This window comes from Mycobacterium gastri (assembly GCF_002102175.1).
GTDB classification, from domain to species: domain Bacteria; phylum Actinomycetota; class Actinomycetes; order Mycobacteriales; family Mycobacteriaceae; genus Mycobacterium; species Mycobacterium gastri.
In genome coordinates this window covers 57,266-114,936 of record NZ_LQOX01000129.1, presented here as the reverse complement: position 1 = coordinate 114,936, position 57,671 = coordinate 57,266, and the positions used below count along the sequence as shown (strand labels likewise).

The 57,671-nt window shown below is 67.5% G+C and carries 47 protein-coding genes and 1 pseudogene (2 of these 48 running past the window's edge); 25 read left to right on the top strand and 23 right to left on the bottom strand.

The annotated features are described in order from the left end of the window. The 3 genes from AWC07_RS20460 to AWC07_RS20450 all read right to left on the bottom strand — a co-directional run. Positions 1-2,517, bottom strand: partial view of an MMPL family transporter gene (locus tag AWC07_RS20460; RefSeq protein WP_085105209.1) — the 5' portion only. 549 nt of this gene lie to the left of the window's left edge; the window shows 2,517 of its 3,066 coding nt (coding positions 1-2,517); the start codon lies at positions 2,515-2,517; the stop codon falls past the left edge of the window. Positions 2,518-2,828: 311 nt separating this feature from the next. Next, positions 2,829-3,539, bottom strand: coding sequence for a class I SAM-dependent methyltransferase (locus tag AWC07_RS20455; RefSeq protein ID WP_036411882.1), 711 nt, complete (start codon positions 3,537-3,539; stop codon positions 2,829-2,831). A 64-nt stretch (positions 3,540-3,603) separates the two neighbouring features. Further along, entirely contained in the window at positions 3,604-4,785 is a 1,182-nt protein-coding gene (locus AWC07_RS20450; RefSeq protein ID WP_036411879.1) for a lysylphosphatidylglycerol synthase transmembrane domain-containing protein, read from the bottom strand. Positions 4,786-4,976: 191 nt separating this feature from the next. Between AWC07_RS20450 and AWC07_RS20445 the strand changes: the two genes are divergently transcribed. Next, the gene (locus tag AWC07_RS20445) at positions 4,977-6,131 is read left to right on the top strand and encodes an AI-2E family transporter (RefSeq protein ID WP_036411877.1); all 1,155 of its coding nucleotides are present in this window, start codon (positions 4,977-4,979) and stop codon (positions 6,129-6,131) included. Here AWC07_RS20445 and mmpL3 read toward each other — a convergent pair. From mmpL3 to trmB, 3 genes are all read right to left on the bottom strand, one after another. Then, positions 6,128-8,983, bottom strand: a complete 2,856-nt coding sequence (mmpL3, locus tag AWC07_RS20440) for a trehalose monomycolate exporter MmpL3 (protein WP_036411876.1) — start codon at positions 8,981-8,983, stop codon at positions 6,128-6,130. The two genes, AWC07_RS20445 and mmpL3, sit on opposite strands and share 4 nt — an antisense overlap. Before the next feature lie 82 nt (positions 8,984-9,065). Beyond that, on the bottom strand, positions 9,066-9,821 hold the full coding sequence (locus tag AWC07_RS20435) for an NYN domain-containing protein (protein ID WP_036411874.1): 756 nt from the start codon (positions 9,819-9,821) through the stop codon (positions 9,066-9,068). Next, positions 9,822-10,628 (bottom strand): tRNA (guanosine(46)-N7)-methyltransferase TrmB, encoded by an 807-nt coding sequence (gene trmB, locus AWC07_RS20430; RefSeq protein WP_051507905.1) that lies wholly within the window; start codon positions 10,626-10,628, stop codon positions 9,822-9,824. Positions 10,629-10,776: 148 nt separating this feature from the next. Here trmB and AWC07_RS20425 point away from each other — a divergent pair, with 148 nt between their 5' ends. The 7 genes and pseudogenes from AWC07_RS20425 to AWC07_RS20390 all read left to right on the top strand — a co-directional run bounded on the left by AWC07_RS20425 (position 10,777) and on the right by AWC07_RS20390 (position 20,328). After that, a complete protein-coding gene (locus AWC07_RS20425) occupies positions 10,777-11,835 on the top strand; it encodes a hypothetical protein (protein WP_036411872.1) in 1,059 nt (352 codons plus the stop codon). Next, the gene (locus tag AWC07_RS20420; protein ID WP_244187650.1) at positions 11,832-13,388 is read left to right on the top strand and encodes a hypothetical protein; all 1,557 of its coding nucleotides are present in this window, start codon (positions 11,832-11,834) and stop codon (positions 13,386-13,388) included. Before AWC07_RS20425 ends, AWC07_RS20420 begins: the two co-directional genes overlap by 4 nt. Before the next feature lie 211 nt (positions 13,389-13,599). Next, positions 13,600-15,423, top strand: coding sequence for a phosphoenolpyruvate carboxykinase (GTP) (locus tag AWC07_RS20415; RefSeq protein ID WP_036411871.1), 1,824 nt, complete (start codon positions 13,600-13,602; stop codon positions 15,421-15,423). Between the two features lie 24 nt (positions 15,424-15,447). Continuing rightward, complete coding sequence (locus tag AWC07_RS20410) at positions 15,448-15,738, top strand: FeoB small GTPase domain-containing protein (protein ID WP_036411869.1); 291 nt, start codon at positions 15,448-15,450, stop codon at positions 15,736-15,738. 676 nt (positions 15,739-16,414) lie between these two features. Further along, positions 16,415-16,948, top strand: a pseudogene (locus tag AWC07_RS28950) (PPE family protein); the annotation flags it as partial. Positions 16,949-17,841: 893 nt separating this feature from the next. Further along, positions 17,842-19,371: a fatty-acid--CoA ligase FadD4 gene (gene fadD4, locus AWC07_RS20395; protein WP_036414171.1), complete on the top strand. Its 1,530-nt coding sequence runs from the start codon at positions 17,842-17,844 to the stop codon at positions 19,369-19,371. 3 nt (positions 19,372-19,374) lie between these two features. After that, a complete protein-coding gene (locus AWC07_RS20390) occupies positions 19,375-20,328 on the top strand; it encodes an enoyl-CoA hydratase/isomerase family protein (RefSeq protein WP_036414168.1) in 954 nt (317 codons plus the stop codon). Positions 20,329-20,366: 38 nt separating this feature from the next. Here AWC07_RS20390 and AWC07_RS20385 read toward each other — a convergent pair whose 3' ends face one another. After that, positions 20,367-20,774, bottom strand: coding sequence for a CD225/dispanin family protein (locus tag AWC07_RS20385; protein ID WP_036414163.1), 408 nt, complete (start codon positions 20,772-20,774; stop codon positions 20,367-20,369). A gap of 81 nt (positions 20,775-20,855) precedes the next feature. Further along, a complete protein-coding gene (locus AWC07_RS20380; RefSeq protein WP_425271265.1) occupies positions 20,856-21,992 on the bottom strand; it encodes an acyl-CoA dehydrogenase family protein in 1,137 nt (378 codons plus the stop codon). Positions 21,993-22,082: 90 nt separating this feature from the next. Here AWC07_RS20380 and AWC07_RS20375 point away from each other — a divergent pair, with 90 nt between their 5' ends. The 3 genes from AWC07_RS20375 to AWC07_RS20365 are packed head-to-tail and all read left to right on the top strand — an operon-like array spanning position 22,083 to position 25,584. Beyond that, positions 22,083-23,087: a MaoC family dehydratase gene (locus tag AWC07_RS20375; RefSeq protein ID WP_085105207.1), complete on the top strand. Its 1,005-nt coding sequence runs from the start codon at positions 22,083-22,085 to the stop codon at positions 23,085-23,087. Between the two features lie 29 nt (positions 23,088-23,116). Continuing rightward, entirely contained in the window at positions 23,117-24,274 is a 1,158-nt protein-coding gene (locus tag AWC07_RS20370) for a CoA transferase (RefSeq protein WP_036417951.1), read from the top strand. Beyond that, positions 24,268-25,584 (top strand): amidohydrolase family protein, encoded by a 1,317-nt coding sequence (locus AWC07_RS20365; protein WP_036417949.1) that lies wholly within the window; start codon positions 24,268-24,270, stop codon positions 25,582-25,584. The genes AWC07_RS20370 and AWC07_RS20365 overlap by 7 nt, the downstream gene beginning before the upstream one ends. A gap of 21 nt (positions 25,585-25,605) precedes the next feature. Here AWC07_RS20365 and AWC07_RS20360 read toward each other — a convergent pair whose 3' ends face one another. Continuing rightward, entirely contained in the window at positions 25,606-26,514 is a 909-nt protein-coding gene (locus AWC07_RS20360; RefSeq protein ID WP_036417957.1) for an alpha/beta hydrolase, read from the bottom strand. Between the two features lie 230 nt (positions 26,515-26,744). On the opposite strand from AWC07_RS20360, the gene AWC07_RS20355 reads away from it, so the two are divergent. From AWC07_RS20355 to AWC07_RS20320, 8 genes are all read left to right on the top strand, one after another. Then, positions 26,745-27,404: a class I SAM-dependent methyltransferase gene (locus tag AWC07_RS20355; protein ID WP_036417947.1), complete on the top strand. Its 660-nt coding sequence runs from the start codon at positions 26,745-26,747 to the stop codon at positions 27,402-27,404. Positions 27,405-27,430: 26 nt separating this feature from the next. Next, positions 27,431-28,693 carry a molybdopterin-dependent oxidoreductase gene (locus AWC07_RS20350; protein ID WP_051508207.1) on the top strand — a complete coding sequence of 421 codons (1,263 nt, stop codon included), beginning with the start codon at positions 27,431-27,433 and terminating at the stop codon, positions 28,691-28,693. A gap of 1 nt (position 28,694) precedes the next feature. Further along, positions 28,695-29,216: a hypothetical protein gene (locus AWC07_RS20345; protein ID WP_036417943.1), complete on the top strand. Its 522-nt coding sequence runs from the start codon at positions 28,695-28,697 to the stop codon at positions 29,214-29,216. Positions 29,217-29,254: 38 nt separating this feature from the next. After that, positions 29,255-30,466 (top strand): alpha/beta hydrolase, encoded by a 1,212-nt coding sequence (locus AWC07_RS20340; RefSeq protein ID WP_051508205.1) that lies wholly within the window; start codon positions 29,255-29,257, stop codon positions 30,464-30,466. 53 nt (positions 30,467-30,519) lie between these two features. Continuing rightward, positions 30,520-31,929, top strand: coding sequence for a WS/DGAT/MGAT family O-acyltransferase (locus AWC07_RS20335; RefSeq protein WP_036417940.1), 1,410 nt, complete (start codon positions 30,520-30,522; stop codon positions 31,927-31,929). Between the two features lie 43 nt (positions 31,930-31,972). Further along, a complete protein-coding gene (locus AWC07_RS20330; protein ID WP_036417939.1) occupies positions 31,973-32,755 on the top strand; it encodes a crotonase/enoyl-CoA hydratase family protein in 783 nt (260 codons plus the stop codon). A gap of 125 nt (positions 32,756-32,880) precedes the next feature. Then, positions 32,881-34,377: a class I adenylate-forming enzyme family protein gene (locus AWC07_RS20325; RefSeq protein ID WP_036417938.1), complete on the top strand. Its 1,497-nt coding sequence runs from the start codon at positions 32,881-32,883 to the stop codon at positions 34,375-34,377. Continuing rightward, on the top strand, positions 34,374-34,670 hold the full coding sequence (locus tag AWC07_RS20320; protein WP_036417937.1) for a hypothetical protein: 297 nt from the start codon (positions 34,374-34,376) through the stop codon (positions 34,668-34,670). Before AWC07_RS20325 ends, AWC07_RS20320 begins: the two co-directional genes overlap by 4 nt. Before the next feature lie 17 nt (positions 34,671-34,687). Here AWC07_RS20320 and AWC07_RS20315 read toward each other — a convergent pair whose 3' ends face one another. From AWC07_RS20315 to AWC07_RS20305, 3 genes are all read right to left on the bottom strand, one after another. Beyond that, positions 34,688-36,616, bottom strand: coding sequence for a PE family protein (locus tag AWC07_RS20315; RefSeq protein ID WP_085105206.1), 1,929 nt, complete (start codon positions 36,614-36,616; stop codon positions 34,688-34,690). A 451-nt stretch (positions 36,617-37,067) separates the two neighbouring features. Next, complete coding sequence (locus AWC07_RS20310) at positions 37,068-37,682, bottom strand: TetR/AcrR family transcriptional regulator (RefSeq protein ID WP_244187645.1); 615 nt, start codon at positions 37,680-37,682, stop codon at positions 37,068-37,070. Between the two features lie 11 nt (positions 37,683-37,693). Further along, complete coding sequence (locus tag AWC07_RS20305) at positions 37,694-37,879, bottom strand: hypothetical protein (protein ID WP_036419344.1); 186 nt, start codon at positions 37,877-37,879, stop codon at positions 37,694-37,696. 140 nt (positions 37,880-38,019) lie between these two features. Between AWC07_RS20305 and AWC07_RS20300 the strand changes: the two genes are divergently transcribed. Beyond that, complete coding sequence (locus AWC07_RS20300) at positions 38,020-38,832, top strand: crotonase/enoyl-CoA hydratase family protein (RefSeq protein ID WP_036419346.1); 813 nt, start codon at positions 38,020-38,022, stop codon at positions 38,830-38,832. A 9-nt stretch (positions 38,833-38,841) separates the two neighbouring features. Here the strand turns inward: AWC07_RS20300 and AWC07_RS20295 are convergent, their stop codons facing one another. Both AWC07_RS20295 and AWC07_RS20290 read right to left on the bottom strand, forming a co-directional pair. Continuing rightward, the gene (locus AWC07_RS20295; RefSeq protein ID WP_036419349.1) at positions 38,842-40,311 is read right to left on the bottom strand and encodes an aldehyde dehydrogenase; all 1,470 of its coding nucleotides are present in this window, start codon (positions 40,309-40,311) and stop codon (positions 38,842-38,844) included. 44 nt (positions 40,312-40,355) lie between these two features. Then, the gene (locus AWC07_RS20290) at positions 40,356-41,153 is read right to left on the bottom strand and encodes a class I SAM-dependent methyltransferase (RefSeq protein WP_051508260.1); all 798 of its coding nucleotides are present in this window, start codon (positions 41,151-41,153) and stop codon (positions 40,356-40,358) included. A 257-nt stretch (positions 41,154-41,410) separates the two neighbouring features. On the opposite strand from AWC07_RS20290, the gene AWC07_RS20285 reads away from it, so the two are divergent. Further along, positions 41,411-42,574 (top strand): glycosyltransferase family 4 protein, encoded by a 1,164-nt coding sequence (locus AWC07_RS20285; protein ID WP_036419352.1) that lies wholly within the window; start codon positions 41,411-41,413, stop codon positions 42,572-42,574. Positions 42,575-42,584: 10 nt separating this feature from the next. Here AWC07_RS20285 and AWC07_RS20280 read toward each other — a convergent pair whose 3' ends face one another. Together AWC07_RS20280 and pgfA are read right to left on the bottom strand one after the other, a co-directional pair. Beyond that, on the bottom strand, positions 42,585-44,309 hold the full coding sequence (locus tag AWC07_RS20280) for an MmpA family trehalose lipid delivery protein (protein WP_036419355.1): 1,725 nt from the start codon (positions 44,307-44,309) through the stop codon (positions 42,585-42,587). A gap of 9 nt (positions 44,310-44,318) precedes the next feature. Continuing rightward, on the bottom strand, positions 44,319-45,599 hold the full coding sequence (gene pgfA, locus AWC07_RS20275; protein ID WP_167380113.1) for a cell envelope lipid trafficking protein PgfA: 1,281 nt from the start codon (positions 45,597-45,599) through the stop codon (positions 44,319-44,321). Positions 45,600-45,783: 184 nt separating this feature from the next. Between pgfA and AWC07_RS20270 the strand changes: the two genes are divergently transcribed. Continuing rightward, entirely contained in the window at positions 45,784-46,959 is a 1,176-nt protein-coding gene (locus tag AWC07_RS20270) for an acyltransferase family protein (protein ID WP_036413596.1), read from the top strand. Between the two features lie 7 nt (positions 46,960-46,966). On the opposite strand, the gene AWC07_RS20265 is transcribed toward AWC07_RS20270, so the two are convergent. Genes AWC07_RS20265 through AWC07_RS20240 form a run of 6 tightly spaced genes read right to left on the bottom strand, consistent with a single transcriptional unit; the run spans position 46,967 to position 52,623 of the window. After that, positions 46,967-47,947, bottom strand: coding sequence for a phosphotriesterase family protein (locus AWC07_RS20265; protein ID WP_036413589.1), 981 nt, complete (start codon positions 47,945-47,947; stop codon positions 46,967-46,969). Positions 47,948-47,991: 44 nt separating this feature from the next. Continuing rightward, entirely contained in the window at positions 47,992-48,693 is a 702-nt protein-coding gene (locus AWC07_RS20260; RefSeq protein ID WP_036413586.1) for a class I SAM-dependent methyltransferase, read from the bottom strand. 13 nt (positions 48,694-48,706) lie between these two features. Then, entirely contained in the window at positions 48,707-49,975 is a 1,269-nt protein-coding gene (locus tag AWC07_RS20255) for an ATP-grasp domain-containing protein (protein WP_036413583.1), read from the bottom strand. A 2-nt stretch (positions 49,976-49,977) separates the two neighbouring features. Continuing rightward, positions 49,978-50,502, bottom strand: a complete 525-nt coding sequence (locus AWC07_RS20250; RefSeq protein WP_036413580.1) for a MaoC/PaaZ C-terminal domain-containing protein — start codon at positions 50,500-50,502, stop codon at positions 49,978-49,980. Then, entirely contained in the window at positions 50,480-51,370 is an 891-nt protein-coding gene (locus AWC07_RS20245; RefSeq protein WP_139829802.1) for an HpcH/HpaI aldolase/citrate lyase family protein, read from the bottom strand. The genes AWC07_RS20250 and AWC07_RS20245 overlap by 23 nt, the downstream gene beginning before the upstream one ends. Beyond that, positions 51,367-52,623 carry an aminotransferase class I/II-fold pyridoxal phosphate-dependent enzyme gene (locus tag AWC07_RS20240; protein ID WP_036413575.1) on the bottom strand — a complete coding sequence of 419 codons (1,257 nt, stop codon included), beginning with the start codon at positions 52,621-52,623 and terminating at the stop codon, positions 51,367-51,369. The genes AWC07_RS20245 and AWC07_RS20240 overlap by 4 nt, the downstream gene beginning before the upstream one ends. A gap of 309 nt (positions 52,624-52,932) precedes the next feature. On the opposite strand from AWC07_RS20240, the gene AWC07_RS27120 reads away from it, so the two are divergent. The 3 genes from AWC07_RS27120 (at position 52,933) to AWC07_RS20230 (ending at position 56,500) form a co-directional block, all read left to right on the top strand. Beyond that, complete coding sequence (locus tag AWC07_RS27120) at positions 52,933-54,045, top strand: hypothetical protein (protein ID WP_139829801.1); 1,113 nt, start codon at positions 52,933-52,935, stop codon at positions 54,043-54,045. Beyond that, positions 53,927-55,645, top strand: coding sequence for an acyl-CoA dehydrogenase family protein (locus AWC07_RS20235; RefSeq protein ID WP_036413572.1), 1,719 nt, complete (start codon positions 53,927-53,929; stop codon positions 55,643-55,645). The genes AWC07_RS27120 and AWC07_RS20235 overlap by 119 nt, the downstream gene beginning before the upstream one ends. A 183-nt stretch (positions 55,646-55,828) precedes the next feature. Next, positions 55,829-56,500: a TetR/AcrR family transcriptional regulator gene (locus AWC07_RS20230; RefSeq protein WP_036413569.1), complete on the top strand. Its 672-nt coding sequence runs from the start codon at positions 55,829-55,831 to the stop codon at positions 56,498-56,500. A 41-nt stretch (positions 56,501-56,541) separates the two neighbouring features. Here AWC07_RS20230 and AWC07_RS20225 read toward each other — a convergent pair whose 3' ends face one another. Then, positions 56,542-57,671: the 3' portion of an NADP-dependent succinic semialdehyde dehydrogenase gene (locus AWC07_RS20225; protein WP_036413566.1), read on the bottom strand. Its footprint extends 244 nt past the window's final position; the window shows 1,130 of its 1,374 coding nt (coding positions 245-1,374); its start codon lies off the right edge, out of view — the gene reads right to left on this strand; it ends in the stop codon at positions 56,542-56,544.

Sequence of the window (57,671 nt, the reverse complement as noted above, 5' to 3'; positions counted from 1 at the left end):
GCGGTAGGCCTTGCCGACCTTGCCGACCTTGCCGACCTTGCCGACCTTGCCGACCTTGCTGGCCGCCGACTGGCCGCCGGCCTTGGCGGAGGCCACGGAGGCAAGGGAGGCCGGGGCCGAGGCGGCACCCGGCACGGCGAAGTCGGCGCCGTCCCGAACCGGTTCCGGAACGTGTTCGGGTCCCTTGGCGCTGCGTCCGCAGCCGGTGAAGGCAAGCGGGTCGGCCACGCAAATCGCTTCGGGGGCAAGGTGTTTGAACCTGTCCGCGGACTTGAGCAGCATGCGCAGGTCGGCGCTGGGGGCAATGGCGGCGGCGATGTCGTCGGGAATCACCACCACGTCGGCAAGGTCGACCTCAGGTAGCGGCCGGTCGAAGTCGACCGACGGCAGCATGCGGGCCAGCCACCGCGGCAGCCACCAGTTCCATTGCGAGAACATCGCCATCAGTGCCGGTACCAGAATCAGCCGCACGATGGTGGCGTCCACCGCGATGGCGACCGCGCAGGCGACACCGATCTCGGCCACCAGCGGCATGCCGGCGAAGGCGAATCCGCAGAACACCGCGATCATGATCAGCGCGGCGCTGGTGATGGTGCGCGCGCTGGTGCTCACCCCGTACGCGACCGCGTCCCGGGTCTGGCCGGTGCGCAAGAAGCGTTCCCGGATCCGGGTCAGCAGGAAGATCTCGTAGTCCATCGACAACCCGAACGTCATCGCCAGCACCAGCGGAGGCACGGTGCTGTCGATGGAACTCAAGTGTGGAAAGCCCAGCTTCTCCGCCCAGCCCCACTGGAAGACCATGACCAGGCTGCCGTACGCGGCGGCCACCGACAGCAACGTCATCAGCACGCCCTTGAGCGCCAGGAACACCGAATGCACCGAGACCAGCAGCATCACAAACGCGATCAGGGCCACGAAGGCAAGCACCACCGGTTGGGTCGCCGACACCCGGTCGTCGAAATCCTTGATCAGCGCGGTCGGTCCGCCAACGTCGATGCGGGCCCCGCCGGCAGCCCTGGGAAGCTGGGTCCGCATCCAGTCGACGGTGTGCCGGGCGCCCATGTCCTCGGGGTCGACCGACAACACCGCGCTCAGCAGCGCGCTGCGGTTGTCGGCGGCGAACTTCGGCGGCGCCACGGATGCGACGTCGGGAGCCTGCGTCATCTGCTGACGGATCGCCGCGATGGTTTGGCTGTGCGCCGGGGTGGACGCGCCGCCGTCGGGGAAGGTGACCAGCACCTGAGCGGGGCCCAGTGCACCCGGACCGAGCGCCTGGGCGGCCGCCGACACCCCGGCCCGGATCTCGTGCGACGAGTCGAACTGTCGCAGCAGGCTGTTGCCCAGCACCATCTGTGTCGCCGGCGCCGCCATGAGCAGCAGCACCATCGACGCCGACAGCGCCGTTATCCAGGGTCGGCGCATTACCCACCCGACCCAGCGGGCCCAGAACCGGGAGTGCGTGCTTTCCGGCCGTCGGGACCAGTGCAACAGGGCCGATCGCTTGGCGGCGGCTCTGGCGAAGGAAGTCAGCAGGGCCGGTGTCAGCGTGGCCGACGTCAGCATCGCGACCGCGACGGCGAGGATCGCCCCGGTGGCCATCGACCGCAGTGCGGGGGTGTTGATCAAGTAGATGCCGGTGAGTGAGGCGATCACGGTCATGCCGGACAGCACCACCGCGAGCCCGGAGGTGGCCATAGCGGCGTCGACGGCTTCTTGCGGCCGGCGGCCGGTGCGCAGCTCCTCGCGGAAACGCATCAGGATGAACAGGGAGTAGTCGACGGCGAGCGCGATACCGAACATCGACACGGTCGAGGTTACGAACACCGACATGGTGGTGTGCATCGACAGCAGATAGACCAGGCCCATAGTGACGACGACGGTGCAGATGCCGAGGGCCAGCGGGATCGCCGCGGCGGCAAGCGAGCCGAAGACGGCGAGCAGGACGATCAGGATGATCGGCAGGTTCCAGCGTTCGGCGTCGGCGATGTCGTGTTTGGTGTTGGCCGCTGCGGCGGCGCTGAGCGCACCTTGCCCAATCACGTACAGCCGCACCCGGCCGTCCGCCGTTTGCCCGGGCTTGTCGGCCTTGACGCCGATTTTTTGACGTAGTTTTTTGGCGACATCGCTGGTGCCGGCGTTGCGGGCGTCCAGCCGCAACGACACCACATAGGGCCGGTCGGGCTGCGGGGCCCGCTGAGCGGGGTTGGGCACCTCGGTTACCCCGGGGAATTCGCCGGCGATGCTCCGCAACCGGGTGACGGCGTCGTTGATGTCTGAGAAGCTGGCGTCCGGGCGGGGGGTGGCTACCAGCGCCAGCGACGGTGCTCCCTGGTCGGGGTATTGAGCGTCGAGGACATTGTGGACCATCAGCGACTGCGACCCGGCGACCTCGAACCCGCCGCCGGTGAGATTCCCCGACTGGGTCATGGCCAGATAGATTGCCGGCAGCAAAGCGAGCAACCAGCCTGTGAACACCAACCACCGGAATCTGCGCAGGTTGCGGCTCAGGCGCATCATGAACTGCTGGATGTTTGTTCTCCCGTATGTGTTGCACGGTGGTGCTCGCGAGCCTACCGCAGAGCACGTATCAATTATGTCGGCTTATTGGTTGCTGAGCTGCAACGATGTCGGCGCTGCGACGCTGCGGCGAACCCGGCCCGGGTCGTCGGTCTTGACGGCGCCGACGCCGGAGGTGGCAGGATGTCGGTGGCCCACCAGGCACGTCAACCCGTGCATCGTTGCCTCCAGTCGTGTCCCGGACCGGTTCGCACAGCCTAACCCCTGCAGGGATATGCCGGCACCAAGATCAGTGATCGGCGTGATTTGCCCTACGCTGCTTTGTGGGCGGTGAGCAAAAAGGCCGGCAGCTTCAGCCGATTCTTTTCGTCCACCTCGTAGTCATCCATTAAGACGCCCGGAATCTGAGATAGGGCTTTGGCTAATACCGGGTGTGCGTGGATGAAGGCTGGCCGAATTTTGTCGACTTTCCAATACTCTGAAACAGCTTCGCGCAGTTCCTGCTCGGTGACGACGTTGGGAGGCACCGCGGGAGCGTCTGGCGGCAGGGCTATGTTCTTGGGGAGCGCGCTCGCGGTGGACACCAGGACGTAATACATTGCGCCGGGCGCGGCGGCACGATGAAGCGAACGTAGGTAGTGGTCACGCATTTCGACCGGGAGTGACTCAAACACCGTGCTATCGATGATGGTGTTGAATCGGCGGTCGTAGCCCCGAAGTGACGTGAGGTCATCTTGTACAAAGCTGGCTGTGCTGAATCCACGGTCGTTGGCGGCTTGCTTTGCCTTCGCAATCGCACTGCCGGCTATATCAATACCTACGACCGTGTGGCCCTGTGCGGCGAGGGCAAGCGACAACTCGGCGATTCCGCAACCGGCGTCCAGTACTTCGCTGCGGATCCCGCCGGCCCGCAGCAGTGCAGCGATTTCCGGTTGCGGTTCGCCAATGTTCCACGGCGGCAGACCACCGAAAATGCCATGATCGCGATAAGCGGCCTCCCAGTCCATCAATTTGCCGGTCACAGCTGGCACCCTACCCATAGCGCTAATAGCGACCTATGGCGCAGGTAATCGGACGCCTGCTGACTTACCGGCCGTCTGCTGAGTCACGATCAGGCGGCGGCAGCGGACCCTGCAGGGCGGTTTCGGCCGGGTCGTCGGCGGCGCTGCACCCGACCCCGATGATGCGTCCCAGCTCGGGGTCGGTCGGCGGGTCGTCGGCATCCGAATCGGCGATGTTCTCGGTGCGGAACATGAAGAAGAACACCACCCAACCGACAGCGGCGATGAACAGCCAGCTGATCAGCCGGTAGATCAGCATCGCCGAGATGGCATTGGGCAGGGCCATGCCGCTGGACACCAGGCCCGGCACCAGCACCGCCTCCACCACCAACAGACCGCCCGGCATCAGCGGGATGGTGCCGACGGCGCGGGCGGCCGCATAGGCGACCGTCAGCCCGGCGACCGAGGCGTGGTCCCCGGCGGCGTACGCGGCGAAGCCCAGGCAGGCCACGTCGGCGATCCAGTTGAACAGCGACCAACTGAACGCCACTGCCAGGTCGCGGCGGCTCAGGCTGACCGACTCGAGCTGCATGAGCGTTTCGCGCCACTTCGCCACACCGGTGTCGGCCGGCTTACCGCGAATCGAGTTGACCCACGACAGAACCCGGTTGCCGATCCCTTCGATCAGTTCCGGCCGGGACGCCACCGCCTGGGCCAGCAGCAGCAACGCCACGAAACCGCCGAGGGTGAACAGCAGTGAGAACGGGTTGTTCTTGGCGCCCAGGAAGAAGGCGCCACCCAGCCCGAGCAGGGCCAGTCCGACGGCCTGCAGCACACCCGACATCACCAGCTGCCACGACGCCACCACGGTCGAGGCGCCCCAAATGCGTTGCTGACGAAGCAGAAAGGTCGCCGACAGCACCGGGCCACCGGGGAGGGTGGTACTCAGCGAGTTCGCCGCGTAGAAGGCGGCTTCGGACCGTAATTGCTGGACCTGCACACCGGCCGATCTCAGCAGCGTGCGCTGGATCTGCGCGAAGCTGTGCATCGACGCGGCCGCTGCGCCCATGGCTGCCACCAGCCACCACCAATTGGCCTGGTAGATACTCATCCACGCTTTGGACAGTTGGTCCCATACCAGCGCCACCTCGACGGCAAGCACGATTGCGACGATGCCGAGGACCACCCAGCGCAGCCACCAGTACTTGCCGCGCGGCGCCTCTTCGCGCCGGTCGACGAGCTTGCGGACGGGGGCGTCGGGAGACACCGGATAAGGGTAACCGTGCCGGTGGCACCAAGATCTCCGCACGTCATCGTCTGTGTCAGGGTCGTTCTGGGGTCGTGACCGGATCGTGGCGGCGGTGGCGGCGGGAAGCGACTGCCAGCATGCAGGATCGTCCAAGGAGTCGTTCGAGGTGTTGCGGGAGTCCTACACCGCAGCCCGGTTAGGCTTGCCGGATGTCGACAAGCCTCGACGATGCTTCGGTAATTCCCCTGGTCCGCAAGACCGCGGCATGGTCGTGGCGGTTGCTGGTCATCTTCGCTGCCGCACTCGCGGTCATCTGGGTCATCGGCAAGCTGGAGATCATCGTCGTTCCGGTGTTGCTGGCGTTGATCTTGAGCGCGCTGCTGGTGCCGGTCGTGGACTGGCTGGACCTGCGGCGCGTGCCGCGCGGTGCCGCGGTGTCGCTGGTGTTGCTGGGCGGTTTTGCGATCCTCGGCGGCATCCTGGCCTTCGTCATCAGCCAGTTCATCGTGGGCCTGCCAGATGTGGTCAAGCAGGTGGAACGCAGCATCGACTCGAGCCGCAGGTGGCTGATCGAAGGGCCGGCACATCTGCGTCGTGAACAGATCGACAACGCGGGCAACGCCGCGATCGAGGCGCTGCGCAACAATCAGGCCAAGTTGACCAGCGGCGCGATTTCCACCGCAGCCGCCATTACCGAGTTGCTCACCGCTGCGGTGTTGGTGCTGTTCACACTGATCTTCTTCCTGTACGGCGGGCGCAACATCTGGCAGTACGTGGTCAAGATCGTGCCCGCCCCGGCTCGTGACCGGGTCCTGCGGGCCGGGCGCGCCGGATACTCCTCGCTGATCGGGTATGTGCGGGCCACGTTCCTGGTCGCCCTGACCGACGCGATCGGTGTCGGCACCGGGTTGGCAATCATGGGAGTGCCGCTCGCGCTGCCGCTGGCCTCGCTGGTGTTCCTGGGTGCCTTCATCCCGCTGCTCGGTGCGTTGATCTCCGGTTTGCTTGCCGTGGTAGTGGCCCTACTGGCCAAGGGACTGGTTTACGCGCTGATGACTCTGGGTTTGCTCATCGCGGTCAATCAGCTCGAGGCCCATTTGCTGCAGCCGCTGGTGATGGGTCGTGCGGTCTCGATTCACCCGCTGGCGGTGGTCCTGGCCATTTCGACCGGCGGTGTCCTCGCCGGAATCGTGGGAGCCCTGCTGGCCGTCCCGACGGTCGCGTTCCTCAACAACGCGATGCAGGTGCTGCTGGCCAAGGACCCGGCGGCCGCCGCCGAGCAACTCGAAGAGCCGTCGACAATCCTGCAGGCCGAACCGGACAATCCCGACCCGGCCGACGAAGGACAGCCGCAGGAAACCTAAAGCCGTCCCTCGCGGCGCAGCAGGTCCTGGGCGGACAGGCCGCCGGCCCCGCGCCGGCGCCGGGAGCCGTCGGCGCCGTTGTCGCCCTGCGCGCCGCGGGCGTTGAGCTGCTCAGTGGCCGCGTCGGAGTCGCTGTCCTCCGGCCGTTGGACCGGCAGCTTGGCGGTGGCATCGGCCGGGTCGGTGTCGCCGGAACGGCTCCCCGGAATCGGCATGGCGCGAGTCTGACCGGCCGATGGGGCCGGCGGCGGGGTCGGCGCCGGTGGCCGGGCCGACGACGGTGCCGCCGGCGCCGGGCTGCTCGATCCGCGGCCCGGTGCGCCCGGTTTGCCGGGCGCGGCCAGCCGAGTTGTCGGCGGTTCGCTCGGCTGGTTTGCCTTGACCGGGATCTGCTTGGTGCCCGCACTGGTCGGCCCGCTCTGCGCAGGCCCGATCTCCGGCCGGGCAGACCCGCGTTGCGACGACTCCGGCGTCGACGGGTGGGTGGGATCGTGTGCGGGGCGCGGGCCGGCGGCGACCAGGCCGGCGGTGACCGGAGGCCGGGCGACGCGACCGTCGGTCACCGGCCGCTTGCGTTCGTCGGGTAGCTGGATCTCGCCGAGGCCGATGCGGGTCTGCACTCGCCGCATCCAGCGCGGAGCCCACCAGCAGTCGTCGCCGAGCAGTTTCATCACCGACGGCACCAGGAACATCCGCACCACGGTCGCGTCCAGCAGCAGCGCCGCCATCAGGCCGAAGGCCAGGTATTTCATCATCACCAGGTCGGAGAACACGAACGAGCCGGCGACCACGGCGAGCACCAGCGCGGCTGCGGTGATCAGGCGGCCGGTGGTGGCCGTGCCGATGCGGATGGCCTCCTGGGTGGACATGCCGCTTTCGCGGGCCTCGACCATGCGGGAGACCAGGAACACCTCGTAGTCGGTGGCCAAGCCGTATCCCACCGCAACCACGAGCGCGATCACCGGGGCGGTCAACGGGGTGGCCGTGAAGTTCAGCAACCCCGAGCCGTGGCCGTCGACGAATATCCAGGTCAGGATGCCCATGGTGGACCCGAGCGTCAGCGCACTCATCACCGCGGCCTTGATCGGCAGCACCACCGACCCGAAGGCCAAGAACATCAGCAGCGTGGTGGCGGTGAGCAGGATGACGAGCATGGCCGGCATGTTGTCGAACAGGCTGTGGATCGAATCCTGCTCCAGCGCCGGAGTGCCGCCGACATATACCTCGAGTCCCTTGGGCGGCGTGATCGCGCGCAGCTCTGCCAGCTTCTTCGCCGCGTCGCCCGGGTTGATCAGCCCGTTCTGCAGCACCCGTACCGAGGGATCCTTCGACGCGCCGGGTGCGACGCTGCGCTCCTGCCACATGTTCGCCGGGTCGTTGTCCGGCTCGATGAATCCGCTGATCGACATCGCCTTACTGCGGATGTCGGCAACCTGCTGGTCGGTGACGGGCTGGTGGTTGGTCGACTGGATCACCAGGGTCAGCGGATTGGTGCGGTATCCGGGGAAGAGCTGGTCGAAGTGCTCCTGGGACTGGCGCACCGAGTTGTTGGGCGGCAGGTACTTCTCGCTCATGCCGCCCAGTGACAGGTTGAATAGCGGCAGAACCAGGGCGAACATGCCGACGACGATCGGGATGGCGAAGACCAGAGGTCGCCGCATCACCCAGTTGACGAGCTTGCCCCAGAAGCCGGCCTCGACCTCTTCGCGGGTCTTGGTCTTCTGCAGCCGGTCGGCGAGCCAGTTCAGGTAGGCCCGCGACACCTTCCAGTTGCGCAGGAAGGGCACCCGGAACGCAGTGCGCACACCGAGCGCGTCGACGTGGCGGCCAAGGACGCCCAGAACGGCCGGCAGCAGCGTGATCGACAGCAGGGCGGCCAACCCGACCGCGGCGATCAGCGCATAGGTCAGCGATTTCACGAAGCCCTGCGGCAGCATCAGCAAGCTGATCCCGGAGGCAATGATCAGCACCGCCGAGAAGGCGACCGTTCGGCCGGCGGTCATGACGGTGCGTCTGACCGCGGTCTCGGTGTCATACCCTTCGGCGATCTCTTCTCGGAATCGGCTCACCACGAAGAGCCCATAGTCCACGGCGATACCCAGACCGATCAGCGAGACCACGGGCTGGGCAAAGAAGTGCACCGGCCCGAACACCGCGACCAAGCGCAGGATGCCCAGCGCGCCCGCGATACTCAGACCGCCGACCATCACCGGAAGACACGCGGCGACCGCGCCACCGAACACCAGGAACAGCACCACCGCCACCAACGGCAGGGCCAGCACTTCCATCCGTCGCTGGTCGGTGGCGATGGTGCCGGTCAGCGCCTCGGCCACCGGTTCGAGGCCGGCGAGTTGAACCGTGCCGCCGTCGAGTTTCTGCAGCGACGGCGCGATGTCCTTGTAATTGTTCAGGATGGTGTCGTCGTCATCGCCCTTGAGCGGAATGGATACGAACGTGTACTTCTTGTCCTCGGTGGCCATGCCCTTGACGACCGAGCTGGTGGTGTCCGGTGCCCGCAGGTAGCCGGCCCAGCCCATCACCTGGTCGGGGTGGTCCTGCACGAATCGGTTGAGCTCGTCGGTGATCTTCTTCGACCAGGCGGGGTCGTTGACCGTCTTGCCGTCGGGGGCTTTGAAGATCGCGACGATGTGACCGGTCCGGTCCCGGCCGTAGACCTGGTCGCCCAGTATCGACGCCTTGACCGACTGGCTGCTGTCGTCGTAGAAACCGCTCTGCGTGACGTGCTTACCCAGGCTCAGCCCGAAGACCCCGCCGCCGAGGCATAACGCCACCGTGACGCCGATTACGATGAACCGGTAGCGGTACACAATTCGACCCCACCAGGCGAACACGTAATCTCCTTACTGGATCGTTAGCGACCCGCGCATTGCTCTTCGGTTGTCAGACGCTCCGTTGTCTCAGACGTGAGGCCTGTCACATCCGCGAGGTCAACAGCGAGGTCAGCGGCCGGAACGGCTGCAGCCAAGCTCCCTGCTCAGGTAGCGAATCGAGGCCGATTCGGGGGAGCGGCTCCCGGAAAACACCGGCAATGTCCTCCAGGTCGACGAACTCCAAGGTATCCGACGCTAGCGCCCAACTGGCGTGTTCACGAAATCCAAGCACTTGAACTGGGATTCCGCCGCGGGCGATCTCCTCCAGCGGCTGCCGGAAAGCCTGACCGTCCGCCGAGGCCACGACCAGTCCTGCCAGCCCTTCCCGGTAGCGCTTGTCGATGTGCTCGAGCATGTCGCGGTCGATGTCGCTGTCCTCGTCGATCTTCGGTTTGGCGAAGACGGCGAACCCGACGTTGCGCAGTGCGTCCACCCACGGGCGGACCACGTCGGCGCTGCCGGGCGCGATATTGGTGAAGACGGTGGCCTCCGGTTCGGCTCGGATGGCCGGGCCGCCCGCCGCCCTGGCGGCGACCGCCGCGGTGCGGGCCAGCAGCCAGCGGCCCAGCGCGTCGAAACGAGGTCGTTCCAGTGCGGTGGGGCGGCGCCCGAGGATCGAGCCCAACCCCATGTCGAGGTTGGGAGCGTCCCAAACCAACAGGACCCGACCCGTCGGCGGGGCCAGGCCGGTCAGGCCGACCTTGGACAAATCGCCGGCCAGCACTGACGGCAGTGGTGATACCGCCGTCCCGGCGACGGGTTCGGACGCTTGTGTGGTGACGTCTTCAGTCAGGCTCATTTAGTCATCTGATTTCGGTTTTCTCCAGACCAGCTCGCTGACGGCGCTGCCGGCATCGTGGGCTTTGGTTTCGTATTTGGTCGTGGGACGAACGATCGAGATCGGCAGGGTCTCGGTGCGTGGATCAGCGCGGGCCAATCGCGGTTCGGCGTCGCCGGCGGCGGCGATGTGTTCGGCGTAGCCGGGGTGGTCGGTCGCGGCGTGCAGCACACCTCCGGCGATTAGCCGGTCGGCGACCAGGGCGAACGTGGCCGGCTGCAGCAGCCGCCGCTTGTGGTGTCGCGCCTTGGGCCAGGGATCGGGAAAGAACACCCGGACCCCGGACAGCGAATTCGAGGTGACCAGGTCTTTCAACACGTCGATCCCGTTGCCGCGGATCAACCGGATATTGGTCACGTTTGTACTGTCGATCGCGCACAGCAGCTGCGCCAGGCCCCGGCGGTAGATTTCCACCGCGATCACGTCGAGTTGGGGCTCGGCCTGCGCCATTGCCAGTGTCGAGGTTCCGCTTCCGCAGCCGATCTCCAGCACCAGGGGCGCGTCGCGGCCGAACCACGCCCGGGTGTCCACAGGTCCCCGGCGAGGCGAACCGGCGAGCGCGTCGATGCCCAGTTCGGGCCACAGCCGGTCCCAAGTCTGGCGCTGGGTGCTCGACAGCGCCGAATGGCGCGAGCGAAGGCCGGTGGCCGGTAGCCGGCCCCACGCGCTGCCCCGGTATTGCTCGCCGGACTCCGGGCCGGGCAGGGCCGGCGAGTCGGGACGTAACCCAACTTCGGCTTGCGCATGCATTTGTCCATGGTGGCTCATGAAACGCAGGTGTAGCCGCTCCTGGGCCAGATTGATACCCAACAGTTGCCTTTGGCTGGTAGCGGATAGCACTGCCGGGGTGGCTTGGCGGGGTGGGGGCGCAGCTGCCACCATTCGGTGTCGGTGTGATGCGAGCGAGCAGGGGGCTATGACGGGGCAGGGGTACCAGCTTTTCCTCGACGAACTGACACGCCTCGCTGACCGGACCGGTGGCCAGCGGGTGCAACCGATCGCGGCGCGCATCGCGGAACCGCTGCGGGTGGCGGTCCGCGGCCGCCCGGGGGTCGGTTGCCGAACGGTGGCGCGTGCTCTGGACGGCGCGGGACTGGCGGTGGCATCCCCGACCACCGTCGCCGATGTGCAACTGTACGTCGGCGCCGAGGCGCTCAAACCCGAGGACCGCCGGGCCATAGCCGCCGCCCGAGACGCCCGGCAGCCGCTGGTGGTGGTGCTGAACAAGGCAGATCTGAGTGGGTTCGGCGGGGCCGGGCCGATGGCCGCGGCGCAGACCCGGTGCGCGCATTTTTCCGCGCTGGTCGGCCTGCCCGTGGTACCGATGATCGGTCTGCTCGCCGCCGCGGCGTTCGACGATCTCGATGAAACCTGCTGGCTTGCGCTGCGCGCGCTGGCCGCCCACCCCGACGGCCTGACCTGCCTCGGCGGATCCTTCGACGGCTTTCTGGCGGCGGAGCTCACGGTGTCGATGCCGATGCGGCTGCGGCTGCTGGAGTCCCTCGACCTGTTCGGCATCGCACTTGGCGTCGCAGCGGTGCGCCGCGGCGCACCGCCGGCGCGGGTGCGGGCCCTGCTTCGCCGGGCCAGCGGTGTCGACGTAGTCGTCGCCGGGGTGCTTGCCCTCGGCGACCCGACGCGCTACCGCCGCATACTCGATGGTGTCACCGAACTCGAGGCGATGGCCGTGACGGACGAGCGGATAGCGCGGTGTTTATCCGGCGACGACATGGTGCTCGCCCGGATGAGCGCCGCCCTGGACGCGGTGTCCGCGCTGCACCGCGAACCGGAGGACATCGCGTCCGACGATAGGGCCGCGCTGTTGCGCCGGGCGGTGCGATGGCAGCGTCACGGCCGGGCCAACGGTGGTCGGGCCGGCGACGTGCCCGTCGCCTGCTGCACCGACATCGTCAGAGGATCGCTTCGGCTCTGGTCGCGGGCTGGCGGGTTAGCCGAGTCAGGGGAATGCGGGTGATCGGCGCGGCCCGCGACGACCCGGCCACCCGGGTTGACGCGCTGGTGGCGGCGATCGGACCCAAGGTGGGTCCGCCGGTGATCTGTCGCCGCGACGTGGTCCTGGTGACCGGGCCTTGGCTGGCCGGCGTCAGCAGTGTGGTAGCGGCCCTGCGGCAACGGGCGCCGCAACACGATTTCGTCGAAGCGCCGCAGCTGGCGCCCGGCGACGCGCCGACCGCGGTGGTGTTCGTAGTCTCCGCGGCGGCCCCGCTGACCGAATCCGACTGCGCGCTGCTGGATGCCGCCGCCGAGCACACCGACGCGGTGATCGGGGTGGCGTCCAAGGTCGACGTGCACCGCGGCTGGCGCGAGGTGCTGGCCGCGGACCGCGCCACGCTGGCGGCGCATGCGCCTCGCTACGCCGAAGTGCCCTGGGTGGGTGCGGCCGCCGCGCCGCAGCTGGGGCAACCCCGGATGGACGACCTGGTCGCCGCGCTGCTCAGTCAGCTCGCCGATCCGGACATCGCCCGGCGCAACAGGTTGCGTGCCTGGGAATCGCGGCTGCAGACGGTCGCGCAGCGGTTCCGGCGCGACGCCGAAGGCGCCGGCCGCAAGGCGCGGGTGGATGCCTTGCGTGAGGAACGCAGTGCGGCCCTGCGGCAGCGGCGTCAATCGAGAACAGAGCACGTCATTGCGCTGCGCGGTCAGGTCCAACAGGCCCGGGTCCACTTGTCCTACTTTGCCCGCAACCACTGTTCGTCGATGCGCGTCGAGCTGCAGGAGGACATCGCGGCGCTGCCCCGGCGCAAGATTCCCGAGTTCGAACAGCACGCCCGCGGCCGGGTCGCCGCAGTGCTCGCCGAGGTGGGCGAGGCCGTGCACCGGAGGCTCGCCGACGTGGCGCAGGCGCTGAGCATGCCCATCGGGCTTCCGGCCGGCGAAACGCTCCCGACGGTCGCCATTCCGGCTCCGCCGTTGAAGTCCCGGCGGTTGGAGACCCGGCTCACGGTGGTGTTGGGTGCCGGTTTCGGAGTGGGTGTGGCACTGACGCTGAGCCGGTTGCTGGCCGGACTGGCGCTTCGGCTCAACCCCTGGCTCAACCCCTGGTTGACGGGGGCCGGGATCATCGCATGTGTGGCGCTCGGGTTGGCGCTGACGCTGTGGGTGGTGCACACCCGCGCCCTGCTGAGTGACCGCGCGGTGCTGGATCGCTGGACGGGTGACGTGATGTCGGCGCTGCGGTCCGTGCTGGACGAACTGGTCGCCGGCCGGGTGCTGGCCGCCGAGTCGCTGCTGAACACCGCGCTGAGCGCACGCGACGAGGCCGAGCACGCCCGGGTGGCCCACCAGGTCAGCGTGATCGACGCCGAACTGCGCGAACACACCATCGCCGCGGCGCGAGCCGCCGCAGTGCGGGACCGGGAGCTGCCCGCCATCCAAGTAGCGCTCGACGCGGTGCGTAAAGAACTGGGCGAACCGGGTATGCCCACAGTCGGCGCCCGATCCGCCGAGCCTGCAGCAACGGCACCCCCGGCGCAACGGCAGCAACAGCAGCAACAGCGGCAAATGTGAAGGATTTTGATCCTTCTGAATCGGTCTTGTGAGGAGGCTTATACCCGCCCTGGCCTTCCGCGACAAGTGATGCACGATAACCTGTATCAATAAGCACACCGGGTCAACAGTTCTGCTAGCGAACGCATAAGCAGACCCCGGTATGGATCCTCGAAGCCGATACCAGCCGACAACTAGCCGCAGATACGCAGCAGAATCTCAGGAGAGTTCGATGACCTCAGCGACCATTCCCGGTTTGGACAGCGCGCCGACGAATCATCAGGGGCTGCTGTCTTGGGTGGAGGAGGTCGCTGAGCTCACTCAGCCTGACCGGGTTGTCTTCGCCGACGGCTCGGCCGAAGAATTCCAGCGACTCGCCGACCAGTTGGTCGAGGCCGGCACGTTCACCCGGCTCAACCCGGAGAAGTACCCGAACTCCTTCCTGGCGCTGTCCGACCCTTCGGATGTGGCGCGGGTGGAGTCACGCACCTTCATCTGCTCCGAGCGCGAGGTCGACGCCGGCCCCACCAACAACTGGATGGACCCCTTCGAGATGCGGACGATCATGACGTCGCTGTATCGCGGCTGCATGCGTGGCCGCACCATGTACGTAGTGCCGTTCTGCATGGGCCCGCTCGGTGCCGAGGACCCCAAGCTCGGCGTGGAGATCACCGACTCCGAATACGTCGTCGTCTCGATGCGCACCATGACCCGCATGGGCAAGGCCGCCCTGGACAAGATCGGCGACGACGGGTTTTTCGTCAAGGCGCTGCACTCGGTGGGCGCGCCGTTAGAAGCAGGGCAGAAGGACGTGCCGTGGCCCTGCAACGACACCAAGTACATCACCCACTTCCCGGAAACCCGCGAGATCTGGAGCTACGGCTCGGGCTACGGCGGCAACGCGCTGCTGGGCAAGAAGTGCTACTCACTGCGGATCGCCTCGGCCATGGCCCGGGACGAGGGCTGGCTGGCCGAGCACATGCTGATCCTCAAGCTGATCTCCCCGGAGAACAAGGCCTACTACTTCGCGGCGGCCTTCCCGTCGGCCTGCGGCAAGACCAACCTGGCGATGCTGCAGCCGACAATCCCGGGCTGGCGCGCCGAAACGCTCGGCGACGACATCGCCTGGATGCGGTTCGGCAAGGACGGCCGCCTGTACGCGGTGAACCCGGAGTTCGGGTTCTTCGGGGTGGCGCCGGGCACCAACTGGAAGTCCAACCCCAACGCCATGCGCACCATTGCCGCGGGCAACACGGTGTTCACCAACGTCGCGCTGACCGATGACGGCGAGGTGTGGTGGGAAGGTTTGGAGGGCGAGCCCGACCACCTGATCGACTGGAAGGGCAACGACTGGTATATCCGCGAAACGGAAACCAAAGCGGCACACCCGAACTCCCGATACTGCACCCCAATGTCGCAGTGCCCCATCCTGGCTCCGGAGTGGGACGATCCGCAGGGCGTGCCGATTTCGGGCATCTTGTTCGGCGGTCGCCGCAAGACCACCATTCCGCTGGTCACCGAGGCGCGCGACTGGCAGCACGGGGTGTTCATCGGCGCGACCCTGGGCAGCGAGCAGACCGCCGCCGCCGAGGGCAAGGTCGGCAACGTGCGTCGCGACCCGATGGCCATGCTGCCGTTCCTCGGCTACCACGTCGGGGACTACTTCCAGCACTGGATCAACCTGGGCAAGAACGCCGACGAGTCCAAGCTGCCGAAGGTGTTCTTCGTCAACTGGTTCCGCCGCGGCCACGACGGGCACTTCTTGTGGCCCGGTTTCGGCGAGAACAGCCGGGTATTGAAGTGGATCGTCGACCGCATCGAGCACCGGGCCGGCGGCCGGGCCACCCCGATCGGCACGGTCCCCGCCGTCGAGGACTTGGATCTGGACGGGTTGGACGTCGATACGGTCGATGTGGCCGAGGCGCTGAAGGTCGACCCCGAGGAGTGGCGCGCAGAACTGCCGCTTATCGAGGAGTGGCTGGAGTTCGTCGGTGACAAGCTGCCCACCGGCGTCAAGGACGAGTTCGACGCGCTCAAGGAACGGCTGGCCGAGTAGGGGCCGCCTAACCCTTCTGCCCGGGTGACCCTGTTCAACCAGCTGACCGGACTACGCGCCAAGACCGGCAACTATCCGGGTGTCACAGTCGGGCGCAGCGTCGGCATCGCCAAGTCAGGTGACGTCGAGATCGCCGTTGAGGATCTGCCCGGCACGTACAGCCTCGACCCGATCAGCCCGGACGAGCAGGTGGTGGCTGCCGTGCTGGCCGGCGAGATGTCTGACACCGGCTGCCCCGACGCGGTCGTCATCGTGGCCGATGCCAGCACGCCGCACCGGTCCATTGTCCTGGTGGCGCAGGTGCTGCGGCTTTGACTCGCCGTGTCTGCTGGCGCTGACGATGACCGACGAATTGAGCGCCCGCGGCGGGCGACATTTCCGTCGACGCCTTGTCGACGGCGAGCGAGTCGGGAGATGATATTCGCGCATCACCGAGGCGCTAGTGGACCCGGCCGGTTGGCGGGTCGAGCAATCGATGAGCTCCGAAGTTCAGTTGACGACGATCGCGCGGGAGTTGCTTGCACGACAGGCTGCAGCGCGAACTGCGGCGACGAGCGGGTACAAAGGTCACTGTTATCAGTGAAAATACTTCAGCTGCAATGGTATTGGGTAAGAAGCTGCGCTCCCTAGTGGTTCGTTGAGCACTGGCGCATCCGGCCGCGACCAAGACGCTGGCTTTGACAGCGCACCAGATGGGCCTGGGCGTCGCTGGCCGGATTCGCGAGCGCTGTTGCGCGAGCAACTCTGAGTGCGCCGCGCATAACGGCGGTCGGTCCCACGAACTCGAGGTTGGCGAAACCGGACCCCGCACCACGTTGCCGTGGCAGATCGGTGAAAAACGCGGAATTTCCAAACCGGTCCGTCATAAGATGCGTCGCAACCGAACAGGAGTCGCGATGTTCGAGTTTGCCGGTGCGGTGCCGCGTCACGCGGACAGTTGCCGCGGCACTGAATAGACGAGGCAGAGCCTGCCGAAGAAAGGACGGTTGTGATGAATTTTGCGATGCTATGCCCGGAGATCACTTCGGCGCAAATGTATTCCGGCGCAGGCTCCGGACCGATGTTGGGTGCCGCGGCGTCGTGGGCTGGGTTGGGCGACGAGCTGGGTTCGGCTGCGGAATGCTTCGGGTCGGTGACCAGCGGACTGGCGGGGGGCCCCTGGCAGGGTCCGGCATCGACCGCGATGACGGCCGTGGCCACCAGGTATGCGGGGTGGCTGCGCAGGGCGGCATCCCATGCGGTGACTGCTGCCACGCAGGCCAAAACGGTGGCCGGCGTTTTCGAGGCGGCAAAGGCGGCGGTGGCGCATCCCATGGAGGTCACAGCCAACCGCATGCAGTTCGTATCGGCGGTCCGGTCAAACCTGTTGGGCCTCAACGGCCCCTTGATCGCCGCCATCGAGGGCGCGTACGACGAGCTGTGGGCCCGCAATGTCACCGCGCTGGTGGGCTATCACGGCGGAGCTTCCGCCGCGGCCGCGCAAATGGTGCCGTGGCAGCAGGCGCTGGGAAATCTCGCCGGCCTGGTGAGCCCGCTGAGCAACCCCGCTGCTGCGACCCGCGACGCTATCGGGGTGCTAGGCGAGATAGTGGCCACTGACGAGGCCCAGGTGGCTGCCGTGTGGGCCGACAACGTCAGCCAGCTCTCCAGTGCGGCAGCCGTGACCCAGACCGCCCTCGTGGCGGCCGCCGCCGACGTCAGCGCGGGCCAGTTGGTCCCGGCCGTGGGCGAGGTCGCCAGGGCCGTCAACTACGACGTCCAGACCGCGGCCCGCTTGGTCGCCGAAGACGCTGCGCTACCCGCGCAACTGGTCAGTACTGACCTCCGTATGCTCGCCGGGCTGCCACCTGACGCGCCGGCAGTGCCAACGTCGCCCGCTGCGCCGAGCAGCCTTGAACACTACTTGGCGGTGAAGGCTGCCCAGATCACCGCGCTCCCCGGCGAGATCCTCCGGGCTGACCAGGCCTTGATAGGTCACGTGGTCGACGACAACGTGGCCGAGCTGGGGAAGGCGGCAACTGTCACCGGGAACGAGTTGTGGGCAGCGCAAGCAGATTTGGCAGCGGGTGACCCCATGAAGGCCGCTAACCACGTCGCGGCGGCTGTAAGTTATGACGCCTCAACCGTTGCCCGGTTAGCGGCCGAAGATGCAGCCCTGCCGATAAGTTTGGCCGCCACTGACCTAGCCCTCATCGGCGCCGCGCTGGGGCCGGGCATCTGACGATCGACGGTTTGCCGGTCGCGTCCACGCTGAAATGCCTAGCGCGGCAAGGTCATCCATATGGCTCGGGGGCTGGGGCCGGATCGTTGGAGCCGGTTGGTTGACATCGAGGAGCGCTGGCAGCCCGACTCAGGCGGCCGGCACCGCGGATCGCGCCCTCTTGCTCCAGTAACCGGGAGGCGACGTACAGTCGGCTCATGCAGATCCGCCAGCACTCGGGCGATGAGAAAAGCGCCAACAAACCCGCTGTCATCCTGCACCCGTCCGGGACGGTCGTCACGTTCGCAGAGCTCGAAGCGCGGGCCAATCGGCTGGCGCACCGATTCCGTCAGGCGGGGCTGCGGGAAGGCGACGTCGTCGCAATTCTGATGGAGAACAACGAGCACATCCACGCGGTCATGTGGGCGGCACGGCGCAGCGGCTTGTACTACGTGCCGATCAACACCCACCTGAGCTCGGCCGAGGCGGCCTACATCATCGACAACAGCAGCGCCAAGGCGATTGTCGGGTCCGCGGCGCTTTGCGACACCTGCGCGGGCCTGGCCGGCCATCTTCCCGCAGGCCTGCCGGATCTGCTGATGATCGCCGACGGCGATCTGGCGGGCTGGGAGCGATACCCGGAATGCGTTGCCGGCCAACCAAGCACACCGATCGAGGACGAACTGGAAGGCGACCTGCTGCAGTACTCGTCGGGAACCACTGGCCGGCCCAAGGGGATAAAACGCGAATTACCGCATGTCCCACCGGATCAGGTGCCCGGGATGATGTCGGCGTTGATCGAGTATTGGATGGACCGCGATTCGGTGTACCTGAGCCCCGCGCCGCTCTACCACACCGCCCCGTCGGTGTGGTCGATGAGCGCGCAGGCCGGCGGTATCACCACCGTGGTGATGGAGAAGTTCGATCCCGAGTCGGCGCTCGACGCCATCCAGCGCTACCGGGTGACGCACGGCCAGTTCGTACCGGCGATGTTCACCAGGATGCTGAAAATCCCTGACACAGTGCGTAATTCGTACGATATGTCCAGCCTGAAACGGGTGATGCACGCCGCGGCGCCGTGTCCGGTCGAGATCAAGAAACAGATGATGGACTGGTGGGGACCGATCGTCGACGAGTACTATGCATCCTCCGAAGCCATCGGGTCCACGCTGATCACCGCCGAGGATTGGCTGGCGCACCCCGGTTCGGTCGGCAAGCCGATGCAGGGCGCGGTTCATATCCTGGACCCCGACGGCAACGAACTCCCGCCGGGCCAGCCGGGTGAGATCTATTTCGAGGGTGGATACTCCTTCGAATACCTCAACGATCCGTCGAAAACCGCTGCGTCGCGCGACAAGCACGGTTGGGTGACGGTGGGCGACATCGGCTATCTCGACGACGAGGGGTATCTGTACCTGACGGACCGGCGTCACCACATGATCATTTCCGGCGGCGTCAACATCTACCCGCAGGAAACCGAAAACGCGTTGGTCACCCACCCGGATGTACTTGACGCGGCGGTTTTCGGTGTTCCCGACGACGAGATGGGGCAGCGGGTGATGGCGGCCGTGCAGACCGTCGACCCGGCGGCCGCCACCGAGGAATTCGCCGCAGAACTGCTCAACTGGTTACGAGATCGCTTGTCGCACTTCAAATGTCCCAAGTCCATCGGTTTCGAGGCGCAGTTGCCGCGCACCGACACCGGCAAGCTCTACAAGGACGGGCTGATCGAGAAGTATTCGACCTGACCGATGCTGCGTGTAGTTGACCTGTCGAATCCCGCGGACACGCGGGATACTGCGGTGGCCTCGCCGCCGGGCGTGATCGTCGCTCACGGCCCGCTTATGGATGAATTCTGGCTGGACACGGCGACTTTCACGCTGGCTGACGAGCCATGTGGCGATCCCCGGGTGGTCACCGTGGCGTCGATGCCCGAGGCACTGGCCGAGCTGACGCGGCGCTGCCAACGCTGGCCGCAGGCCAGCGCCATGTGCGACGACGTGCTACGGGCCGTGGATCCCGCCGGTGCGACGCTGACCGGCGTGGTCACCGAATCACTGGCCTATTCGACCTTGCAGGCCGGACCGGAGTTCGCGCGCTGGCTCGACGACCGCGGCCCGGCCGCCGTTCCCGGCACGGCCGACGCGGTGCTCGTGGAACGCGACCAGGACACCTTGCGGATCCGGTTCAACCGGCCGCAGCGACACAACGCGTTTTCCACCGATGTGCGCGGCGCGCTGCTGGAGGCGCTGACCGTCGCGCAGCTGGACCCGTCGGTCACCGGAATAGTGTTGAGCGGCAACGGCCCATCGTTTTGCAGTGGTGGAGACCTTGCCGAGTTCGGCACCTTTGTCGATCCGGTAAGCGCGCACTTCGCCCGCACCCGGCATAGTCCGGCGCTGGTGCTTCACGAACTCACCGCCAGGCTTGGCCGGGCGTGCCGCGCCGAGGTGCACGGCCGGGTGCTGGGCAGCGGGCTGGAGATGGCGGCGTTCTGCGGATGGGTGGTGGCCCGGCCCGATTCGGTGTTCGGGCTGCCGGAGCTGAGCCTGGGACTGATCCCCGGCGCCGGTGGCACCGTCAGCATCACCCGACGGATCGGACGCTGGCGCACGGCATATCTGGTGCTCTCCGGGCGAACTATCGACGCCGAGACCGCACTGGCCTGGGGCCTGGTGGATGCCATCTCGGCCGCCGCCGGCTAGGCCCAGACCTGCTGGCGCGCAACGTTGGAACGCCTCGGTCAGTAACCGGAATAGGTGGTGACAGTGGAGGGCAAATTGTGATCGACCGACACGGCCACCGCAATCAGGATCACGTAAATCACCCCGACGATGACACCGATGACCGCTCCAACGATGGCACTGATGATGGCCCACTTCTTGGCGTTGGCGGACGCGGCCTGCGCCTCGGCGTAGCGTCCCTGTGCCCACAGCCCGGAGACCTTGGTGGAGTACACGATCGACACGATCCCGAACGGGAGGCAGCACAAAACCGTGGCCAGAATCGCCCAGACGAGGTAGTTGTCCGGCTCTTGTGCGTAGCCGGGTTGCGGGGCCGGCCAACCCGGTTGCGGTTGCTGCCCCTGCCAACCCGGCTGCTGGCCCTGCCACTCCGGGGAACCTCCATACGGCCCTGGCGGATAACTCATGGCTGCCCTCCTGTGGTGCCTACCCTTGGGTTCCCTGGGCGAAGTCAGGCAAATATACAGCATGAACCGGCCGGGTACCGGCTAGATACCGCCCCGGGCCACCAGTTGTCCGGCGATCACGTTGCGTTGGATCTCGTTGGTGCCTTCGCCGACGATCATCAGGGGCGCATCGCGGAAATACCGTTCGACGTCGTATTCGGTTGAGTAGCCGTAGCCGCCGTGAATGCGCACCGCGTTCAGGGCGATCTCCATCGCCACCTCGGAGGCGAACAGCTTCGCCATTCCGGCCTCCATGTCGCAGCGCTGGCCGCTGTCGTAGCGCTCGGCGGCGTAGCGGGTCAGTTGGCGCGCGGCGGTGAGTTTGGTTGCCATGTCGGCCAGATAGTTGCCGACTGCCTGATGCTGCCAAATCGGCCGACCGAAACTCTCCCGCTGCTGGGCATAGGCGAGCGCGTCTTCCAGTGCCGCGGTCGCCACCCCCAGGGCACGGGCCGCCACCTGGATGCGGCCCGTTTCGAGGCCCTTCATCATCTGCGAAAAGCCTTCCCCCATACGGTTTCCCAGAACTGCCGACACCGGCGCCCGGTAGTCGTCGAAGGACAGCTCGCAAGACTCGACGCCCTTGTAGCCCAACTTGGGCAGGTCCCGGGACACCGTCAGGCCCGGTCCGGGCTCGACCAGCACGATCGAGATTCCCTTATGGCGCGGTAGGGCATTGGGATCGGTCTTGCACAGCAACGCGATCAGCCCGGAGCGGCGGGCGTTAGTGATCCAGGTCTTGGCGCCGTTGATCCGCAACCCGCCGGAGCCCTGGGCGGCATCTGGCAGCGCGGTGGTCGAGATGTTCTGCAGGTCGGAGCCGCCGCCGGGCTCGGTGAGCGCCATGGTGGCCCGCAGCTCGCCGGTGGCCATCGCCGGCAGATACGCCGTCTTCTGGTCTTCGGTGCCGAACAGCGTCAGCAGCTTGGCCACCACGGTGTGCCCGCCCATCGCCCCGGCCAGGCTCATCCAGCCCCGGGCCAGCTCCTGGGTGACCTGCACATAGCACGGCATCGACACCGGCGACCCGCCGTACTCTTCCGGAACAGCCAGTCCGAAGATGCCGATCCGCTTCATCTGCTCGATCCACGCCTCGGGGTAGGCGTTGGCGTGCTCCATCTCGCGGACGCTCGGTTTCACCTCGCGGTCGATGAAGGCCCGCACGGTGTCGACCAGCATCGCTTCTTCGTTGTTGAGGTCGTGGTTGCGCTCATTGCTCACCCGTGTCATATTGACCCTCGCTTCGACCGGCTGCCAGCATGTGGCGTTGTGACATACGCGGACACCCGCCAGGGCGGGCCCTTCTTCGACGACCTCTCGATAGGCCAGACATTCGACTGGGCGTCGGCGATGACGCTGTCGTCGGGGCTGGCCGCGGCCCATCAGGCGATCGTGGGCGACCGGCTGCGGCTGGCCCTGGATGCGGAGCTGTGCGCGGCGGTGACCGGCGAGGCAGGCCCGCTGGCGCACCCGGGCCTGGTCTGCAACGTGGCGATCGGGCAGTCGACCCTGGTGACTCAGCGGGTCAAAGCCAACCTGTTCTACCGCGGGCTGACGTTTCACCGATTCCCGGTGATCGGCGACACCGTCTACACCCGCACCGAAGTGGTCGGGTTACGCGCCAACACGGCCAAACCGGGCCGCGCCCCAACCGGACTGGCGGCGCTGCGGATGACGACCGTCGACCAGGCCGATCGGTTGGTACTCGACTTCTACCGGTGCGCCATGCTGCCGGCCGGCCCGAATTGGCGGCCTGACGGCACCCCCGACGATGACTTGTCCACCATCGGCGCCGGCGTGACCGGACCCGCCGCCGACCCCACCAGCGGCTGGGACGCCGAGGTGTTCCGTCGGCGGGTGCCCGGTCCGCACTTCGACGCCGGCATTGCGGGTTCGGTCCTGCACAGCACCGCCGACCTGGTCAGCAGCGCCCCCGAGCTGGCCCGGCTCACCATGAATATCGCAGCGACACACCATGATTCGCGTGTCGGCGGACAACGTCTGGTCTACGGCGGACACACCATCGGGCTGGCGTTCGCGCAGGCCTGCCGATTGCTGCCGAACCTGGTGACGGTGCTGGGCTGGGAACACTGCGACCACACCGGGCCGGTCCGCGAGGGCGACACCCTCTACAGCGAGCTGCACGTCGAGTCCGCCCAGCCCGCCGGGAACGGCGGCGTGCTGGGGCTGCGGTCGCTGGTCTACGCCGTCAGCGACGCAGCCGAGCCCAACCGGCAGGTGCTGGACTGGCGCTTCACCGCGCTGCAGTTCTGAGCCGCCGCGCGAGCATTACGCTCGGCTGGGTGAGCTGCACCCAGGCCACGTGGGGGAGTAGCGGGCTGGCCTACTTGACCGGTCTGCCCGGCGGGCCGCCCGACTTCTCCCGCGCCAACGTGCTGAGCCGCGCCGAGACGGTCACCGCCGATGCGGCCACGCTGCTGACCGGGCGGGCCGGGTTGCTGGGCCTGACCCGCCGGGGCCGGGTGTCGGCCGGCGGAGCCACCCGGTTGCTCGCCGCCGCCGACGGCTGGCTCGCGATCACTTTGTCGCGCCCCGACGACGTCGCCGCCGTTCCCGCGCTGCTGCAGGTCGATCGGCTGCCCGAAGATCCCTGGCCCGCCATTCAGCGGTGGGCCGCGACGTCGTGCGTGTCCACGATCCTCGAGCGAACCCAGCTCCTCGACATCCCCGCCGCGGCACTCGGCGAGGCAACGGTGGCACCGCCGCGGATTCGTCGCGTCGGGCCGCGCGCAGCGGTGCGCGGCCCGGCCGGCCTGCTCGTCGCCGACCTGTCGTCGATGTGGGCCGGTCCGCTCTGCGGGCGCCTGCTGGCCCGAGCGGGCGCGACCGTCGTGAAAATCGAAAGCCCGCGCCGCCCCGACGGCACCCGAGCCGGCGACCGCTCCTTCTTCGACTGGATCAACGGTGAAAAGCTGTCGTACTGCCTCGATTTCGACGTACAGGCCGACGAGCTGCGGCAGCTGCTGACCATCGCGGACATCGTGATCGAGGGTTCGCGGCCCGCCGCGTTGGCGCGACGCCGGCTCGGGCCCGACCACATTGCCCCGCGGCCCGGGCGAATCTGGTTGCGCGTCACCGGCTATGGCGACCAGCTCGGACGCCCGGCCTTCGGTGACGACGCCGCGGTGGCCGGTGGCCTGGTCGGATCCGCCACGGACGGGCCGGTGTTCTGCGGTGACGCCATCGCCGACCCGCTGGCCGGGATCGAGGCAAGCCAGGCGATCACCGAATCGCTGGGGCGCGGCGGCGGCGACCTCATCGACGTATCGCTGGCATCCGTCGCCGCCAGCTATGCGGCGCTACCACTGACGGCATCGGCATCGGCGTACCCGGCTTCGCCTCCGTCGCCGCCACCGCCGTGCAGGGCTGCCGCCGAACTCGGCGCCGACAACGACGCCGTGCGCCGTCTCGTCGGTGAAAGACGCGCGCTGCCATGCTGATTCGGCGGACCACCTTACTGGACGGAACCAGAGCCGACATCCGGGTCGGCGCCTTGATCGACGAGGTCGGCGACGGCCTGGTCGCGGCGCCGGGCGAACGGGTGCTCGACGCAGCCGGCGGGACGGTGCTGCCCGGCCTGCACGACCACCATGTGCACCTGCGCTCGACGGCCGCGGCTCTGGATTCGCTGCTCGTCGGGCCACCCGCCGTTTACGCCAAAGATACTCTGGCCCAGTCTCTTTCGCGGGCCAGGCCGAGCTCCGACGGGTGGATCCGCGCGATCGGCTATCACGAGTCCGTCGCCGGCCGGTTGGACCGCGACGCGCTCGATGCGCTGGTGCCCGATATTCCGCTGCGCATCCAGCATCGCAGTGGGGCCCTGTGGATCCTCAACTCCGCGGCACTGGCCCGCGTCGGCCTGGCCGGCCACCCCGATGGTCGGCTGCCCAGCGCCGATTCCGGCTGGTCGGACGGGTTGCCACGCCGCGAACCTGACCTTGCGCGGCTGAGCGACCGGCTCACCTCGATGGGCGTCACCGGAGTCACCGACGCCACCCCGGATCTCGGTGCCGACGACATGGACTCGCTGCTGGCGGCGCATCACCGCGGCCAATTCCGGCCCCGGCTGCGATTTTTAGCGCCGGGCAAGAAGATCCTGCACGACGACCGGCTGGATCTGGACGCCCTGACGGCCTGGATCGCCGAGCGCCACCAGGCCGGCCGCCCGGTGGCCGTGCACTGCGTGACCGCGGCTCAGCTGGTGGTGACCATCGCGGCGCTGCGCGCCGCCGGCAGCCATCCGCTCGATCGGATCGAGCACGCCGCCGTGGTGCCCGACGACAATGTAGCCGACCTGCGCGATCTCGGGGTGACCGTGGTGACGCAGCCGAATTTCGTTGCCGAGCGCGGTGATCAGTACCTTGCCGAGATCCCGGCCGTCGAACATCATCAGCTCTGGCGAGTCGCCTCGCTGCTGAAAGCGCAAGTGCCGGTGGCACTGTCGACCGATGCGCCGTTCGGTCACGGTGACCCGTGGGGAGCCATCCGCGCTGCGGTGCATCGCGCGACATCAGGCGGGGCGGTGCTCAACCCCGATGAATGCGTCCCGGCGCGAACGGCCTTGACGATGTTTCTGGGCCATCCGGATGAGCCCGGGCGGGCACGCACGGTTGCGGCGGGGCAACCTGGCGACCTGTGCATGCTTTCGCAGCCGCCCTCGATGGTGTTGACTGCACTGGACGCCGCCCTGGTGACCGCAACCATCATCGGCGGCGAGATCGCCTACACCAGCAGCCCGGATTGCCCGTGAGCGTGGCGTGACGTTCGCGGATCAACCCGCCGCCGTCACCGCCGCCCGTAGCACATCGCACTGCGTGGTGAAGAATCGCTGTGACACCGGGGCTTTCGGTGCTACCAGGTCGAAGCCGTGGAACGCGCCCGACACCAGGTCGACCTGGCAGGGCACCCCGGCGTCTTCCAAACGTCGGGCATAGTCGAGATCCTCGTCGTGAAACAGGTCGTGGGTGCCGACGCCGATCCACGCCGGCGCCAGGCCGCGCAGGTCCTCACGTCTGCCCGGGACGGCCACCCGGGGGTCCGCGTCACCGAGATACGCCGCCCAGCTGAACCGATTGGCGCGGGCATCCCACAACCGATAGCGGCGGTCGGTGCGGCCCGCGGACCTGCCGGAACTGCGGTCATCGAGCATCGGGTAGCTCAACAGCTGAAATGCCGGCGCGATTTCGCCGCGGTCGCGCGCCAGCAGAGCCAGCGCCGCGGCAAGACCGCCGCCCGCGCTGGCGCCGCCGATAGCGATCCGGTCCGGGTCCACCGCGGGCAGCGTGGCCAGCCAGCATAGCGCCGAGTAGCAGTCTTCCAGCGGCGCTGGGTAGGGGTGCTCAGGTGCCAGCCGGTATTCCACCGAGGCGACCGTGATGCCCAGCGTCCGGGTGAACTGGCGGCATAGCCGGTCATCCTGCGCGGCCTTGCCCAGCACATATCCGCCACCGTGGATCCACAGCAGTGCCGGTGTCGGCTCAGTGACGCCGACGCCTCGGTAGAGGCGTACGCCGGCACCCGAGTCCAGGGTGATCACCTCGACATCGCTGGGCGTCCCGCGGCTGGTCAGGGTGATCAGCGCCCGGATTACCGGCAACGTCCGGGGGCCGACCAGTCGCCGTGGTGCGAAGCGGGCGGTTCGGCGCAGATCCGGGTGGACGTCATCAACGTTGGCGCGCACCAACCCAGTATGTGCCCGGTCGCCGGGGCGGGACGTGGCGGCGGAATTTCTGCCAAACGCTGAGTTCTTCCCGACCGTTCGGACATGGCAATCCGTCGCTCTTGGCATTCTCTGGTGTAGCCGACCGCGGAACCGGGTACCGATGGAGGTGCTGGCGCATGCTGTTCCTGCCGGCGCGTGATGCGGTCGTTGCGGCTCGGCCCGATTGGGCCCGGTGCGGGAGGCGTGGAATGCTGGGGCAGCTGTACGACCGTGCGCTCGACGGCGAACCGTGCTGGATCCGTCACGACGACGGCGAGCTGCGTCTGCTGCCGACCCACCGGTGGTTGACCGGTCATCCGGCCGGGCGGATCACCCCCGGCGACGAGTTCTGCGACGAGGCCTTCGACGAGGCGGTGGCGCAGTTGTGCAGTGGGCCCACCATCGAATTGGGCTGCGGACCCGCGCGCCTGGTGGCAAGGCTGGTGCAGCGGGGCATACCCGCGCTTGGCATCGACCGATCCGCGACGGCGATCCGGCTGGCCGGTCAGGGCGGCGCTCCGGCCATCGTGGGCGATGTGTTCGAGCCGCTGCCCGGCATGGGCTGCTGGCAGACGGTCCTGCTGGTTGACGGAAATGTCGGCCTCGGCGGGGACCCGCTGCGGATCCTGGGCCGGGCCGCCGAATTGTTGTGCCACGACGGGTGCTGCGTGGCAGAGTTTGACGCGCAGGCCATCGGTATCGTCGCACGCTGGGTTCGCCTAGAGTCAGCGCGGGAGGTCGGGCCGTGGTTTCGATGGGCATCGGTTGGCGTGGACAGCGCCGCCGCACTGGCCGCGCGGGTGGGTCTCACCCTGACCGGCGTGCGGCTGATCGGCGGGCGGGTGATCGCCACCTTGGCGGCCGGGTAGGCGGTGCCGTCGGCTTTCCCGCCGGCCTGTGGCGCGCCCTGGAGCGTCATCCACCACCAGGTGCGCACCGGTTGAACCGTTTTCGGAGCCCGTTGCGCGGACCGTGGCTGACCTCGGTGTTCGGACTGGTGCTGTTGGTGACGTTGCCGATCGTGGTCATCACCGGGCTGCTGTCCTATATCGCCTATGCACCGCAGTTTGGTCAGGCGATCCCCGGCGACGTCGGCTGGCTGCGGCTGCCCGGGTTCGCCTGGCCCACCCGTCCGTCGTGGCTGTACCGGCTGACCCAGGGTGTCCATGTCGGGCTGGGTCTGCTGATCATCCCGGTGGTGTTGGCCAAGCTGTGGTCGGTGATCCCGAAACTGTTCGTGTGGCCGCCCGCGCGGTCGATCGCCCAATTGCTGGAACGGGTGTCGTTGTTGATGCTGGTCGGCGCGGTGCTGTTCGAGATCGTCACCGGGGTGCTCAACATCCAGTACGACTACATCTTCGGGTTCAGCTTCTACACCGGGCACTATTTCGGGGCCTGGGTTTTCATCGCCGGCTTCCTGATGCACATCGCGCTCAAGATTCCGCGCATGATCACCGGGTTTCGGTCGTTGTCGATGCGAGAAGTGCTGCGCACCAACGTAACCGACACCCGGCCCGAACCGCCGGATCCCGACGGGCTGGTGGCCGCCGACCCGGCCGAGCCGACGGTGAGCAGGCGCGGCGCCCTGGCCCTGGTCGGTTCCGGGGTGCTGCTGATCGCGGTGCTGACCGTCGGGCAGACCCTCGGCGGGCCCGCGCGCGGCGTGGCACTGCTCTTGCCGCGCGGGCGGGGTCGAGATTTCCCGGTCAACAAGACCGCCGCAGCCGCCGGGATCTCGCCCGACAGCGTCGGCGAAAGCTGGCGGCTGGTGCTGCGCGGCGGGCCGACGGAGGTGGTGCTGGATCGTGCCGCCCTGGCCAGACTGCCGCAGCGCACCGCCAGGCTGCCGATCGCCTGCGTGGAAGGCTGGTCGACCGTGCAGACCTGGACCGGGGTTCGGCTGGCCGACCTGGCCCGAATGGCCGGGGTAGCGGCACCACGCTCGGCGCGAGTGGTGTCGCTGCAGCGCCGCGGCGCATTCGGTGTGGCGCACCTGCAGGCCAACCAGATCAGCGATCCCGATGCGCTGCTGGCGCTGCGGGTCAACGGCGCGGAGTTGCCACTCGACCACGGCTATCCGGCCCGCATCATCGTTCCCGCGCTGCCGGGTGTGCACAACACCAAATGGGTCGCAACCATCGAATTCGAGCCGAGCTGAGATGCTAAGAGCGGCAACATGGTTCGTTCGCCACTACGGCGCGCATCCGTTGCACCTGCTGACCATGCTGTCCGGCTTCGCGCTGCTCGGCTACCTCCTGGCCACCTTCAAGCCCGCCACGCTGTGGAACCCCGACACCTGGTGGCAGTCGATCGCCGTCTGGTTCGCCGCCGCGGTGATCGGGCACGACCTGCTGCTCTTCCCGCTATGCGCGCTGGCCGACCGCGTCCTGCCGGCGCCTGGGCGTCGGCCCGGCCGCTCGCAGCCAGAAATCAGCGCGCGCAACCACATTCGCATCCCGGCGCTGGGAGCCGGGCTGACCCTGCTGATCTTCCTGCCCGGCATCATCGAACAGGGTGCACCGACCTACCTGGCGGCGACCGGACAGACACAGCAGCCGTTTCTCGGCAGGTGGCTGTTGCTGACCGCGGGGATGTTCGGTGTCAGTGCCGTCGTCTACGCCGTCCGCCGTGCCGTGGCGCATAAGCAGCCCACAGCACGGCGCAAAACCACCGCGACGTGATCGTGGTTAGCGCGAACCTGGCGGGGTACGCTCCCCCCATGACGGCGAGCGGCCCGACAATCCCGACAATGATGTCCCAGGTCAAATGGTTGCTGCGGGCCCGCCCGGGCGACTATCTGCTGGCATTGAGCGTCGCCGGGGCTTCGCTTCCGGTGGTCGGCAAGCACCTCGAGCCGCTGGGCAGTGTCACCGCGATGAGCGTCTGGGGTGCCCGTCATGCACCGGAATTCGTGTCCACCAGGGCCAGGGACTGGCTCACCCCGGGAACCAGCGGCCTCCGCCGTCGCGACCGCGCCAGCACGAACGAGGTTTCGGCCGCGGCGCTGCGCGGCATCGTGGCGGCCGCCGACCTGGACCTCGAATGGCCGGCGCCGCAGCGCACTCCGCCGGTCTGCGAAGTCCTGCGGCACCGACGCTACCTGCACCGCCGTGGCGTCCATTACGGCGACAGCCCGGCGCAGTTGCTCGACGTGTGGCGCCGCAAGGAACTGCCCACCCATCCCGCGCCGGTGCTGCTGTTCGTCCCGGGCGGCGCCTGGATACACGGCAGCCGCACCATCCAGGGGTATGCGCTGTTGTCGCGCATGGCGGAACAGGGCTGGGTGTGCCTGTCCATCGACTACCGCGTCGCACCGCACCACCGCTGGCCGCGCCACATCCAAGACGTCAAGGCCGCCATTGCCTGGGCGCGGGCCAACGTCGACAAATTCGGCGGCGACCGCGACTTCATCGCGATAGCGGGCTGCTCGGCCGGCGGGCACCTGTCCGCGTTGGCCGGGCTCACCGCCAACGACCCCGGCTACCAGGACGAGTTGCCGGACGGCTCCGACACCTCGGTCGACGCCGCGGTCGGGATCTACGGTCGCTACGACTGGCAGGACCGCTCCACCCCGGAGCGGGTGCGGTTCGTCGACTTCTTGGAGCGGGTCGTGGTCAAGCGCAGAATCACCCGCCACCCGCACGTATTCCGGGACGCATCGCCGATAGCCCGGGTGCACACCAATGCGCCACCGTTCCTGGTCATTCACGGCAGCCGCGACGGGGTCATCCCGGTGGCGCAGGCGCGCAGCTTCGTCGAGCGGCTACGCGCGGCGTCGCGGTCGCTGGTGGCCTACGTGGAGTTGCCCGGGGCCGGCCACGGCTTCGACCTGCTCGACGGCGCGCGCACCGGCCCGACCACGCACGCGATCTCGCTGTTCCTCAACCACGTTCACCGCACCCGGAATCAGTTCGCAAAAGAGGTCATCTAGGCCACCGGCCGATTGCGCCGGTTGTAAAGTCGCGCTATGACCAGGGGGCTGCGGTGAAACGGCTCAGCGGCTGGGACGCGGTACTGCTCTACAGCGAAACACCGAATGTGCACATGCACACCATCAAGGTCGCGGTGATCGAGCTCGACCCGGACAGTCGCCCGTTCGGTATCGACGCCTTTCGCGAAGTCATCGGCGGGCGCATGGGCAAGCTGGAGCCGTTGGGCTATCAGCTGGTCGACGTTCCGCTCAAGTTCCACCATCCGATGTGGCGTGAGCACTGCGAGGTCGATCTCAACTACCACATCCGGCCTTGGAAGTTGCCCGCGCCGGGCGGCCGGCGCGAATTGGACGAGGCGATCGGCCAGATCGCCAGCACCCCGCTGGACCGCAGCTACCCGCTGTGGGAGATGTATTTCGTTGAGGGCCTTGCCAATCACCGGGTGGCGGTGGTCGCCAAGATCCACCACGCGCTGGCCGACGGGGTCGCCTCGGCCAACCTGATGGCGCGCGGCATGGATCTGCTGCCGGGACCGGAAGGTAACCCGTATCTGTCGGACCCGGCCCCCAGCAAGCCGGAGTTGATGAGTTCGGCGTTCGTCGACCACCTGCGCCACCTGGGGCGGATCCCCGCGACCATGCGGTATACCGCGCAGGGTCTGGCCCGGGTGCGGCGCAGCGCGCGCAAGCTCTCTCCCGAACTGACCCGGCCGTTCACCCCGCCGCCGACCTTTATGAACCACAAGCTCACCCCGGAGCGCAGGTTCGCCACCGCCACCCTGGCGCTGGTCGATGTGAAGGCGACGGGTAAGAAGCTGGGGGCGACGATCAACGACATGGTGCTGGCGATGTCCACCGGAGCGCTGCGCAGGCTGCTGCTGCGCTACGACGGCACGGCCGAACCCTTGCTGGCTTCGGTCCCGGTGAGCTACGACTTCTCACCGGAGCGGATCTCGGGAAATCACTTCAGCGGCATGTTGGTGGCGCTGCCGACCGACTGCGACGACCCGCTGGAAAGGGTACAGGGCTGCCACGATAATGCGCTGTCCGCCAAGGAAAGTCACCAGCTGCTGGGGCCGGAGCTGGTCAGCCGCTGGGCGGCCTACTTTCCACCGGCCGGTGCCGAGGCGATGTTCCGGTGGATGTCCGGCCGCGACGGGCAGAACAAGATCCTCAACCTGAATATCTCGAACGTTCCCGGCCCGCGGGAACGCGGCAGGGTAGGCGGCGCGCTGGTGACCGAGATCTACTCGGTGGGTCCGTTGACCGCGGGCAGCGGCCTGAACATCACCGTGTGGAGCTATGTCGACCAGCTCAACATCTCGGTGCTGACCGACGGCGCCACCCTCAAGGACCCGCACGAGGTGACCGAGGCCATGATCGCCGATTTCATTGAAATACGAAGAGCTGCTGGTCTTTCCGAAGAGTTGACGGTCGTCGAGTTGGCGCTGGCCCAGGCGTGATCGGGCACAGCGTGATCCACATCAGAAGGAGCTGCGAACCACTGTGAGCGAAGAACCCGGCACCACCGAGCCCGAAGTCCTTGTCGAACAACGCGATCGGATCCTGATCATCACGATCAACCGGCCCAAGGCGAAGAACGCTGTCAACGCCGCGGTCAGTCGGGGTCTGGCCGACGCGATGGATCGCCTCGACTCCGAGGCCGGTCTCTCGGTGGGCATTCTCACCGGTGCGGACGGTTCATTCTGCGCGGGAATGGATCTCAAGGCGTTCGCCCGCGGCGAGAACGTCGTCGTCGCAGGCCGCGGCTTGGGCTTCACCGAACGTCCGCCCGCCAAGCCGCTCATCGCTGCGGTGGAGGGCTACGCGTTGGCCGGCGGCACCGAGCTGGCACTGGCCACCGATCTTATTGTGGCCGCCCGGGATTCGGCGTTCGGCATTCCGGAGGTCAAACGTGGTCTGGTGGCCGGCGGCGGGGGGCTGCTGCGGCTGCCGGAGCGCATTCCGTATGCGATCGCCATGGAGCTGGCGCTCACCGGTGACAACCTGCCCGCCGAACGCGCCCACGAGCTAGGTCTGGTCAACGTCTTGGCCGAGCCGGGCCAGGCGCTCGAGGCGGCTATCGCGCTGGCCGGAAAGATCACCGCCAACGGGCCGCTCGCGGTGGCCGCCACCAAGCGGATCATCACCGAATCGCGCGGCTGGAGCTTGGACAATCGATTCGCCGAGCAGATGAAGATCTTGGGCCCGGTCTTCATGTCCAACGACGCCAGAGAAGGCGCGGTCGCGTTCGCCGAGAAACGCCCGCCGCGCTGGACCGGCACCTAAATAGCCCTTTCACAAGCCCGAGTCCTGGTTTCCGCCGTCGCCGCCGAGGCCCTTCAGCGCAGACCCTCATGGGTTACACTGAAAGCTAGATTTGTAAAGTCAGGGGGATCGGAGAAGGGTCGCCGATGAGCGTTTCGCTGCTTCTCGAGATGGCTGCGTCGAGCAACCCCGACCGCACCGCCGTCGTCTCGGAAGAGCTGCGGCTGACGACTCAGCAGCTCAGCGATCTCGCCGACGGCGGCGCCAGGGTACTCGCGGCGTCGAATGCCCGCCATGTGGTGTACGTCGGCACCGGCGGGGCGATGCTGCCGCTGCTGATCTTCGCCGCGGCGCGCGCCGGGCTGCCGTTCACCCCGATCAACTACCGGCTATCCGCCGATGCCATCCAGACGCTGATCCGCCGACTGCCCGAACCCCTGGTGATCGCCGACGACCGCTACCGGGGCATGCTCGGCGATACGCGGTCGATGAGTTCGGACGAATTTCTGGCGCTGGCCCGCAGTGTCGAGCCGGCTGCAGATATTCCGGAATACACCGACCCGGACTCGGTGGCGATCGTGCTCTTCACCTCGGGAACCACATCGCAGCCCAAAGCCGTCGAGCTCACCCACAACAACCTCACCAGCTACGTCACCGGCACAGTCGAATTCGACTCGGCCGACCCCGGCGACGCCGCGCTGATCTGTGTGCCTCCCTACCACATCGCCGGGGTCGGGGCGGCGCTGTCGAACCTGTACGCCGGACGAAAAATGGTGTATCTGACCGATTTTGACGCCCAGGACTGGGTGCGGCTGGCCAATGCCGAGCGGGTCACCACCGCCACTGTGGTGCCGACCATGCTGGACCGCATCGTCGCGGTGCTGGAGACCGGCGAACACAAGCTGCCCACGCTGCGCAACCTGGCCTACGGCGGCTCGAAAGTGGGTCTGCGGCTGGTCCGCCGCGCCCTGGAATTGCTACCGGATGTCGGCTTAGTCAACGCCTACGGCCTGACCGAGACCAGCTCGACGATCGCCGTGCTCACTCCTGATGACCATCGCATGGCGCTGTCGGCTTCGGACGCCGCGGTCGCCCGGCGATTGGGATCGGTCGGACGGCCCGTGCCGGGCATCGAGGTGCAGATCCGCGGCGAGGACGGCACCGTGCTGGGACCCGGCCAGACCGGTGAGCTGTTTGTCCGGGGCGAGCAGGTTTCCGGGCGTTACACCGGGATCGGTTCGGTGCTCGACGACAACGGCTGGTTTCCGACGAAGGACATCGCCATGCTGGACGAAGACGGCTACCTGTTCATCGGCGGGCGTAGTGACGACACCATCATCCGTGGGGGTGAGAACATTTCGCCGGCCGAACTCGAAGAGGTGCTCATCGAGCACCCGCAGGTGCGCGACGTTGCGGTGGTCGGGGTGGACGATCCGCACTGGGGCCAGGCCATCGTCGCCGTCGTGGTGCCGTCCGCCCGCGCCGACCCGGACCCGCAGGAATTGCGCGATTATGTGCGTAACAGTTTGCGCGGGTCACGCACCCCCGACCGGGTGGTGTTTCGCGACGAGCTGCCAACCACCGCAACCGGCAAGGTACTTCGCCGGCAGATCATCGAAGAACTAGCAGGAGCGGCACCATGATCAAGAACGGAACCCGTCTCGCCAGTCAGGTGTGTGACACCCAGGTCATCGTCGTCAGAAGCGGCGACAGCCTCGACGACCTGCGCTGCGGAGGCGTACCGATGGTGCCGATCGGTGCCGAGCGGTCCGGCCAGCTCGACCCGGCCTTCGCCGACGGCTCGGTGCTGGGCAAGCGCTACGTCGACGACAACGGCGCCGAGGTGCTGGTGACCAAGCCGGGCGCCGGAAGCCTGAGCATCGGCGACACCAAGTTGGCGCTCAAAGAGGTCAAGCCGCTGCCAGCCAGCGACTGACGTGCACGCACGATAGGTCAGGAGCCGGCCGAACCGGGTGTTCCGTCGACGCCGACCAACGACCCACCGTTGCCGCCCTTACCGCCGCCGCCACCTGACCCGTTCGGGCCCACAGAAGAGAACCCGCCGTCACCGCCGTTACCGCCGGCCCCACCGTCACCGATGAGCTTCGCGTTGCCGCCGTTGCCGCCGGAACCGCCGTTACCGCCGGGCACTGAGGATCCGACTCCACCCAGTCCGCCGGCCCCGCCGCCCCCGCCGTTGCCGTACAACAGGCCGCCGGCCCCGCCGTTGCCGCCGTTTCCGCCGTGACCCGCCGGATTAGTGCTGATATTGGCTTGGTCAGCACTTGCCCCGGCTCCGCCGTGCCCACCGTTGCCGATCAGCCACCCGCCGTTGCCACCGTTGCCGCCGTTGAATCCGCTGAAGCCGAACCCCGTCCCGGTTGTGCCGCCGCCCCCGCCGTCGCCGCCGTTGCCGATGAGTCCGCCATTCCCGCCGTTCGCTCCCGCCGAGTTGAGGCTGGTCGCGCCGTCGCCTCCGTTGCCGAACAACCACCCGCCGTCAGCGCCGTCCACCTGTATCCCATTTTGCGATCCAGCGCCGGCGCTGCCACCGTTGCCGATCAGCAGTCCAGCCCGGCCGGGTGTGCCGCCCTGGCCGCCGGCGACGGTGCCGCCACCGTCGCCACCGCTGCCGAAGAGCCACCCGGCATTGCCGCCGCCGCCGCCGCTGGCGTTGGGGACGAAGCCGTTGCCGGCGCCGCCGGCGCCGCCGTCGCCGTACAGCCACCCGCCGTTGCCGCCGTAGCCGCCGCGACCTCCGGGTCCGCCCGGCCCGCCGCTGCCGATCAGTACGGCGTTGCCGCCGTTTCCGCCGAGGGCGGCGCTGGCGCCGCCAATCCCGCCTTGGCCTAGCAGCCACCCGCCGCGGCCGCCGGCTCCACCATCGCCGCCCAGGACGCCGGTGGTCCAGTTCCCACCGCTTCCGCCGACACCGCCGTAGCCAAACAGTCCGGCGTCGCCACCGGCGGCGCCGCGGCCGCCGGTTCCGGTGGCGGAGTCCCCGCCCCACCCGCCATCCCCGCCGTAGCCGTGCAGCCAGCCGCCGGTTCCGCCAGCGGCGCCCGCACCGCCATTGCCGCTGGTGGCGCTCCCGCCGGTGCCGCCGTTACCGCCGCTGCCGAAGAGTCCGGCGTTGCCGGCGAGCCCACCGTTTCCGCCAGTGCCGGTGGTGGCGTTTCCGCCCCCGCCGCCGGAACCGGCGATGCCGAACAGCCCGGCGTTGCCACCGAACCCGCCGTTACCGCCGCTGCTGCCCGCCGCGGTGGTTGCACCGCCCTGACCGCCGGTTCCGCCGCTGCCGAAGAGCCATCCGCCGGCGCCCGCGTGACCGCCAGCACCGCCGGCACCGGTGGCGCTACTGCCTCCGTGCCCACCTTGGCCGCCGTTGCCGATCAATGCCGCGGCGCCGCCGTTGCCGCCCGCCAGCCCGCTGCCCGCCGGCTGGCTGTAGCCGTTGCCGCCATTGCCGAAGAGCAGCCCACCGTCGCCGCCGTTGGGATTCGTCGCCGTCCCCTCGGCGCCGTTGCCGATCAGCGGACGTCCCAGCAGCGTCTGGGTAGGGGCATTGATCGCGTCGAACAACGTCTGCAGCGGCGACGCGTTGGCGGCCTCAGCGGCCGCGTAGGAGCCGGCACCCGCATTCAGGGCCTGCACGAACTGAGCGTGAAACGCTGCGGCTTGAGCGCTGAGGGTCTGATAGGCCTGAGCGTGGGTGCTGAACAGCGACGCAATGGCGGCTGACACTTCGTCGGCGCCCGCGGCAAGTACCGCCGTCGTCGGTAACTGCGCGGCCGCATTCGCCACGCTGATACTGGAACCGATATTCGCCAAATCTGACGCAGCAGCCGTCACTATCTCTGGCACTGCGATGAGGTGCGACATGCGTGGCCTCTCGGTCGGGTTCGAAATAGGAGCTGCCGCCGATCAGCCGACTGTCGACGAATCGGTGCTACCCGAGCTTAGTGCGATGCCGGACAGAAGATGGCGACTTTCACCAAGATCGTTCGTCCACAATGGTTCTCGATGCTTGAGCCTGCGCGGCGGCAAATTCAGCGGGCGGCTCCGTGAGCTTGGGCAAGGAGTGTTGCGAATTGCCGGCCGCTGCGTTATGGAACACACATTTGGTCGCCGGCCTGGCGCAGCGATTCGGCCTTGCCCGTCGAGCGGCACAGCAGGATAGCGCCGGCCGACACCGGCGCGCGGTAAGCCTGAAATCGTAACGTCAGGGCCAGGAACGCATACTTGATTCCGCGCAAATGCCCTGCGGCCCAACACATTCACACCTGGGACACGCAGCAACCGGCCCATACTTCAGGCCGCTATGGCGTACCCATCAGCTGTCGCGGCTGCTGGAACGTCGGTCATGGCGAACGAATTCCCTTGCTTTGGTGAGGAATTCGAGTTGATCGCCTACCTCGCGCAGCGGTTTGGTGGTGCGGGTCGAGCGGCACAGCATAATGGCGCCCTCCAGCGCGGCGACGGACGTGACCGCCAGTGAGGCCGCGTCTGACTCGTCGAAGCCGTCGATGACGAACGCCCGGGTCAATGCGCTACACCAGCGGTTGAGGATGGCGCCGGCCTCCACGGACAGCCGGACCTCATCGTCGGCCGATCCCAGCGCGGCCGCGGCCACGGGGCAGCCGGCGGCGAAGCCGCCCTCGATAAGCAGGTGTTCCCAGAAGTCGACGAACTCGCGCAGCAGGACACGCGCACCTTTGGCGGCACCGTTATCGATCACGGCCGTGATGGAATCGCCGGCGTAGCACAGCGCCTCGGCCAGAAGCTGACTTCGCCCGTCCGGAAAGTGGTGGTACACCGAGCCGCGTGGGGCGCCGCTGCGCGCGAGCACCGAGTCGATGGTCACCCCGGCCGCGCCGCGTTCGCGCAGCACCTGGGCAGCGCTGATCAGCATGTTGTCCCGGGTGCCGCCACGCTTCTTTGCTGCCATGCCGGTCGGCGTCATGCCGCGTGGGAGTGGCCGTGAGCGTGGCGGTGTACCGGCCAGTGCAGGTGCCGCGGGCTGAACCGCAATGGCCGGCGGCGCCGCTCGGGCAGTTCGCGGGTGTATCGAAAACCGGCGATGTTGAGCTCGATGATCCACATGATGACTCCCGGCGGGTGTGTCGCCTCATGCACCGGGGCCACCGGCCCATGATTATGCAACCGAGCATAATCTATGACTGCCAGGCTGCGGAAGAGCCCCGTTGCCGGGCAGTGATCTTTGACGTCCAAAGGCTGCTCTATGCTCTATTGCATAATCGGGCTCGCTGGGGTTCACTAAGCCGATGACCAGTGCTTCGCAGCCTTCGCTGCCCGACCTCGCCACCGTGTCCCTCGAGCGCGACGGCCATGTCCTGCTGATCGGTCTGAACCGGCCGCATAAACGCAATTCGTTCGACCGGGCGATGCTCGCCGATCTATCGCGGGCTTACGGGCTGCTGGAATCCGACGATTCGCTGCGCGCCGGGGTGTTGTTCGCCCACGGCGACCACTTCACCGCCGGTCTCGATCTCGTCGACGTCGGCCCCGGCATCGCGAGCGGGGAGTTGGCGTTCTCCGACGACGGTCGCGACCCGTGGCGTCTCGACGGTTCGTGGAGCACGCCGCTGGTTACCGTCGTGCACGGCTGGTGCATGACGTTGGGCATCGAACTGTTGCTGGCCGCCGACATTCGCATTGCCGCGGCCGGGACCCGGTTCACCCAAATGGAAGTGCAGCGCGGGATCTATCCGTTCGGTGGCGCGACGATTCGCCTGCCGCGCGAGGCCGGGTGGGGTAACGCCATGCGCTGGCTGCTCACCGGCGAGGAGTTCGACGCTGCCGAGGCGCACCGCATCGGGCTGATACAAGAAGTTGCCGACGACGACGCCGCCGCATTGGCCCGGGCGCGAGAGATCGCGCACACCATCGCCGAGCGTGCCGCGCCCCTAGGTGTGCGGGCCACCTTGGCTTCGGCGCACTTGGCCCGCACCCAGGGTGAAGCGGCGGCTATCGAACGCCTGCGCCCCGACGTCGCGGCCCTGTTCGCCAGCGAGGACGCCGCCGAGGGCGTGCAGTCGTTCATCGAGCGCCGGCAAGCGCGCTTCCGAGGCCGTTAGTTGGCCGAGTCACGCGACGGTGTAGCCCATCGGCATCAGCACGCTCTTCTGCTGGGTGAAGTGTTCGACGCCTTCTGGCCCGTTCTCGCGGCCGATCCCGGAGTTCTTGTAGCCGCCGAACGGACATCCCGGATCGAAGGCGTACCAGTTGATTCCGTACGTACCGGTGCGGATCTTCTCCGAGATCTCAATACCGTGGGGGATATTGGTGGTCCAGACGCTGCCCGCCAGCCCGTACACTGAGTCGTTGGCGATCTTGACCGCATCCTCTTCGGTGTCGTAGGGGATGATCGACAGCACCGGCCCGAAGATCTCCTCCTGGGCGATCGTCATCTTGTTGTCGACGTCAGCGAAAACCGTTGGCTGCACAAAGAATCCGTTGTCCAGGCCTTCGGGACGGCCACCGCCGCACACCAGCCGCGCGCCCTCCTCGATGCCCTTGGCGATGTATCCCTCCACCCGGGCGCGCTGTTTCTCCGAGATCAGCGGCCCCACTTGCACGGCCGGGTTCGACGGCGGCCCCACCGGCAGCGCCTGTACGAAAGTGCTTACCGCGTCCACGATTTCGTCATACCGGGAGCGCGGCGCCAGAATCCGCGTCTGGTTCACACAGCCCTGCCCGGCGTTCATCACGCCGGAGAACACCATCATCGGGACAGCGCTGGCCAGATCGACGTCTTCGAGCATGATGGCCGCCGATTTGCCGCCCAGTTCCAGCGTGCATGGCTTGAGCAGCTCGGCGGCACGCTTGCCTACCTCCTTGCCGACGGCCGAGCTGCCGGTGAAAGTGAACATATCGACGTCGGGGTTGGCGGTCAGCGCCTGGCCGGTCTCGATACCGCCGGGCACCACCGACAGCACCCCCTCTGGCAGGCCGGCCTCGGTCAGCAACTCCGCCAAAGCGTTTGCCGTCAACGGGGTTTCGGCAGCCGGTTTGAGCACCACGGTGCAGCCGGCGAGCAGCGCCGGGCCCAGCTTGTTGATGGCCAGGAACAGCGGCACGTTCCACGCCACGATCGCGCCCACCACACCGACGGGCTCACGATGGACGATGGTCTGGCCGTAGGAGCCGCTGCGGACCTCCCGCCACTTGACCTGGTCGACGGCCTGAGTGGCGAAGAAGTTCAGCGCCCCCATCGAGCCCATCCAGTGCATCGTCTCGATGATCGTCGGCGGCTGACCGGTCTCGTCGGTGAGCAGTTTGGTGAACAGTTCCTTGCGCTGCTCCAGCAGTTTGGCCGCGGCGGCCAGCACCGCCGCCCGCTCTTTCGGCGGGGTCGCGGGCCACGGTCCGTTGTCGAATGCCACCCGGGCCGCGGCAACCGCGGCGTCGACGTCGGCGCCGGCCGCCAGCGGCACCTTGCCGACGTACTCGCCGGTGGCCGGGCAGTGCACTTCAATGACTTCGGAGGTCGACGGTTGCGTCCACTTGCCGCCGATGAAAAGTTTGTCGTATTCGGTCGTGTGGCTCTGGCTCATGGCGCCACCCTACCCAAGCCGACCCGAAACGAGAACACGTTCCATTATCGCGGCTGCAGGACTAGCACCAGGTTGCTCACCAAGAACTCTCGGAGCACCGGCACCGACGTCAGCCACCACGCCCATCGCGGGTGGTAGCGAGGAAATGCGGCGACCGCGGCGCCGGTGCTGGCGGCCCACTTCAGACCATCGGCCGCCGAGACCGCAAACAACGACGACCCGTAGTTGTTTTTCGCCGGATGGCCGTGTTTTCGGGCATAGCGCTCGGCGGCGCGGGCGCCGCCGAGGTAATGGGTCAGACCCATCTCGTGTCCGCCGAACGGCCCGAGCCAGACGGTGTAGGAGAGCACGACCAGCCCGCCCGGCCTGGTCACCCGCAGCATCTCGGCGCCGAGCTGCCACGGCCGGGGCACGTGCTCGGCGACATTGGAAGACAGGCAGATGTCCACCGAGTCGTCGGCGAATGGCAGTGCCATGCCCGAGGCCCGGACAAATGTGCCCGCCGCATCGGCGGTCGCGGGGCCCGGGGCGTGCATCTCGGCCGGATCCGGTTCGACGCCGATGTAGCGGACTCCGGCGTCGGCGAATGCCGAGGCGAAGTATCCGGGACCACCGCCTACGTCGAGCAGCGTGCGGCCGGCCGCCGGCTCCCCGTGGCCGGCCAGCCATAGATCACCGACCATCGTCGCGGTGTCGGCCGCCAGGGCGTCGTAGAAGCGTGCCGGGTCGGACTGCTCGTAGCGGAACTGCGACAGCAGCCGCAGCGAGCGGGACAGCGTTGCGCGGCGCGCAACGACATCGGTGACAGGGGACGCGACGGCCACCGGCCACACCCTACGCATCCGCACCGCCCACCGGTGCCGGATGATCCGCCAGGGGGGCGGCCCGGGGCATCTTGACTTCAACGTGTATGCACGGCTTCCAGCGTGCGCCCACGGCGGCCGACAGGCGCTTGAATTCAGGCGCTCAGACTCGCCATGAGCGCGCAGTCAAAGCCGCCAGTGCACACTCGGCGCTGCGGGAGACTCCTGCGGATTGCCTGCCCCCATCTTCCGCCGCGCGGCGGCGCGCATCGTCGCCAGGCTAGGCTGGGCGATTGATGTCTGGACTGCGCTCGGTGTTGCTGCTGTGCTGGCGCGATACCGGCCATCCCCAGGGCGGCGGCAGCGAAACCTATTTGCAGCGCATCGGCGCGCAGCTGGTCGCATCCGGTATCGAGGTCACCTTGCGTACCGCCCGCTATTCGGGGGCCCCACGACACGAAGTCATCGACGGGGTGCGGATCAGCCGCGCCGGCGGCCGCTATTCGGTGTATGTGTGGGCGCTGGTAGCGATGGCACTGGCGCGATTGCGGTTAGGGCCGCTGCGCCGAGTGCGGCCGGACGTGGTCGTCGACACCCAAAACGGTCTGCCGTTTCTTGCCCGGCTCCTGTACGGGCGTCGCACGGTGGTGCTGGTCCACCACTGCCATCGAGAGCAGTGGCCGGTGGCCGGCCCGGTGCTCGGCCGGCTGGGCTGGTTCGTCGAGTCGACGTTGTCGCCACGGCTCAACCGGCGCAACCAATACGTGACAGTGTCGTTGCCGTCGGCGCGTGATCTGGTCGCCCTGGGTGTGGATAACCGGCGGATCGCGGTGGTCCGCAACGGACTCGACGAGGCGCCGGCGCAGACGATGTCCGTCCCGCGCGCGGCCACGCCGCGGGTGGTGGTGCTGTCGCGGCTGGTACCGCACAAGCGGATCGAGGACGCGCTGGAAGCCGTGGCCGAGTTACGGCGACGAAACCCGGGGATACCGGGTCTGCACCTCGACGTGGTCGGTGGCGGCTGGTGGCGGCAGCGACTCGTCGACCACGTGAACCGGCTCGGCATTTCCGACGCGGTGACTTTTCTTGGTCACGTCGATGACCTCACCAAACACCATGTGCTGCAAAGCTCTTGGGTGCACCTGCTGCCGTCACGCAAGGAGGGGTGGGGTCTGGCCGTGGTCGAGGCGGCTCAGCACAGCGTGCCCACGGTCGGGTATCGGTCTTCCGGCGGTCTGTCCGACTCGATCATCGACGGGGTGACCGGCATCTTGGTGGACAGCCACCGCGAACTGGTGGACCGGCTCGAAGAACTGCTCCGCGATCCGATATTGCGCGATCAACTCGGCGCCAAGGCGCAGGTGCGTAGCGGCGAATTCTCTTGGCAACAAAGCGCCGAAGCCATGCGCACGCTGCTCGAAACAGTGCTGGCCGGTGACCGCCTCAGCGGCGTGGTGTAAACCGCGAAACTCAGTCCTCTGCGATCGACGCCGGCGTCCCGTCGCCTCTGGTTAGGTGCCGGCGCAGCCAGCAGCCGGCCATGCCCGCCCCACCCACCAGCAGCAGGCAGAGCCATGCCCAATGCGCAAGCATCGTCGCTCGGAGGCGCGCAGCAGCGACACCGTCGGATTGGCCGCCAATCCGGTAAAGAGCCAAGTCGCCGTCACGATACGTCGGTGTCAGCCGGTCGAGCGTGCGCGCGGCCGCACCCATCTCGCCGGCGCTGTCCGACTCGACGACCACCCACCCCACCCCGGCCCGCGCTAACGCCGCGGGATCGGGCCCGGCCAGCAGCAACTCCTGCACCGCCCGGGCGTGCGTGCCGTCCCCGGGAACCGTCACCCCGGAGATGACCAGGTCGCCCGTCGTCAGCACGTCGGCCCGAACCCAGCGGGGCAGCGGATCGAGCACCGGCGCGGACCCCGACCAGGAAAAGCGCCGCATGGTGCCGGCAGGTAAGACCGCCACGGCCCCCGGCTCACGGTTGATCGCCGCCGCGACGGCCGCCCACCCCGACGGGTAGCGCACGGGTATGACCCTGCCCCCCACGCCCCAGGCCAGGTCCGGCAACGCCAAGACGAGTGCCGCACAGCAGAGCACCCCCGCCACGGCAGGCCGCGACCACCGTGCCAGCGTCACCACCGCCCCGGCGCCGCACACCGCGTAACCCGGCACCGCCAGGGCCACCCACTTCTGCCCGTCCCGCAGCACGCCCAGCCCGGGTACGGCGTCAATCACCGCGGTCAGCACATGCAGCCCCGGGCCGGTGGCCAATCCCGCCGGCGCCAGCACCGATACCGCCGCCAGTACCAACAGCGGCACCGCCGTCGCACGACGCAGCGCCGCGGGAAGTCCGACCGCTACCACCGCAAGCAGCACCGCGGCCGAGAGCAACGCGAAAAGCGTTGTGCGCGAGCCGGGCACGGCCTCGCCATTCCAGATCCCACCCAGACCGGCCAGACTGGCGAGCGTGCCCAGGCCGGGTTCGGCGCGCGGCGCGAACGCGCTGACGCCGGGCCCGTTGGCCGCGGTGTGACTGGCCAACGACGACCCCAGGGCCGAGGCCGTCAGCCACGGCAGCGCGCCGACCACCGCAAAACCCAATCCCGTTGCGGCGCAAAGCCAACGGGGCCGGACGGCACCGGGAGCGGCCACACAGGTCAGGGCAACCGTCGCGGCCAGCAGCAGCCCGGTCGGGGTCAGCCCGGCCAGTGCGATCCAGAACGCCAGGGCGAAAAAACCGGACCGCCCCGCACCGCAGCGCAACCCCAGCATCGCCGTAGCGACCCACGGCAGGCAGCCATAGCCGAGAAGCAGGCTCCAATGTCCCTGCAAGAGCCGTTCGGCGACATAGGGATTCCAGATTGCGATGGTGATCGCGACGAACTGGCCACCGGCTCCGGCAGCCGGCAGCACCGTCGCCACCAGGTGGGCCGCACCCCAGCCCGCGAACCAGAGACCCAGCACCAGCAATGCCTTCACCACGATGCCGCCGTCGACCAGATGCGACGCCAGCGCCACCGCGAAATCCTGCGGCGTTGCCCGGGGCGCTGCCGTCAGCCCGAGGGCGCTGGGGGACAGGCAGGACCGCGGGGTGGACACCGCGTCGCGCAACAGCAGATATCCGGGTCGCAGTAGCGGCAGCACCACCAATAGCGCCAGGGTCAACGCATAGCCCGGTCGCAACCAGCGCACGTCGGCGCGTTAGGTCCGTTCCGGAGGGGAAGGCTTGGGCGGTCCGGATTCCGGCGGCGGTTCGGCCGAGGACGACGCAGGCGGGGACGGGGGCGACTCCGCGTCTGCCGGCAATTCGGGACGCTGGGTGGGCAGTTTCTCGGTCTCGGCTTCTGCTCCGGGCACAGGTTCCTCTAGCCCGGCGCGCCGGAAGTAGTCGGTGTCGTCGCGGTCGAGGCCGGGCTCCGTCAGGGCGCTTTCGGTCCGCAGGCTGAAGGACGCGAGCAGACCGCCACCGACCAGCGCGATCAAGCCGACGGCAGTGAAGGTGATCGGCAACACCCGCGACCACAGCGCCAGCCGGTCGCGCTCGTCGCGTGCGGAGTTGACCTGGGATTCGACCGTTTCCTCGGTGGAGGTGACCTTGTAGTCGGCCAGCGTCACCTCGGGTTTCATCGCCTCGCGGGCGTAGTAGTGATAGGCGCGCTCGGTTTCCTTGACGATGGTGCCGGTCACCGGGTCCACCCAGAAGATTCGCTGCGCGGCGTAGTAGCGGTTCATCGTGATCTGCTCGCCCGGTTCACCCGGAACGCCCCACATCGCCGCGGTCGTGGTGATCTTGCCGTCCTCGTCACCGGCGTACAGCGACGGGTACTTGATCGGGGCGACCAGCTTCCCGTCGGAGCCATAGCCGACGTTCTGCGTGAAGCGGTAGGTGGTTAAGCCGTTGACGTCCTCTTGACTGTCGTAGTTGGCGTCGAACGCCTTCTGCGCGATCGGATCGAAGTAGGGATAGGACTTCTTCTCGGTGTGAAACGGGAAGCGGTAGGCCAGCCCTTCGTGGCGCAGCGGGATGGCGGTCGGCGGGCTCTCGTCGTTGAGACCGCGCGGCTTCTGGACCGCGCCGCCGGTGTGGGTGTCGTCGGAGACGGCCATCGCCGTCTTGCGGTTGAGGGTGACGGTGTCGACGATCGCCAGCAGCAGACCGGTGTCCTTCTGCTTGTCGGTACGCCGCACCGAGGTGCCCACCTGCAGGGTGACCACATCGGCATTGGCCGGAGATTCGACGGTGACCTGCTGTTGGGACACCAGTGGCACATTCTGGTTGACCACCACGTGGTCACCGGACAAGGATGCCGAGTCGAGGGCCGATCCGGTGCCCTGCCTGATCAGGGTGACATCGATATCCAGCGGGATCTTGGCGATCCTGCTGCTGGTGTAGGTCGACAGCAGCAGTGCGGCCATCAGCAGAGCGGCTCCGAGCCCGATCGTCCCTAATGCGGCCATCCGCAACATGACTGCTCGGTTCACGTTGCCGTGACCTCCTTCTCAGACTTCTCAGACCATGGACTCGTCAGTCGCGATCCGCTCCGACCTGACCAAGCAGCGAGGCAAAACCCGTTTGACCCTAACAGCAGAATGTATTGCCCCGGGGTGCCTACCTGTCCCCACTTCGCCGGTGTACCCCATTCGCGCCTCGGTACACGGGCACACTGTGGTGGTGACCGATTGCCAGCGGGTGGGCGGGACGCGCAGCTTCCTGCCCGCCGTGGAAGGGATGCGTGCATGCGCGGCCATGGGCGTGGTCGTCACCCATGCCGCATTCCAGACCGGGCATTCGAGCGGTGTCGCCGGCCGGCTGTTCGGCCGGTTCGATTTGGCCGTGGCGGTATTTTTTGCGCTGTCGGGCTACCTGCTGTGGCGCGGGCATGCGGCGGCGGCGCGAGATCTGGCACCACGCCCGCGCACGAGTCACTATCTAAGATCGCGGGCGGTCCGCATCATGCCGGCCTACGTGGTGGCCGTGGTCGTGATCCTGTCCCTGCTGCCCGACGCCGACCACGCCAGCCCGACGGTGTGGCTGGCGAACCTGACGCTCACCCAGATCTATGTGCCGCTCACCCTGACCGGCGGCCTGACCCAAATGTGGAGCCTGTCGGTCGAGGCCGCCTTCTACCTGGCGCTGCCGGCGCTCGCCTTGCTGGCCCGCCGTATTCCGGTCGGCGCCCGGGTGCCGGCGATCGGCGCCCTGGGTGTGTTCAGCTGGGCCTGGGCCTGGGCCTGGATACCCGTGCACACCGATCCCGGGCTCAACCCGCTGAACTGGCCGCCGGCGTTTTTCTCGTGGTTCGCCGCGGGAATGCTGCTGGCCGAGTGGGCCCACAGCCCGATCGGGTTGCCGCACCGGCTGGCGCGCCGCCGGGTACTCATGGCCGTGGCGGCGGTGTTGGCCTATCTGGTCGCGGCGTCACCGCTGGCGGGCCCGGCGGGCTTGGTTCAGGGCACGGCGACCCAATTCGCGGTGAAGACCGCGATGGGCGCACTGGTGGCGTTCGCGTTGGTCGCGCCGCTGGTGCTGGACCGGCCCGACACGCCGCACCGGGTGCTGGGCACCACCGGCATGGTGACCCTAGGACGTTGGTCTTACGGCCTGTTTATCTGGCACCTGGCCGCCCTGGCGATGGTGTTTCCGGTGATCGGCATCTTTCCGTTCCACGGCCGCATGCCGACGGTGCTGGTGGTGACGCTGGTCTTCGGTTTCGCCATCGCCGCGGTGAGCTACGCGCTGGTCGAGTCGCCGTGTCGGGAAGCGTTGCGCCGCTGGGAGAAACGCGCCAAGCACATCGAGCCGCAGGACGTCGACCGGGAAGCGGACGCGATCGCGCCCTGAGCGCGCGCTACTCGTAGGCGCCCTGACGCTCGAAAATGCGGCGCGGGTTGTCGACGAGCATGGTGTGCAGCTGCTCGTCGGTGACGCCGCGCTGCGTCAGCGCGGGGATCACGTCGTTGTGGATGTGCAGGTAATGCCAGTTGGGCGCGGCGACCGGCAGCAGCGCCTCGGGCAACGCGTCGAAGTAGCAGTTGGCGTCGTGCGAGAGCACCATCTTGTCTGCGTGGCCGCGCTCGCACATCGTCGCCACGATGTTCACCCGGTCCTCGAATGGCAGGATGACGTCGATGCCGAACCGGTCCATCCCCAGGTAGGAGCCGGCGGCGACGAGCTCCTCGAGGTAGCCGACGTCGGTGCTGTCGCCGGAGTGCCCGATGATTACCCGGCTCAGGTCGACGCCCTCCTCTTCGAAGATGCGTTGCTGCTCGAGCCCGCGCCGCAACCCGGCATGAGTGTGCGTGGAGATGGGCACTCCGGTGCGCTTGTGTGCCTGGGCAACCGCCCGCAACACGCGCTCGACGCCGGGGGTGATGCCGGGCTCGTCGGTTGCGCACTTGAGGATCCCCGCCTTGATGCCGGTATCGGCGATGCCCTGCTCGATGTCGCGGACGAACAGGTCGGTCATGATCTCGGGGCCGTCGAGTTGGGTGCCCGGTCCGAGATAGTGGAAACAGAACGGGACGTCGTTGTAGGTGTACAACCCGGTGGCGACGACGATGTTCAGCTCGGTCTGCGCGGCCACCCGCGCGATGCGCGGGATATAGCGGCCCAAGCCGATCACCGTCAGGTCGACGATGGTGTCCACGCCCCGGGACTTCAACACGTTGAGCCGGCCGACCGCATCAGCCACCCGCTTGTCCTCGTCCCCCCAGGCGTCGGGATAGTTCTGCACGACTTCGGTGGTCATGATGAAGACGTGCTCGTGCATGAGCGTGACGCCGAGATCAGCGGTATCGATCGGCCCGCGGGCGGTATTGAGTTCTGACACGTAGGTGATGCTAGGTCGATCCGGCGGTCAGCCGACAGGGTTTGCTAGCGGTACCGTGCCACTTCGAGCCATTCCGTCGATTCGGGATTGGCGGTAATGAACCGCAACCCCGCATCGTCGAGTTCGCCGCGCAGTTCCTCGAGCGTCAGCACTTGGAGATGAAAGCATTGCCGCAACTCCGATCGGTCGACGATCAATGCGTATTCGCCGTCGACCAGCCCCTCGGAATTGCAGTGGATTGTGACGCAGACCGTGACGTCGCCGAGGGCCTTCGATTCCGTCCAGCCGGAGGGCCGAGCGGCCCAATACGGCGGCGGCTTCCACTGGATCACGGCCTTGCCGGTGGGCTTGAGATGGCGTGCTATCGAAGTGAGCACCGCCCGTCGCAGGTCATCGCCGCGGTAATGAATCAGGTTGGTGGCCAACAGGACTGCATCGAACCTCTCGTCCAGCTGCAGGTCCTCGATGCGGGCGCGCACCGGCCGCGCGTGCCGAACCTCGGCGAGCATGCGCGCGGAGTCGTCGACGGCGGTGACGCGGTGGCCGAGTTGAGCGAGCGGGTCGGCGATCCGTCCGGTTCCGGCGCCCAGTTCCAGCACCGAGCTGCGCGGTGGCAGCAGGGCGTGCAGCTGCTCGGCCTCGCCGGTCGGCGGCATCCGGCGGTAGAGCTCGACGAGGCTTCCGTCGGCGGTCCGCTCATTGTCTGAATCGAGCCGGCCGTCGAGCTGGCAGTAACACTGCGGCATCGAAATTCCCTTTCTAGGCAAGCTCGTAGAAGCTCACGCCGTCGAGGTAGCGCAGCGTCCAAAGATCGCGGGCCACCACCTCGCCGACCTCGTGCACCAGCGTGACGAAGATCGGGTAGGTCAGGTCGTCGGTGGTAAGCGACAGGTACTCCCCGGGAGTCACCCGCACTTGCATGTCGTGGAAGCTTGGCAGCTCCTTGATGGTTTCCAGGCCGCGATAAGCGATCAGCGTGCCGCTGCAGGGGGCGACCATGGTGGCACGGGCGACGTGTTGGTGCAGGACGTAGGGCCGCCCGCGGCTATGGGTGAAGGTCTGCGGCCGCACGTAGGCGTCCACCATCCAGTCGAGCTGCGACTGTCCGGTGCCCAACCGCGCGCTCGCAGGCAGGTTGGCGCCGGCTATTCGCGCTCCCACCTCGACCAGGCAGGGCCCATCCGGCGTCATCTTGATTTCGGCATGCGCCGCGCCGTGCTGGATACCGAGGGCGTCGAGCACTTCGAAGGTGTACGCAACCAGCTCGTCCTGCACTTCGCCGACCGCGGGCAGCAGCCGCCAGGCAACCAGGAGATCGGGAATACCGTTGGCGCCGACGCGGTACGACTCCCAGATGTCGCACACCTGGTGCACCCCGTCGCGGCTGACCGTGTCGATCGTGTATTCGGTGCCGATCAGGCACTCCTGCGCCACGACGCCGTCATCGCACTGCGACAGGATGTTTTTACGCCCGTTGAGCCGGCGGAAGGCTTGTACGGCATCCTCGGGGCCGCGGCACCAGCTGACACCGTCGTTGGCGGCGCTGCGCAGTGGCTTGAGGATGATGGTTCCGCCAATGTCGTTGTGCCAGCTACGAAGTTGGTCTTCGGATTGCACCAGGATCTGCCGGGCTCCGCGCAGGCCTTGTTGTTTGATGCGCTCGATCATCAGGTACTTGTCGCGCCGGGCGGCGCTTCGCGCCGTTCCGTTGGTGGGCGCGCCCGTGATCGGGTGCAGGGCTTCGCTCAACGCGTCGGCCAGCTCTACTCCCGGTTCGGTGCCGGCCACAACCGCAACGGGGTGGTAAGGCGCCAGCGTTGCCAGCGTCGCGGCTAGGTCGCCGCCGTGCACGATGTCGACGGTGTAGGGGAATCGATCCGGCTGACCGCGCAACCCTATCGGCGCCTCAGGGGTGCTCTGCACCCGCAACGGGGCATACCCCGCGTCAAGGAAACCTTGCGCCAGTTCGGTTCCGATCGCGCCGTAGCTGTCGACCAGTACGACATGTCCGCTTACCTCGCCCTGCAACGTCAGTACCCGGCCTGATCTTCGAGATCGTGGTCGCGAGTGGGCAGCAGGAACTGCCGTTGGCAGGTCAGAAACAGGGTGCCGTCCGCCTTGATGCCACGCGTGGCGCAGCTGACGATGCCTTGGTTGGGACGGGATTTCGACAGGCGCTTGTCCAGGTACTCGGTCTCGGCGTAGATGGTGTCGCCGACGAACACCGGGGCAACCAGACGGATGTTGTCCCAGCCGAGATTGGCCAGGCCCCGAGCGCTGGTGCTTTGCACGCTCATGCCGGAGACGATGGACAGCGTGACCAGGCTCGACACCAAAGGTCGCTGCCACTCGGTCTTTTCGCAGTACGCGTCGTCAATGTGCAACGGGTGCAAGTTCAGTGACAGCAACGACATCCAGATGTTGTCGGCCTCGGTGAGCGTGCGGCCCGGCCGGTGCTCGACGATGATCCCCACTTCGATGTCTTCGTATACGACGCCGCGCGACTCCCGCCAGCGCCGGTCGCCAACCTTCTTATATGCGCGAACTTGATCCATGGCCCATCCCATCCTTAACCGACTCGGCGCGACGCAACAGCCGGCGCGCCGCGGCGACCATCGGCGGGCCGACCATTTGTCCGTCCAGGACACCGATCGACCGCGACCGTCCATCCACCATGTCGATGATGCGGCGCGCCCGTTCCACCTCGGCCGGCAACGGGGTAAAGCCCTCATTGATCGCCGCCACCTGCCGAGGATGGATGGCGGCCTTGCCGTGGAAGCCGAGCTCGCGCGATCGCTCCACGTCGATCTTGAGGGCCAGGTCGGCGTTGAGGTCGAAGGTGGGCGCGTCGATTGCCGCGATACCGGCCGCGGCGGCCGCCGCGACGATACGCGAGCGTGCGTAAAGCAACGGCTCCCACACCATTGAGGTGCCTAGCTCGGACGCGAAGTCAGCGGCTCCGAAAACCAGCGCGCGGACCCGCCCAGTGGCGGTCGCGATCTCCTCAACCTGGGACAGGCCGGCCGGTGTTTCGATCGTTGCCAGGAACGCGATGTCGCCAAGCTGCTCACCGAGCATGTCCTGCAGCATGAGCAGATCGTGCGCACTATCTACCTTGGGGATCAGCAGCGCGTCGGGCCGGATGGCGCCGCAGGCGAGCGCCAGAATGTCGCGTAAACCGTCGGTGGTGCGCATGCTATTGATCCGCAGCGCGCGAACGCACCCGGTGCAAGCCCCGTCGAACATTCCGGTCGCGTGACGACGAGCGTCCGCGCGGTGGGTGGGCGGCACCGAGTCTTCCAGATCCAGCGTGCATACGTCGGCGCCTGACTGCAGGGCCGCCTGGTACTGGCGCGGATTGACCGCACTGGTCATCAGCATGCTGCGAAACACCCACGGCTGGTTCAACATTGGACTACTCACGGTGAAACACCAACAAGGTCCGGTGATTCCATCGTCACCAACTCATTGACGGTCTGACAGAACCGGCGGATGTCGTCGGGGTCGTTGTCGGCGCGCAGCATGATTCGAAGTCCCGCATGGCCTTTGGCGGTAACCGGGAAGAAGACCGCCGAGGTGTAGAAGCCGCCTTCCAGAATTCGGCTCGACAGGCCGATCGCCTTGGATTCCGCGCCGATCGGGATGAGCCGGATCGCGGTGTTCAAGCCGGACTGCGGGGTGGCAATCAGACTGTCGAATAGAGCCGCGTTCTGGCGCAGCCGCTGCTGGCGCTGTGCGAGCTCGGGTGAATTGTGTACCCGCAGCGAACCCAGGCATCCGCCAATGGTCGGCCCGTTCTGCGGCTGAGACCAGGCCAGCGGGCCGCCGAAGCGCATCAGGACGTCATAGTGTTTTTCCGCGCCCAACATGATGACGCCCCCGGTGGCGCCGAACCCTTTCCCAAGCGAGCCGACGATGACGGTCAGTGGATTGAGCTGCTCGGGCATCAGGGACCGCACGATTCCTTCGCCCCGGGTGCCGTACATCGCCAACGAGTGCGAATCGTCGAAGAACAGGTGCAAGCCGTAGCGGTCCTGCAACTCCAGTAGCTCGTGCACCGGCGCGACGCCGCCCAGCGAGTAGGCGCCGTCGGCGACGTAGGCCACCCGCTTATGCCTTTTACACATGTCCTCGAGGTAGTTGAGGTCGTTGTGCGGGCAGGTGAAGACCGGTGCTTCGTCGGCACAGATGGGCTTGATGTAGTTGAGCGAGAAGTGGCTGTGCTTGTCGAACACCATGACGCGCGGTTCCCCGTCGTCGGTCAAGTGGCCCGACGCGATCAGCGGCAACACGGCGGCGCTGGCCACCGACGCGGAAATTGCGGCGACGCTGCGGGCGCGGTACAAGGCCGAGAGTCCGGCTTCGAGTTCGTCGAGAATGGAGAACCGGATACGCAGCCGCGAGACGGGCAGCGCGAACGTCTGCTCGGAATCAATCGCCGTACGCGCGCCTTCCAGCACCCACGGATGTGAATGCAGCCCCAGGTAGGAACACGAAACCATGTTGATGAAGCGATGACCGTCGCGCTGGCGCTCCAGCCGGTTGTTGCCGACGTAGCGGACGCTGTTGTCCAGCAGGTGGTTGTCGGCCGCGGCCTGCCACGCCGGATTGCCGGCGTGGACGGCCTTGGCGTTGTTGCGGAAGCGGTGTGCCCCGGGCTGCTCGTTCGAATCCATCAATGGGTCTCCTTCAGATGGGTGCGCGGTAACACGGACGCGGGAGCCGGCGTGGCTGCCAACCCGTCGCTGAAGTCCCGAAGGTTTCCAGATCCCCGACCTCTGCCTATGCCGGCCGCCCAAGTTACTTAGAACGGTAAAGAAATTTGCCGTCGCGGCACTCCACCGATCGGTCCGGTCCGCATGGCGAATCTTTTGTCCCCCGATCGGGGGGCACCAGACGACACAGGATTCATCCTGCGCAATGCCCGCTTAGCCGACAGACGTCGCCGCGTCTTTCCGGCACTGTTATCCCATGGTGATGACCTGATGCCCTGGCTTGCCCTGATCGCGGGTAACGGTTTGCACGCGGTGATAACGGCGCTGTTGGGGTTGTCGATGATCACTCCGGCGGACAGCCTGCTGATCTTGGCGATCGCCGCCGCGGCGTGCACCCTCTTCGGGGGCTTAGCGTCCCGCGTAACCGGGCGAAACCGCGAGGCTTCGGGTGCCGGAACCGGCGTGGCGGCAACCCGCACCCTGGGCTGGCTGAACTTGTGGACCGCCGTGACGTTCGTCGCCTTCTTCTTGGGTGTGGCGGTCTACGGCGCGGCGGTGGTGTTCACGCTGGGGGCCTCGTTGGCTCCCCTTGCGGTGACCGCCTGGTCGGGCCTTCGGGCGGGTCGCGGCGCTGCCACGACGCGCCCCAGCGCCGCTCAATGGTGGGCGGTCGGCGTGCTTGCCGTGCTGGGCGCCGCGCTGGTGGCCGCGCTGGCCGGGACGGATTCCCGCGGCATCGGGGCGCTGCTGGTGGCGTCTGCGCTGGGCGTCATCGACGGATTCGCGGCCGGCGGGGTGGCGATCGTTTCCCGCAGTTTGGGGTCCAACGGAATCAGTGTTTGGCAGGTGATGGCTCACCGCTACTACGCCACCGTGGTGGTGGCCGCCGCCGCGTTGCTCATCCTGGTCCCGTGCGGACTGCTCGCCGCGCCCAGAATGTCGGTCGGCATGTCGATCGGGGCGGCGTTCGCCTCTCTTGTGGTGCCATTTTTCTTGATGCAGTACGCCATTCAGCGGTTGGCGCCGGTACTGGTGACAGGAACGCTGGCGTTGGTCCCGGCCATCGCGCTGTTCGTCGAGATTGCGGTCGGACATGCGGTGAGCTGGCCCGCGTTATTGCTCGCGCTGCTGATTGTGCCGGCCAGTGTGGCGATATTTGCCACCCAACAGGAGCCGGTAGCAGTACCGCCGCCGCCGCAGCCGCGCCAATGGCGTACCGTCTACGCTCGTCCTTTTCCGAAGTCTCGTACCGGGAGCCACCCTCATGCTGCTCAATCCCAACAACCTGCAACGCAAATATCCCGACCGGCGTTCAGCGGAGATCATGCAGGCCACCGTGGACTTCTTCGAGTCTCGGGGCAAGGCAAAGCTCAAGCACGATGACCACGAGCGGGTGTGGTACTCCGACTTTCTGGACCACATCGGCAGGGAACGGATCTTCGCCTCGCTGCTGACCCCCGCGCAGTACGGCGCTTCGGACTGCCGCTGGGACACCTACCGGATCAGCGAGTTCGCCGAGATCATCGGCTTCTACGGGCTGAGCTACTGGTACCCGTTCCAGGTGACGGCGCTGGGCCTGGGCCCGATCTGGATGAGCGACAACGAGGACGCTAAGCGCAAGGCCGCCGCCCAGCTGGAGCAGGGCGAGGTGTTCGCTTTCGGGCTGTCGGAGCAGGCGCACGGCGCCGACGTCTATCAGACCGACATGATCTTGACCCCCGCAAAAGATGTTGGGCACGGCTGGGTCGCTAATGGCGAGAAGTACTACATCGGTAACGCCAACGTCGCCCGGATGGTGTCGACCTTCGGCAAGATCGCGGGGTCCTCGGGTAACCCTGACGAATACGTCTTCTTCACCGCCGACTCCCGGCACGACCGCTATGAGCTGAAGAAGAACGTGGTCAACTCGCAGAACTACGTGGCGAACTATGCGCTACACGACTACCCGGTCACCGAGGCCGACCTGCTGCACCGTGGGATGGGCGCCTTCCACGCCGCGCTCAACACCGTCAACGTGTGCAAGTACAACCTGGGCTGGGGTGCGGTCGGCATGTGCACCCACGCCATGTACGAGTCGGTCACCCACGCCGCCAACCGGCACCTGTACGGCACCGTCGTCACCGACTTCAGTCACGTGCGCCGGCTGCTCACCGACGCCTACGCGCGGCTGGTCGCGATGCGGCTGGTCGCGACCCGGGCCAGCGACTACATGCGCAGCGCCTCGGCCGACGACCGTCGCTACCTGCTGTACAGCCCGCTCACCAAGGCCAAGGTCACCAGCGAGGGCGAGCGCGTCATCACCGCGCTGTGGGACGTCATCGCCGCCAAGGGCGTGGAGAAGGACACCTTCTTCGAGACCGTGGCCCGCGAGATCGGGCTGCTGCCGCGGCTGGAAGGCACCGTCCACATCAACATCGGGCTGCTCGGCAAGTTCATGCCCAACTACCTGTTCGCCCCCGACGCCGCGCTGCCGCTGATCGGCCGCCGAGACGACGCCGCCGACGACACATTCCTGTTCAACCAGGGTCCGACCGGTGGCCTGGGCAAGGTGCGTTTCCACGATTGGCGCGCGTCCTTCGACAGCTACGCCCACCTACCCAATATCGCGCTGCTGCGCGACCAGATCGACGTGCTTGCCGAGATGCTGGCCAGCGCTACCCCGGATGCGTTGCAGCAGAAGGACATTGACTTCGCCTTCGGTGTGGGGCAGTTGTTCGCGACGGTGCCCTACGCCCAGCTCATCCTGGAGGAGGCCCCGCTGTCGGGTGTGGACGAGGCGCTGATCGACGAGATCTTCGGCTTGCTGGTACGCGACTTCAACAGCTATGCCGTTGAGCTGCACGACAAGTCCGCCACCACGGACGAACAGGCCCGTTTCGCGATGCGGATGATCCGCCGTCCCGTCCACGACCCGGCGCGTTACGACCGGATCTGGAAGGAACACGTGCTACCGCTCAACGGCGCGTACCAGATGCGGCCATAAGCGGCGCACGGGTCGCTTCGATCCAGCCGCATACGCCAATCGCGCTGGAGGTTCACCCGGTAGCAGTCCGACGGCGTTGATGTGGCTGGCGAGTTCGGGACAGTCGCGGTGCTGAGCTGGGCGACCTTGACTATGACGCACCTCACACTAGAATGACCAGCGGTCATCGATGCGAGGAGGCGTATGCCGACGGTGACATGGGCGCGTGTCGACCCGGCTCGCCGGGCGGCCATCGTTGAAGCCGCCGAGGCCGAGTTCGGGGCACACGGGTTTTCCAACGGCAGCCTTAACGTCATCGCACGGCGCGCGCGGGTCGCCAAGGGGAGCCTGTTCCAATACTTTGCCGACAAGCGAGACCTCTACGCGTTCATCGCCGACATCGGCAGCCAGCGGGTGCGCTCCCACATGGAGAAGCTCATCCGCGAGCTCGATCCCAGCCGGCCGTTCTTCGAATTTCTCACCGACCTGCTCGACGGCTGGGTGGCTTACTACGCCGAACATCCCCGTGAACGTGCCCTTCATGCCGCGGCGACGCTGGAGGTCGACACCGACGCCCGGATCAGCGTCCGCAGTGTCATTCATCGGCATTACCTGGAAGTGCTGCGGCCGTTGGTACGCGATGCGCAGAACCGTGGTGACTTGCGCGCCGATGCCGACATCGACGTGTTGTTGTCCCTGCTGCTGCTGATCTTTCCGCACTTGGCGCTGGCGCCCTACATGCGCGGTCTGGACCCCGTGCTGGGGCTCGACGAACCCACGCCCGAGCAGCCGGCGCTGGCCGTGCGCAGGCTGGTAGCCGTACTGGCGGCGGCCTTCACCCCGAAACTCTCCCCGGAAATTCAGGAGGTCACCTGACACGGACGCGGTCAGCCGGCGTCCGCTCGCCAACCAAACAGTTAGCCGACCCAGACGGCTTTGGCGTTGCAGAATTCGCGGATCCCGTGTCCGGAAAGTTCCCGGCCGTAGCCGGACCGCTTGATGCCGCCGAACGGCAATTCCGGGTAGGACACCGTCATGCCGTTGATGAAGACCTGCCCGGCCTCGATTTCGTCGACAAAGCGCTGTTGCTCGGCCTCGTCGCGGGTCCAGGCGTTGGACCCCAGCCCGAACGTCGTGGCGTTGGCGATCTCGATCGCTTCGTCGATGTCGGCGGCCCGGTACACCGAGGCGACGGGCCCGAAGACCTCCTCGGTGTAGAGCGCCATGTCCTTGGTGATGTCGGTGATCACCGTCGGGGGATAGAACCAGCCCGGCCGGTCCGGGGACTTACCGCCGCAGCGGATCACCGCGCCCGCCGCCGCGGCGTCGTCGACCTGCTTGGCGATCTCGTCGCGGCCCGACTCGGTGGCCAGCGGTCCCACGTCGGTGTCCGGGTCGGTCGGGTCACCGACCCGCAGCGCAGCCATCCGCGCGACGAACTTGTCGACGAAGGCGTCGTAGATGTCGGCGTGCGCGATGAACCGCTTTGCGGCGATGCAGGATTGGCCGTTGTTCTGCACCCGGGCGGTGACGGCCGTCTTGACCGCCTCGTCCAGGTCGGCCGACGGCATCACGATGAACGGGTCGCTGCCGCCGAGCTCGAGTACGGTGGGCTTGATCTCGTCACCGGCGATGGCGCCCACCGACTGGCCGGCCGGTTCGCTGCCGGTCAACGTGGCCGCGGCCACCCGCGGATCTCGCAAGATGTCTTCCACCGCGCTGGACGGGACCAGCAACGTCTGGAAGCAACCGTCGGGAAACCCGCCGCGGACGATGACGTCGGCGAGATACAACGCGCACTGCGGCACATTCGACGCGTGCTTCAACAGACCCACGTTGCCGGCCATCAGGGCGGGCGCGGCGAACCGGACCGCCTGCCACAGCGGGAAGTTCCACGGCATCACGGCCAGCACCACCCCCAGCGGTTGGTAGCGGGTGTAGGCGCTGGCGGCCCCGACCTTCGCCGCGTCGATCGGCTCGTCGGCGAGCAGCGCTTCGGTGTTCTCGGCGTAGTAGCGAAATCCCTTGGCGCACTTGAGCACCTCGG

Excerpts from the sequence above, each read along its gene's own strand:
- AWC07_RS20445 (WP_036411877.1), top strand. The coding sequence starts at position 4,977 with ATGTCGACAAGCCTCGACGATGCTTCGGTAATTCCCCTGGTCCGCAAG.
- AWC07_RS20435 (WP_036411874.1), bottom strand. The coding sequence starts at position 9,821 with ATGAGCCTGACTGAAGACGTCACCACACAAGCGTCCGAACCCGTCGCC.
- trmB (WP_051507905.1), bottom strand. The coding sequence starts at position 10,628 with ATGAGCCACCATGGACAAATGCATGCGCAAGCCGAAGTTGGGTTACGT.
- AWC07_RS20425 (WP_036411872.1), top strand. The coding sequence starts at position 10,777 with ATGACGGGGCAGGGGTACCAGCTTTTCCTCGACGAACTGACACGCCTC.
- AWC07_RS20415 (WP_036411871.1), top strand. The coding sequence starts at position 13,600 with ATGACCTCAGCGACCATTCCCGGTTTGGACAGCGCGCCGACGAATCAT.
- fadD4 (WP_036414171.1), top strand. The coding sequence starts at position 17,842 with ATGCAGATCCGCCAGCACTCGGGCGATGAGAAAAGCGCCAACAAACCC.
- AWC07_RS20390 (WP_036414168.1), top strand. The coding sequence starts at position 19,375 with ATGCTGCGTGTAGTTGACCTGTCGAATCCCGCGGACACGCGGGATACT.
- AWC07_RS20385 (WP_036414163.1), bottom strand. The coding sequence starts at position 20,774 with ATGAGTTATCCGCCAGGGCCGTATGGAGGTTCCCCGGAGTGGCAGGGC.
- AWC07_RS20380 (WP_425271265.1), bottom strand. The coding sequence starts at position 21,992 with ATGCTGGTCGACACCGTGCGGGCCTTCATCGACCGCGAGGTGAAACCG.
- AWC07_RS20365 (WP_036417949.1), top strand. The coding sequence starts at position 24,268 with ATGCTGATTCGGCGGACCACCTTACTGGACGGAACCAGAGCCGACATC.
- AWC07_RS20355 (WP_036417947.1), top strand. The coding sequence starts at position 26,745 with ATGCTGGGGCAGCTGTACGACCGTGCGCTCGACGGCGAACCGTGCTGG.
- AWC07_RS20345 (WP_036417943.1), top strand. The coding sequence starts at position 28,695 with ATGCTAAGAGCGGCAACATGGTTCGTTCGCCACTACGGCGCGCATCCG.
- AWC07_RS20340 (WP_051508205.1), top strand. The coding sequence starts at position 29,255 with ATGACGGCGAGCGGCCCGACAATCCCGACAATGATGTCCCAGGTCAAA.
- AWC07_RS20325 (WP_036417938.1), top strand. The coding sequence starts at position 32,881 with ATGAGCGTTTCGCTGCTTCTCGAGATGGCTGCGTCGAGCAACCCCGAC.
- AWC07_RS20320 (WP_036417937.1), top strand. The coding sequence starts at position 34,374 with ATGATCAAGAACGGAACCCGTCTCGCCAGTCAGGTGTGTGACACCCAG.
- AWC07_RS20315 (WP_085105206.1), bottom strand. The coding sequence starts at position 36,616 with ATGTCGCACCTCATCGCAGTGCCAGAGATAGTGACGGCTGCTGCGTCA.
- AWC07_RS20310 (WP_244187645.1), bottom strand. The coding sequence starts at position 37,682 with ATGGCAGCAAAGAAGCGTGGCGGCACCCGGGACAACATGCTGATCAGC.
- AWC07_RS20300 (WP_036419346.1), top strand. The coding sequence starts at position 38,020 with ATGACCAGTGCTTCGCAGCCTTCGCTGCCCGACCTCGCCACCGTGTCC.
- AWC07_RS20295 (WP_036419349.1), bottom strand. The coding sequence starts at position 40,311 with ATGAGCCAGAGCCACACGACCGAATACGACAAACTTTTCATCGGCGGC.
- AWC07_RS20290 (WP_051508260.1), bottom strand. The coding sequence starts at position 41,153 with ATGCGTAGGGTGTGGCCGGTGGCCGTCGCGTCCCCTGTCACCGATGTC.
- AWC07_RS20285 (WP_036419352.1), top strand. The coding sequence starts at position 41,411 with ATGTCTGGACTGCGCTCGGTGTTGCTGCTGTGCTGGCGCGATACCGGC.
- AWC07_RS20260 (WP_036413586.1), bottom strand. The coding sequence starts at position 48,693 with ATGCCGCAGTGTTACTGCCAGCTCGACGGCCGGCTCGATTCAGACAAT.
- AWC07_RS20250 (WP_036413580.1), bottom strand. The coding sequence starts at position 50,502 with ATGGATCAAGTTCGCGCATATAAGAAGGTTGGCGACCGGCGCTGGCGG.
- AWC07_RS20240 (WP_036413575.1), bottom strand. The coding sequence starts at position 52,623 with ATGGATTCGAACGAGCAGCCCGGGGCACACCGCTTCCGCAACAACGCC.
- AWC07_RS27120 (WP_139829801.1), top strand. The coding sequence starts at position 52,933 with ATGCCCTGGCTTGCCCTGATCGCGGGTAACGGTTTGCACGCGGTGATA.
- AWC07_RS20235 (WP_036413572.1), top strand. The coding sequence starts at position 53,927 with ATGCTGCTCAATCCCAACAACCTGCAACGCAAATATCCCGACCGGCGT.
- AWC07_RS20230 (WP_036413569.1), top strand. The coding sequence starts at position 55,829 with ATGCCGACGGTGACATGGGCGCGTGTCGACCCGGCTCGCCGGGCGGCC.